This window comes from Streptomyces sp. NPDC054794 (genome assembly GCF_053611585.1).
Genome location: NZ_JBSHAQ010000027.1, coordinates 56,485 through 112,641, shown reverse-complemented (window position 1 = coordinate 112,641; position 56,157 = coordinate 56,485). Strand labels below are relative to the sequence as shown.

Genomic DNA, 56,157 nt, shown 5'->3' with positions numbered 1-56,157 from the left:
GCGAGCACTACGGGCTCCCGGTACCGGCGAACCAGTTCCACGACTGACCCGCACACTTTTCTCACCGCGTCCTGGGGTGGCGGAGCACCACTGACGCTGCTCGTCCCCGGGGCGACGTAGGTGGATTCGTCGGGCGCGGCGATCGCGGGAGGAGCGGACCGGTGGCGCACCTGGCCACTTCTCGGCGAGCCGGCAGGCTGACCAGGGGGTGACCGTGTACCGCCGGACCGTGGACAAGCCTTGCCCGGCGGTGCCGACGCGATCACTTGCGCGAGCCCGCCAGAACGTAACGGCCGAACACATCCGAATTGCACCGTCTTCCGGACTGTGTGCTACGGCAACATGTCGACCTCATGGCGCCGCCAGGCAAGACATGGTGCCGCAGCAAAGAACGGAACAGGCTGGCGTGTACGTCTCCACGCCTCTCTCCGTACCCGCAGAAAGCCTCACCGCGCATGCATTCGACCTGTCTCCCCGGTGCTCCAGAGACACACATCTCGTGTGTGGCCAGGAGGTGCCGCGGCACGGGATTGCTTCAGCCCGTTGATCGCCCGCTCGACGGTGTTGCGCTCCACCGGTGACGATCAGGGACAGCGGGCGGCAGCGGTCGTCGGCACTCGAGGGGAGCTTGCTGGTGAAGCCACCGCGCGAGCGGCCCAGTCCCTCACCTCCTGGACCACCTCCACCAGGCGGGCCAGCAGACTTTGCCACGGTCTTTCGCCCTGGTGTTCCGCTGCTTCGACCCCCTTTGACGCGGGTGCCGGCGGCGGGTCGGTCCGGGCGCCGGGCGCGTGCTGATGAGCGCGCACTCTTGATGGGAGGAGAGGCTTCAGTGGTCTATCCCGGCGCGGGCCCGCCGGGGGAGAGAGATCGAATGTGACCTCTCCATCCGCGGGCAGCTGCCGGATGGAGCTTTCCTTCTCCTCGCCCGTCCGTACTGGCACGTCGTAGACGGGAGCGTCACCGGAGTTCCGCACATGGAGGCGGCGAACCCTCTGCGGGCGCTTCGTCTTGTCGTCAGGCTCGTAGGGAACTGTGGTCCAAGCAGCGCCTTCGCTGGCTTGCTCCAACTCCCTGTCACGGACACTGCGCCGAAAGGACAGGGCGGCAACGAGCGCCGACCTGTTGGTAACGACGGTGCCGACCTATGCCGGCACCGTCCCCCAGTCCAGCCCAACCAGCCGCTCGCCATGATTCCCCCAAGGCCGAGCAGTCCAGCCCAGTCTGCATCGTCCACCACCCCACGTCCGGGGATCGACGCAAGCGAAGCCGCCCCGCGTCATCGCCGCTGGTGAAGTGAACGAAGCCAGGTGTGCGGGTGCTTGCCATTATCTCGGGGCCAGGGGGGCGGAGTTGAGGTCGCGTACCAACTGCGGGGTGAGCAGTTCGCCGGCGCGGTCGGCGAGGACGGCCATTTCATAGCCGACCAGGCCGATGTCGCACCCCTCGGCGGCGAGGACGCCGAGACAGCTGCCGTCGCGGATGCGTCCGACCATGAGGAAGCCTCCGAGCATTTCGATCATCACGAGTTTCATGCCGTGGAAGCCGTGTGCCGTTGCCGCGTTCTGGGCGAGGCTGGTGATGCCGGAGACGACGGCGGCGAGGTGATCGGCGCGATCTCGATCGAGGCTGTCCGAGGCGGCCATCAGCAGGCCGTCGGAGGAGACGGCGACCGCGTCGGTGACACCGTCGGCGGTGCGTGCGAACTCCGAGATGAGCCAGCCGAAATTCTGGACGGCGGTGGTCACGATGACGCTCCTTGTGTGCTTTGCGCCTCGGCACGGGCCACACCTGCTCGGAAGCCGTTGAGCAGGGAGGAGACAGCGGGCCTGGCGGTCAGGGGTGCGGTGGAGGGGCCGTCCGCGGGGGCGAGCAGGCGCCTGGGGAGGGCGAGGAGTGCGGACAGACCGCCGCCAGTCGTGTCGAACAGGTGGACTTGGGTGCCGTCGCCGAGGCGGTGGGCGAGTCGGCCGATGACGAGGTGGCCGAGGAACCGGGTGGGCGCGGTGAGGAAAGCCTCCTCGCCAACGTCGGCGAGGCGGGCGTTGGCACGCTCCTTTTCAGCTTCGGACATCCCGACGCCGTGGTCGACGACAGCGAAGCAGTACGTGTCGTCCTCGGTGTCGTACCAGCCGTGCACCTCGACCGGCTCGTTCGGTGGCGAGAAAGTCAGCCCGTTCTCGATGAGTTCGGCGAGGAGGTGGGCGATGTCGGCGACGGCGTGCCCGCGCACCCGCACGGGCTCCACGGCAGCGATCAAGACCCGCCGGTAGTGCTCGACTTCAGCGACGGCGGACTGGACGACTTCCAGGCCGTCGGCGGGTGCTGTCGAGGGCCGCGGCGTATTCTGACCGGCCAGGACCAGAAGACTCTCTGCGTTTCGCCGCATACGGGTGGCGAGATGGTCGAGCTCGAACAACTCCGCGAGGGCTTCGGGGTCGAGTTCCTTGCGCTCCAAGCGGGTGATGAGGCTGAGCTGACGACGCACGAGGTTCTGGTTGCGGCGGCCGAGATTGGCGAGCGATTCGGTGGTGTTACGGCGCAGACCGGCCTGCTGGGCAGCCAGTTGGACGGCGGTGCGTTCCACCTGGTGCAGGGACGCAGCGACCTCGGCGATCTCCGCCGCACCGCCCAGCATCCGTGGGTCGGGGTGGTCTGGCACGTCGGCCGGCGGGAGGAGCCCAGCATGGTCCTGCGGGGACTGCTGGATCCGGGCGACGGTTGCGGGCAGCCGGTGCTGCGCCACCTGGTGGGCGGCCTCTGCGAGCGTACTGAGCGGGCGCGTGAGGGAACGGGAGGCAAAGGCCGCGAGGCCCGCGACGAGGGCGGCCATGAGCGCGCCCGCGACGAGATAGACGGCGAGGCTCGTCTCGGCGTCGTGGCTGAGTCGGTCGGCCCTCTGTCTTGCGTCGTCACCGACCGCCTGCTGGACGGCGTACAGATCGTCGACGAGTGCGGTCATCGCATCCCACCAGGCGGTGACGTCGACGCGCAGCGTGGAGCGGTCGGCGGCGCCTTCCGCCCGGTTCTCGGAGGCGGTGGCGCGTTCGGCGTCCTGCGTGCCGAAGGCGTTCCTCAGAGCCGCGCGCTGGGGTGCGGTGGCGAAGTGCCGGAAGCGGGCGAGGGCGGCGACGCGAGTGGCACGTATCTCGGTGAAGGTGAGGTATTCGCGGCCGTGAAAGCCGCCCTGGGCGAACACGCCGCTGAGGAAGCCACGTTCGAGTGCGACTGACTCCTTGGCCGTGGCTAGTTCGTGCAACGCCGCGATGTTGTCGCGGAGTTGACGGTCCGTGCCAGTCGAGGATTCCAAAACCGGGTCGACGGCATTGAGAGCGTCGATGGCGGTGGTGTAGAAGGTGAGGGTCGCGGCACGGTTCGCTGTGTCCCTGTCGGCGGCGTTCCGGATGTCGGCGAGGTGTTGCAAGTGCTGCCGAATGACTTCCTCGGCGGCGCTTTCGCGGCGCATCGCGCGTAGCGCCCTGTCGACGCGCTTGCGGGTACCGGCGAGCGGTGAGCGAAACTCTTCCTCTCCTCCCAACAGACCATTGGTGAGGCCGCGTTCGCGCTGCAGTTGGTGCACGAGAGCCTGGATTCGCAGGCTGAGGCCAACCTCGGAGCGGGTTGTGCGGGCGTCGGTGAGGGCTTCAGCGCTGCCGTGCACGGCAAGGTCGGCCACCGTCAGCAGCAGGCAGATCGGGATGGTGATGACCACCGCCACACGGCCCCTGATGCTTCGCCAGCCAGGGATCGGCCGACGGCCGTGAGACGGTCGGATGCTCCGACGGCGTGCCGAACTGCCCGTTCCTAAGCTGACCTTGACGGCTGCGCCAAGCCTGCCGAGCGCTAGCCGTATCGGCGTCCACACCTTCATAATCACGAAGCTAGTCCGAATGCTGTAGCGGGCGGTTTCCGACCTGTAAGGCCGCGTGGGAGATTCGATTGCGCCGCCCTCACACCGCGGCCCACGAGAGTGAGACCGCGGATGGCAAGACAGGTGGTCGTCCAAGAGGCGGGCGGTGTCAGGCACCGTCGGCTGCCAAGACATCCCGAGCCGAGGTCGCGCACGGTGTGGCCCAACGCAAGGACAAGGAAGCGAAACCGGCAGGCTCCCCGGGGCAGCGCGCAGCAACTTGCCGACGCGCTCTGTTCTGGTCCTCGGCGACGTACTTTCTCGCTCCGCCGGCACCTCGGACTGCGACGGGTCGCCCGCGGGAGCTGACCGGTCAGGCGTTGTCCGCCTCGTCCTCCCGAGCAGTACGTTCTCCCACGTCTGCACATACCAGGTCGCCGCAGGACATCGGGGGAACTACGTACGGCGCCAGGGCCCCCCGGGCTGTGGGTCTCCTAGACATGTTCACGGCGTACGCGGAGGCGGGCGGGAGCGCGATCGACACCGCCAACCGCTACACGGAAGGCAGCAGCGAAAGAATTGTCGGTGAGCTGCTGGGCTCGGACCGCGACCGATTCGTGCTCTCCATGAAGTACACCCTGGCCATGGACGGCACCGCCCCCAACGCCGCCGGCAACCACCGCAAGAACCTGAGCTGTTGCGTGGAGGCCAGCCTGCGGCGGCTGGGCACCGACTGCATCGATCTGCTGTGGGTGCACATCTGGGAAGTGGTGAACAACAGTAGGGGTGATTGGCCGGGTCCGAGGCCGAGCCAATGGCCGACGCCCAGGGATCGACTCCGAGCGGGGTCGGCCACTCATTGACGAGTGGGTGTCGAAGGGGCCTCGGAGCCGCAGGCCACAGGCCGTTGAGCGTGACTGGCAGTGTCCCCGCCCACCCGCCCACCCGCGCAATTGCGAGCGGCAGAGGAGAGGGGCAACCTGTGCGGGCCCAGACCGCTCTGTTGCCTGTCAGTGCAGTCCGCTGTACGCGGCCATGATGATCTCCATGCCGCGGTCGTCCTCCTGCTGGTCTCGGTCGATCATCTGGTTCATGACGTAGGCCACCGTCATGCGTGAGCCAGGGTCGCTCGCGACCAGCGAGCCGCCCCAGCCGCCCCAGCCGAAGGTGTTGCCGAACTTGCCGAAGCCGACCGTCCAGCACATCGGCGTCCCCAGGATGCGGTCCTCACCGCGGAACACCTCCTGCCAGGCGGGTTCGCAACCCTGGGGGGACAGCAGCCGCATGCCGGCGGCCGTTCCCCGGTTTGCCAGTACCGACTGAACAAGGGCGACAGAGCGAGCGTTGCCGAAGCCGTTTACCGCAGGGATCTGCGCACGGCGCCAGGCCACTGAGTTGGCGTCCTTGACCCGGATCGCGGCACCGGTGATCTCCCGGGGTACGCCGTCCGGTCCGGGCGGACCGCCGGCGGCGTACTCGTCGGTCAGTGACGGCGGCGGGATGAGCGGTGCGACGCGGTCGTCATGCTCGGCGGGGAGCCCGATGTGGAAGTCCGCGCCCAGCGGCTTGGCCACCTCCTCCGCGAAGAACTCGCCGAGGCTGCGGCCGGTGATGCGGCGGACGATCTCACCGATGAGGAACCCGAAGGTGAGCGCGTGATAGCCGGCGGCCGTCCCGGGTTCCCAGGCAGGGGCCCGCGCAGCCAGCTCTGCTGTCACGTTCTCCCAGTCGTAGAGGTCCTCGACCGCCGTCAGCCCGGACAGGTCCGGCAGCCCCGCCGTATGGGACAGCACATGTCGTACCAGCACGCCCTCCTTGCCGGCCGCGGCGAACTCGGGCCAGTAGGCGGCGACCGGCGCGGACAGATCGAGCCGGCCTCGGTCGGCCAGGACGAGCGCGCACAGGGCGGTCATGTTCTTGGTCGTCGAGTTCACGCCGGTGAGGGTGTCGCGCTCCCAGCTGATGGAGCGGTCCGCATCGGCGTACCCGCCCCAGATGTCGACCACCGGCTCGCCATCGAGGTAGACGGCGACCGAGGCGCCCACGTCGTGCTTACCGAGCGAAGCTGCAAGGGCCGAACGTACTGCGGCGAACCGCGGCTCGCATAGCCCCTTAATATCAGTCATGGGGGTAAGCCTCAGGTAACGCCGGGACTTCCTGCCCAACAATTCCCGCACCGATTTTGTCGGGCGGGGCGCGTAGAACTTTCTCTGACTCCAGCAAGGCGGCCTGACGGCCGCGCGGTCGGCTCGTGGTCCGACCGGCCGTATCGGTGGTTGCTCCGACAGGCAACACCCCGGCTTTACGCGTCGAGCACGCGCGTTACGACAGCCCGGTGGCTGGTTGGCAGGGTGGGCGTTCCCCACAGGGAAGACACAAGAAGGAAGGACGCAGACGCGTGCTGGAGCGGCTGAATCAGGCGCTGAACCACCTGGAGGCCAGCCTCGAAGGGGAGATCGACATGGCCGAGGTGGCCCGGATCGCCGCGGTGTCGGAGTACCACTTTCGGCGGCTGTTCTCCGCGCTCGCCGGGATGCCGCTCCCGGTCTACGTGCGGCGCCGCCGGATGACGCTCGCCGGGGCCGAGGTGCTGGCGGGGGAGTTGACGCTGCTCGATGTCGCGGTGCGGTACGGGTACGGCTCGGGCGAGGCGTTCGCCCGGGCATTCCGGTCGGTGCACGGCATCGGGCCGGGCGAGGCCCGGCGCTCGGGTGCGGTGCTCACGGCACAGCCGCGCATGTCCTTCCGTGTCGTCGTCGAAGGGAGTACGACGATGCGGTACCGGATTGTGGAGAAGGAGTCGTTTCGCATCGTCGGCAGGAAGGCCCGGGTCCCGCTCGTGCACGAGGGGGTCAATGCGGCCGCCGCGGCGCACGTGGAGAGCCTGGACAAGCAGGCGATCGTACGGATGAAGGAGCTGTCCGGCCGGGAGCCGGAGGGGATCCTGTCGGCGGCGGTGTACTTGACCGACAGCCGGGAGGAGGGCGCCGAGGCGGACTACTGGATCGGCGTGGCGACCGGTCCTGAGGCAGCCGCCGAGGAACTCGACGCCCTCGACGTGCCGGCCGGGGCCTGGGCGGTCTTCGACAACCACGGTCCCTATCCGAGCGCGCTCCAGGAGTTGTGGCGGGACGTGTTCACGCAGTGGTTCCCCTCGAACTCCTACATGAGCCGGCCAGGCCCGGAGCTCCTGCGGACGCAGCCGGTGGAGATCGGCGCGGAGACCGACTCCCAGCTGTGGATCCCGGTCGTGCGGGGCAGCGGGAGCGCTGGGGCGTGAACACCGGTACCTGGACGGTGCCCTCCGCGCGGAAGACCCGCGACGACCTACGGAAGGCCAGACGGTGTCAGTTTCCGAAGTCGCGTGCACAGGTGAACTGGTGATTCGCTGTCGCGTGGAGGGAACTGCGAACGCGCCGGACGGGTTGAACTCGTGATGGAGCCGTCAGCCGCTGACCAGTCCCACGACGAGATTGATGGCGGTGGCGAGGATGCTGGTACCGAAGACGTATGACAGCAGCGCGTGCCGCAGCACGATCGCCCGGATCGCCGAGCTCGACACGCTGGTGTCGGAGACCTGATAGGTCATGCCGAGGTTGTAGCTGAAGTAGAGGAAGTCCCGGTACGCCGGCGGCTGGTCCGAGTTGAAGTCGATGCCCTCCGCGTTCTCGTAGTACATGTAGGCGTACCGGGTGGCGTACGTCAGGTGCAGCGCGGCCCAGGCCAGGAAGACCCCGCCCAATGCGGTCGCGGCCGCGACGTGGCCGGTGTCGGACTTGCCGCGCACGAGCAGCAGCACGATGGCGACCAGTCCGCACAGGGACACCGCGACTACCAGCAGCTCCTCGGCGACAGGCCGAAAGTCCTCGCGTCTGGCGTTGCTGTGGGTGTCCCTGGCGTCCATGGGCCACAGCACCACCCAGCCCGCCACGACGAAGAACAGTTCCGTCGCGGCGATACCGGCCAGAACACCCAGCGCTACGTCGGTCGCGAACCACACGGCCACGCCGACTGCGGCTCCGAGGACGACCGCGCCGGCGAGGCGGGGCCCGGCGTCCATGGGCAACCAGGTGCTCATGCACCACCACGGTAGTCCCGTTGCCGCTGGTGAGCCCGGAGGCCGGGCCGACGCCCGGTTGGCCTCGGTCCTGGGGATGGCCGTCGGCCGGAGTACCGTCTTGCGCCTCGTCAGTGCGGTGCCGGAATCGGACATCCAGGCAGCGCGGGTGGTCGGTGTCGACGAGTAGGCCACCCGCAAGGGTCGGCGTTACGGCACCGTGCTCGTGGACGTCGGGACACGCCGTCACTGCCGGAGCACCGGCAGGCCATCCAGATCGCTGACCGCTGGCACGCGGGCATCCGCTACATCAGACTGCACGCCGACTGCTGAACAGCTGGCCGGTGCGGGGCGCGGCTCGGGCCTGGGTGAGTGTCAGGTCCATCATGCCTGCTCGGAGGTGGTTTGCGGTAGGACGGAGAGCACGTCGGTTTGGTCTTGGCGTAAGGAGTGGTCTGCCCGCAGACTCGTCGTCATCCACTCTCCGGCGTACGCGTCGGCACCTGTTCCTGGCTGCCGACGCGTTCGTTTTGCTGTCCCGTCGTGTGACGGAGGCGGGCCGGGGGTGGTGGAGCGAAGGGGGATTGATGGATCAGGACATCGTCTTGCGGGCGAGGGTCATGCTGCTGAGCGCCAACCGGCGAGTCGTGCGCGGTGCCGAAGGGTTGTGGATCTACCGGGTTCTGACCCAGGTCGAGCCGGAGGTGTATGGGTCGAAGCTGGCATACGTCCTGGTGGAGGCCAGCGGCTCGACCTTGGTACGGGACCTGCCTGAGCGACGGCTGGCTCTGTTGGACGAGGCGGTGGCGGTGGCAACGGCCCTGAGCCCTGCGAATCCGTACCGGGCCAAGGTACTGGCGAGGGCACTGGCCGCCAAGCGGCGGGAACTCGACGGGCGCTCGGCGACGTAACAGCGGTCGCTTGGGCTCAGGGCGGCCGCATACCTCAAGCCCCTCAGCGGTTCGGCCTTTGCAGCCGTACCCTGAGCCCCCGGGGGGTTTCTCTGACCCTGCCACGCCTTCGGCTGATCGTCATCGCGGGGGTGCCGGCACCGCCGGCGGTGACCGGTGCGCTGCTGACAGCGGGCGTTGCATCATCAGGACTGCAGCCAGCGTGGCGAGAGTTGTGGCTGTCTTCATCGGCTCCTCACTTGGTGATCTGATGCTCGTGTGGCGCCCTGCGCTGGGTTCCCGGCCGGGCCCCGCGGGTCCCGGCCCGGAAACTGCTGGAACGCGCCGGCGTTGAGAGCCTTCTGGAGTTGGCTGGGGGTGTGGGACCCGCTGAAGGGCGGCGCAGGTCGCCGGGCCGAACTGGCCGTCGACGACCAGCAGGGCGGGCGGGGCGACCAGGGCCTCGGGCTTGATGACGCCGGTGTGTCCGGCGAGGGCAGGCTAGGCAGAGGCGCCCATACGCCGGGAGTCGTGCGCGGGGCCCGTGCCGGGGGCGTGTGGGGGAGCACTGCCGCCGCTCCGCGAGCTGCGAACGTGCAGGACGGAGCGTTCAGTCCCACCAATCGTTGCCGCTGTGCCAGCGCCGCACCCACTCTTCGAAGCCCCATGCCTGGTCGCCAGGCGCGGGGATGGCGCCGACGTCGGCGCCATCCACACCTCACCGCGGCGGGGACCGGTGGTCAGCAGGAGCCAGAACGACTGCCCGTCTTCGCACCCGAGAACGATGGACCCCTTGTTGAAAGCGTCGTCGATCCGCGGGTCCATGGCCTCGGGGTCGACGCTCTCGTCGTCCTCCCAGTTCCAGGCCACCCCTAGATGAGTCATTCCGAATGCTGACGGTGCGTCTGGGAACACAGACAGGGCGTCCAAGATCGATCTGTGACGAATGACCTGGACGCCCTGCTGACCGCACTGTACGTGAAGATCGACGACGAGATTGGAGATACCCGATGGCTGGGCCGCCCACCGCGATTGACGGACTCCGAGCTCGTCTGCCTCGCCGTCGCCCAGGCCGTGCTGGGCTTCGCCTCGGAGTCCAGATGGCTGCGGTTCGTCCACTCCCGGCTGGGCGCGATGTTCCCGTACGTACCGAAGCAGCCGGGCTGGAACAAGCGGTTGCGGGCTGCGTTGCCGCTGGTCAAGCGCGTGATACGGCTCCTTGCGACGGACACCGACTTCTGGTTCGACAACCACTGGATCATCGACTCGACCCCGGTGGAGTGCGGCCGCTCGCGGCCCACGGTGAAGCGGTCGGGCACGGCCGGCTGGGCCGGATACGGGTACTGCGCCAGCCATTCGCGGTTCTTCTGGGGCCTGCGGCTGTACCTGGTGTGCACCCCGACCGGCATGCCGATCCTGTGGGCCCTGGCCAACCCCAAGCTGGACGAACGCGAAGTGCTGACGGCGATGCTGGATCGAGAGCCGGACTCGGTCACCGGCCGGCCCGGCCTGCTGTTCATCGCGGACAAGGGCTTCGCCTCCAGGGAGTTCGAGGCCGATCTGTCCTTGCGCGGGGCGACGTTGCTGCGGCCGTCGTTCAAACGGGAGAAACGCCGCAAGGGCGAGTCGCTGCTGAAGTCGGTGCGGCAGCTGATCGAGTCGGTGAACGACACCCTCAAGGGCCAGCTCGACCTGGAACAACATGGCGGCCGGACCTTCATTCGCGGAAGCATCGTGTTTCCGCGACGAGTTGTACGCGTATCTGCCCCTGCCGGGCGCTGCCGGAAGGCTCGTCGGGAGCGCCACCCACGGCTACGGCCTGTTGCGGGAGTTGATCGACTGTCAGTCCTGCCTGGGATGCTCCGAGCATGGAGATGACAGTGCAGCTGACAATCGACTGCTCCGATCCGCAGAGAATGGTGACGTTCTGGGCCGAGGCCCTGGGCTACGTGCCTGAGCCTCCGCCGGGCAGGCACGCCACGTGGCGTGCTTACTGGGCGGCGATGGGGGTGCCCGAGGCGGAGTTGCCGGCCGGTGCCGGCGATATTCCGGAGTCGATCATCGATCCCACGGGACGTGGACCGAGGGTGTGGTTCCAGCAGGTTCCGGAGCCGAAGGCCGCCAAGAACCGGTGGCACTTCGACCTGAAGGTCGGTGGGGGCCATGACGTTCCACTGGACGTCCGTACACGACGGCCCGGTAACGCGAAGACAGCCCAGCAGGACGTCAGCCAGTGCCCGAGTCACGGCCACCGGAACCTGAGTATCACCGTCAATGTCAGTGCCGGCTGGAAGGCTGGAGCGATGAATGGCGATGAGCAGCTGCTGCGTGGGCGCGTCTACGGCCGTGACCACGACGACCCTGACCCCGGTCCGCTGCCGTGGCAGACGTATGCCGCGCTCATAGGCGGGCCGCTGGACGGGCTGCTGCTGGACATCACAGGCTGGAGGCCGAAGGAGGTCGACGACGGCGCTGCCCTGTCCACCGAGCTCGGGCAGTTCCCCGGCGGCCGGTCGCTGTACGACCCGCGCCCCGGTGAACCCCGAGCTCTCGGCCCGGGTGTGACGTGCCGCCTCTACTACTCCGGCGACACGCCCTGACCACAGGGCCGACCACGGCTGTGCCGGTGTCTGGCTTTGTTCGCGAGAACCGACAGCACCTGGACACGAGATGGGGCAGCACCTGAAGAACTGCAGAAATCGAAGAGTTCATGGCTTCGGGCAGCGCGGGCCGCTGCCGGGTTGGCAGGGGCCCGCGGTATGAACAGCAGAGGAGCGCCGGGACCTGCCCTGGACGAGCAGCATCCTGGCCGACACGGCTTACCGTCTGCTGGTGGCCCGCCGGCCCGGCCTCACTTCAGGTGCCGGGCGAGGAACTGGGCCGCGGCGTCTCCCGCGAACTGCGGGACGCCGGTGTGCCCGCCGAGATTGGCGTGGAGCGTCTTCTCCTTGGAGCCGAAGGCGTCGAACAGGTCCAGGGCCGCCTGCCGGTCGTTGCCTTCGTCGTCCCACTGCAGCAGGACGTGCAGCGGAATGGTGACCTGGCGGGCCTCCTCGAACATGACGGCGGGCACGAAACTCCCGGCGAACAGAACGGCGGCCGAGATGCGCGGCTCGACCACCGCCAGCCGGATCCCGATGGCGATCACTCCTCCCGAGTACCCGACCGGGCCGCCGATCTCGGGCAGCGAAAGGAGGGCGTTCAAGGCGGCCTGCCATTCCGGGACCGCCGTTTCGACGAGTGGGAGGACGAGGCGATCGACGATCTCGCCGCCGACCGGCTCGCCGGCCTCCAGTGCCCGGCGCAGGTCGGCGCGGGCCTGCTCGGCGGTGGCGGAACGGGGCCGGTCACCGCTGCCGGGGAGCTCGATGGTGGCCGCGGCGAAGCCCTGAGCCGCGGAGTGCCGGGCCCGGGCCGCGAGGCGGGGGTACATCTTGTGCAGTCCGCCGGGGTGGCCGAGCAGGATCAGCGGCGCGGGTGCGGATCTGGGCGTCCACAGGATGCCGGGGACCTCACCGAGGGTGAATTCGCGTTCGAGGACGCCGTCGTCGAGGCGCTGTTCGGAGGTGAATTGCATGGTGATGCCTTTCGGGAGTGCTCTTGAACGGCGCTCCCGGACGACCTATCGCCCGACCGTGACCCCGGAGGGGAGCACCCATGTCGATACTGTGTTCACGGGTACCACCTCCTCGTTCTCTCGCACGGCCTCCGGAAACGTAGCAGTGGTCGTGGTGGTCCGCCAACGGGTTTTTGCGGAGGCTCCGTGGCGGGATGCCAAGGAGTCGGAGGACTGGGCAGAGCTACTTGGGGCCTCATCGCGGCTTTGCGAGGCGAGGCCCCCGCGACGGCGGGGCCGGGACGCGCTTGAGGCGCTGTTGTTTCCCACGATGGTGCTGAGCGAATCGCTCTTCGCAGTTGGCAGCCTGTACGACGCCTGCGAGCTGCCAGACGCGCTGGTGCCCAGCCTCCAGGCTTGCTACGCCCGCATCGACCTGCCTGACCATCCGATGGGGGCGAGTGAAGAGGACTCACCCGTGCGCTGGTATGCGGCTCCTGCTCGATTGCTGCGGCGGGACGGCTTGCAGGATCACTGCTGGGTCCATGCGCGCGGTCACGCAGTCGCCGATCTCCTCGTGCCAGCGCGTGCCTAGAGGTGTGAAGCCAGGGCGGCGTACACCTTCTGCCAGGCGTCGGAGCCGGCCTCGGGGTCGTAGTCGGCCGGGCGGTCGGCGCAGGCGAAGCCATGACGCGCGCCCGGGTAGGTCACCAGCTCGTGCGGCACCTCGGCTTTGGTGAGTCGCTGCTCGGCCTGCTCCCACTCCTCGGCCCCGATGATGTGGTCCAGCTCGCCGCGAAAGCCCAGCACGAAGGCGCCGCCCGCGGCGATCCGCTCAGTGGTCTCCAGCGGGGGCACGGGGCCGACCAGTGGGAAACCGCTGTTCAGCAGCCACCCGGGGTAGAAGACCGCGGCCAACTCGAAGCTCAGCGCGGTCGCTGCCCGTACCGCGATATGGCCGCCCATGCTCAGGCCGAGGAACGCTACGCCCCGTTCCCTGGCTTCGGCGCGCGCGGCCGCCAGTGCCACGGAAGCGTCAGCCACGAGCTCGTCCCGGTCGAGCGCGCGCATCAGCACCAGGCCGTCCTCGCGCTCCTCGGCGGAGTAACCGAGTGCGGTGCGGCGGGCGTTGCGCCAGTAGTAGTCGGGCGCCAGCGCCGTGTACCCGGCCGCCGCCAACTCCGCGCAGGTCCCGCGGACATAGTCGTTGACTCCGTACAGCTCGGAGCAGACCACCACGGCGCCCCGCACCTCACCCGTCGGGCGGTGCACGTACGCCTCGATGCCGCCTGCCTTGCCGAGTGTCTCCCACTGACCAGTCATCACTACCCCCGTGTGTCAAGTGTGGAATTTCGGCTCAACTCTAGTGTGTGACAGCGGCGTTCATCCTCGACATTGCTCGATGCAGCGGAAGCCCGGGCCACTGGCCCTGCTGATGTTCATCATGACGCGGACCGTGTCACAGCAGGCTTGTCACCGCGCCTGATCGCTGCCCTCATCTGCATCCGTCGGTTGGCGATGGCGCGCCACCTGCGTGTATCCGCCCGGAACGAGGGGCCAGCCGCGAAACCCAAAGCGCCAGTCGAGGTCGACTTCACCCCGCCTTCGCCCGGCACCCCGTACCCCTACCCCTCCACGCGCACAGCGGTGCACCCGTCCACCAGGGGTCCTCCATAGATAAGGGCTCGGCCAGGCCCGGTTCAGGAGGCGGCGGACGCCAGGTAGGTCAGGTACATCCCTCCCTCGCAGTTGGACATTTTCCGCAGGGTCCAGCGGCCCCGGACGGTCGCGGAGGAGAAGTTCGACTCGGCGTCGTCCTCCTCCACTTCGCCCCCCTCAGGGATGTAGCCGGCCTTGGGGAGCTGCTTGTGCAGGAACGCCAGGGTGGTGTCGAAGCCGCCCCGTACGACGGTGGCGACGATGAGCCGGCCGCCGGTGCGGTGCTCCACCGAGGTCACGACCGTGCCGTCGGGCACCGGCAGGTTCTGCGGGAAGTCCTTGGGGAGCGGCAATGAGGCGGCAGTGGGACAGCCGCCGAGCGCGGCGCCGGCCGCATTCCCGGCCGGCGGATCGGTTGCCCGCTCCACCGCGTACGGCGTCGTCCCCGGGGGCTCGGCGTGCTCGTTCGCCGCCGAGCATCCGGCGACCGCGGTCAGGCCGAGGACGGCTCCTGCCAGTACGGCAGCCGAGGGCGATGGCTTCATCTAGTTCCTTCCTTCGGGCTACTTGTGCTTGCCGCGGACCACGGTGTCGTACGCGCCGTACAGCGTGGCGCCGGAGGACTGGCGGGCTATGGAGGCCAGCGCGTCGTAGTTCTGCGCACCTCCGGTCGTGCAGGTGCCGGTGCAGCCGTCGGCGTAGGCGGCGAGCACGCGGCCCTGGGCGTCGATGGTGACGTCGGTGAAGTCCAGGAGATTACGGTCCTTGCCGCAGGTGGTGCCGCCCGTGCAGATCGACCCCTTCTGGACGGGATCGGTGGGGGTGGCGTCGGCGGTGACCCAAGACTGGCCGCCGTCGTAGGTGGTGGCCACATACAGGTGCCACACGCCCTTGAAGCCGGCCGCGTCCTGGTAGTTGCCGCCCGTGGTGGTGCCGAGGAAGGCGAAGGCGGCGCGGTTGTCGTCGCCCGCGGTCACGGCCGGGAAGACGATGTTCTTGATGCCGAGAGCCGCGCCGACGTTCTGGTCGTACAGCCACGTCCTGCCCTTGTCGTGGCTGACAGCCATGCGCGGTGTGCCGTCGCTGTTCTGGTAGCCCATGTAGACGGTCCCGCCGGCCCCGATCCCCAGGCTCGGGTCCGAGTCGCCGGGGGTGCTGGACGGGTTCTTGCGGACCGTCCACGTCAGCCCGTTGTTCTCGGAGACGGCCACGGCCTGATGGCCGCCGCAGCCCTTGTTGGGCACGTACACCGTGCCGTCCGGGGCGACCTTCACATGCCCGTGCAGGCCGCCGCAGTCCAGCAGCGAGTACATCGGAACGGCGGGCCCGTACGTCAGACCGCCGTCCCGGCTGACCGCGCAGGAGGCGTCGGCGATGTCCTGGGAACAGTAGTAGACGGCGTCGGGGTACGACGTGAGCGGTCCCGGACCGCCTGCGGCGAAGGGGCCTCCGCCGATGGTCTGGTGGTCCACACCGGAGTTGATGCCCGAGCCGCCCGTCGGCGTCCACGTTTCACCATCGTCGTCGGTATAGCAGGTCAGGGCGGTCTTGCCGGCGAGCTGCGACTCGAAGGTTCGGTGGGTGACCGGGTCGGTGAACAGGATCGGGTCGAGGCTGGTGGTGCTGCCCTGAGGGCAGCCGTTGGCCGCGATCGCGCTCTTGTCCCGCCATGTGGCGGCACCGGCACTGTCGTAGGTGACCTTGAGCGTCGACGTGTACGCCTGGAACATCGCGGCGCCACTCGCACGGTCGACGCCGATCGAGGGTTCACCGGCGTTGTGCGCGTCCGTGATGCCGTCGGGTGCCCAGGAGTTCGCGTACGTCGGCGGTGTGGCCGTACTCGGCGGCGGATCGGCCGGAGCGGTGATCAGGCTCGCGGTGCCGGTGAAGCTGTCGCCGAGCGGCGCGTACGGCACCACGCGCACGGTGTACGACGCCGACACCGCCGGAAGCAGCACGGTCTCGGGGTCGCTGGAAGAGGCCGAGCCGGCCACCTCCCGGCCGTCCGCATCGAGGACGTACACATCGAAGTCGGCGGCGGGGTCCGGCCATCTGATGTCGATGCGCAGGCTGTGACCGGCGTCGTAGCCCGCGGGTACCGACACCTTCAGGGCGTAGTCGTCACAAAGTTGCGTATTCCCGCAGCTCACCGTCCCGGCAGTGCCGGAGACATTCGGGACGGCGAAAGGACCGGCGCTCCACGTGGTCGTGGGCGCGGTGTCGCTGACCGATCCGGAGGGCGGGGTGGCGGCGTCGGCAGCCCCACTCGGCAGGGTCCCGGCGACGAGCGCCAGCAACCCGACGGCGAGACGCCCCCGCGACCGCGGGTGGTGGTGAAGACGGAGTGCGGAGAGGAGAGCCACAGGTACCTCATGGGTTCGCGAGTCGGACGAAGGGTGGTGGTGTGTGGCCGTACGGGTGATGCCTTCGTCTGCTCTACGGGGAGGCAGGCGGCGTCCGTCGCGCGAAACCGAACTCTTTTCGGTGGGAGGCCGTTCGGACGGGGGAGCCGCTCCAGGACCACCACGGCGCGAACGCGGTGAAGCCCGCCATCCCATTCGGGCCGCACCCCGTCCCCGACGGAAAAGTGCCCCCGCGTGACTGCGCGAGGGCACTTGTCGGGCCTGGTCAGAGGGCGTCGACTCCGCTCACCTTCCAGCCGGTCGAGGTGCGGGTGAGTGTCATACGCACCCGGTTCAGGTCCAGCCGGGGCTTCGGGACCTGAGTGCTCTCGGTTACCTGGTTGACGAAGAGCAGGACGACGGCCCGGTCCGGTGTGGCCGACACGACGGAGACCGCCGGGGCGCCGCCGTCGGCGGGTGTGGCCACGGTCGCCTTCACCACGCCGTGGTACTTCGTCGCGGTCGGCGCGACCACCGCCTTCGTGGTCTTGCCGTACTGGTCGCGGAAGTGCCCGGTCAGCAGGACGCTGGCCCGGGCGAAGTCCCGGTCCAGGTGCCGGTAGTCGTACGACAGCACGACCGGCGCCGCCTTCCGCGCGGACGCCACGGCCTCGTCGCGGGCCTGCTCCGCGTGCCGCCCCTGCCGATACTGCCACCCGAGAACGGTGGCCGCGACCAGGGCCGCGACGAGGACGACGCCCAGCACCGCGGTGAGCACGCTCCGCCCGGCCTTGCGCGGGGGCGCGGCGTCCTCCGGCTCCCCCTCGAACGACTCGGGCGACTCGGGTTCCGGCGGGTCCTCCCAGCCCTTCGCCGGGGGCTCGACGAGCAGAGTGCGCCCGGAGGGAGTCGGCTCTTCCTGGCGGGCGCTGGGCTCGGGGCTCGCGGGCCGCCCGGTGCGCTTGGCTGCCGCGCGGGCGGCCGCGGTCATGGTGCGGCGGGCCGGTGAGCCGGTGCCGCGGGTGCGGGAGGTCGGGTTCGCCACGGTGTCTCTCCTCATCGATGGCTTCACGGGTGGGTCAGCCCACGAACGCGACGTCGGAGGTCAGCCAGCGGCCGGCCACGCGCGCGAGGTCGAGCTGGAGCCGGTAGGTGCGCGCCTGGCCCTCGGGCGCGGCGGTGTTGGTCACCTTGCTGTCGGCCACGACCAGGACGCGGGCCGAGTGCGCGTCGGACCGCACGATGCCCGCTTCCAGAATCTGCCCCTCGGACACCGACTTGTTCTGCGCAACCAGCTTGGTCAGTTGTGCGGACTGTACGGCGAACTCCTTCTTGAACTCACCGGTGGCGCCCTTCAGCACATTGCCGCTGTCCCGGTCGTAGTGCCGGTAGTCGAGCGAGATGAAGCTCAGCGCCGACTGGCGGGCCGCCGCCAGGATGTCCTGACGGCGCTGTTCCGCCGCGCGCTGGTCGGCCAGCCTCAGGCCCAGCCAGACGCACAGCACGGTCGTCAACACGGTCGCGGCGACGAGCCCCGCCGACAGCAGCCTCATGCGCTCGCCTCTCACACCATCGGTCCCACGAGCAGCCATTGCCACGACTCCTTTCCGAACACGGTCTGTTCCCCGCCCGTCGAGCCGATCTCGACGGGCGTTCCGTCCGGGCCGGTCACGGTGCCGGTCTCCGGGTCGTACGGGGCCACGAACGCGGCCCGGTCGGTGCTGTACCGCCCGGTCGTCGCGCCGGGCGCGTTCTGCGCTCCCCGCACGGAGGTCTTGCTGCCGCGCGGTGCCGTGCAGTGCGCGTCGGTGTTCGCCGGGCGCGTGCCGGTGTCGGCGGGGTCGCGCCGCTGGGTGCCGTAGCCCCGGGTGCACGCGGGAGGGTCGTCGGCGTTGACGGTGAGCCCGAAGTGGGTGGTGCCGTCGCCGGGGATGACCGTGTAGCTGCCCGCGACATTGAGCGGGAGTGTGACCAGGGCCTGTTCTACGCCGGGCAGCCGAGCCACGGTGATCTGGCCGCCGCTGATGAGGTTGGCCAGCAGGACCGGCACGTGCGGCCGCGTGGACTTCAGCAGGGACTCGACCTCGTGCGCGGCGGGCGCAGTGTTGCCGATCAGCCGGCGCAGATCGCCGTCGCTCGACTTCAACTGCTCGGTGAGCGTGGCGAGATCGCGGGAGAACGACTTGATGGCCGAGCCCTGGTCGGCCTGTGTCCTGAGCACCCTCCGCGAGTCCTCGATCAGCGAGACCGTCTGGGGGAGCGACTCGGATGCCGACTCCACCAGCGCGTTGCCGGAGTCCACCAGCCGGCTCAGGTTCGGTCCGGTGCCGGCGAACGCCTTGCCCAGTTCGTCGACGGTGACCCGCAGATCATCCTTGCCGACAGAGTTGACCAGCCGGTCGAGGCTGAGGACCAGGTCGGTGACCGGCAGCGGGGTCCGGGTGCGGCTGCGTGGGATCGGGCTGCCGTCCATGAGGTACGGCCCGTCCGACCGCCGTGGCTGGAGGTCGACGTACTGCTCGCCCACCGCCGACCGGTCGGCGATCACCGCGAGCGTGTCGGCCGGGATCCTCGGGGCGCCGTCCTCGATCTTCAGTGCCACCGAGATCCCGGACCCGGTCAGCCGCAGATCGTCCACGCGGCCCACGGGCACGCCTCGGTAGGTGACCTCGGCGCCGGGGAAGACGCCCCCGGACTCGGCGAAGTCGGCGCGCACGGTGTACCCGCGGTGCAGGACGTCGTCCACCAGGCCCGTGTACCGGGCGCCGACGTACGAAACGCCGAGGGCGGTCACGGCCGTGAAGGCGAGCAACTGGGCTCTGACCGTACGTGTGATCACGGCAGTATCCCCTTCAGCATCAGCTCGGCGAGGCCGGGATCGACCCCCGGCGGAAGGCGACGCGAGCCGTCTGCGGTGCCGTAGGCAGCGGTGCACACCGGCGGGCACAGCAGGGTGCTGCCGTCGGAGGGCGTCGTGGGCACGGAGGGCGCGGAGGGCGCGGAGGGCGCGGAGGGGGTGCCCGGCAGGGACGGGATGGACGGGAGAGGGGTGGGAGTGGGGACGCCGGGAAGACCCGAGGTCCCGGGGGCCGGGGACTTCCCGCCCTTACCAGGCTTGCCGGTGACGTTGCCGTAGAGGTCCGCCAGGTCGAGGTCGGCGGTGATCTTCAGGTTGACGTAGTCGCCCTTGACGGCGTCCGTCGCGTTGCGCGGGAACGGGTAAGTGGTGAGGATTTCGAGGGAGTTGGGCAGGTCGTCGCCCGCCTTGTTCAGTTCCCGCAGGATGGGCTGAAGCTTCTTCAGGTTGGCGACGGTGTCGTCGTGGGAAGCGTTCACCACCTTGGTGCCGGTCTTGCCGAGGTTGGACAGGGCGGTGAGCATCTTCGTCAGGTCCTTGCGCTGGTCGGCGAGGGCCTTCAGGGCGGGCGGCAGGGTGTCGACGGCCAGGGCGATCGTCTTCTTCTCCTTCTTCAGCCGCTTGGCGAGCCGGTCGACGCCCTTCAACGCGCGCACGATCTCCGCCCGCTGGGCGTCGAGGCCGCCGAGGAACGTGTCGAGCTGCTTGAACAGTGACCTGACCCGGTCCTCGCGGCCGCTGAGGGCCTTGTTCAACTCGACGCTGATCGTCTTCAGCTGGGCCACCCCGCCGCCGTTGAGCAGCGCGGACAGGGCCGACAGCACCTCCTCGACCTCCGGGTTGCGGCCGCTGCGGGACAGCGGGATGCGGTCGCCGTCGCGCAGCCGTCCGACGGGCCGCGTGCCGGCCGGCGCGGACAGGGCGACGTACTTCTCGCCGAGCATGCTGGTCTGCCTCAGATCGGCGACCGCGTTGCCGGGCAGCTTCACCGAGTCGGCGATCCTGAGCCGCACGCGGGCGTGCCAGCCGTTCAGTTCCACCTTCTCGACCGCGCCGACGGTGACGTTGTTGACCTTGACCGCCGACTGCGGCACCAGGTCCAGGACGTCCCGGAACTCGACGGTGACGTGGTAGGCGTGACCGTCCGAGGCGGCGCCGCCGGGGAGCGGGACGTCGTACCAGCCGTTGAACTCGCAGCCGGTCAGCAGCAGCGAGCCGACCGCCGTCCAGGCGGCCACCCGCCCCTTGCGCTGCACGCTCATGCCGGTGCCCCCAGAATTCCGCCGAGGGTCTTGTCGACCGTGCCCGTCGACGCCGGGGCCGACGGAACCTTGGGCAGGGAGTCGAAGAGCTTCTTCAGCCCGGCACAGTTGTCGTGGTCGTCGCCGGTCGTCTTCAGGATCGAGCAGAGTAGAGCTGACGGATCCTGCGAGGCTTGCGCGTTGTTGCGGGTGTCGAGGGTGCCGGCGGCGGGGTTGTAGGCGTTCTGCAGGTTCGACAGGCCCGTGGGGGCGACGGTCAACAGCTCCTTCAGAGCGTCCCGTTGGGTGACGAGGACCTTGGTGACCTTGGCCAGGCCCTTCACGTCCGCGGTCAGCGCCTTCTTGTTGCCCTTCACGAAGCCGGACACGTCGCCGAGTGCGGCGGCCAGGTACTTCAGCGCGGCCGCGAGATCCTTGCGCTCCCCGGCGAGCTGCCCGGCCACGTCGGCGAGGTCGGTGTTGAACGACCGCACGCTGGTGTCGTCCGCCGCCAGCGCGGCCGTGAACACCTGAAGGTTCCGCACGGTCCCGAACAGGTCGCCGCGACCGTGGGACAGCGTCGTGACCGCCTGGGACAGGTCCTCCACCGTCTGGTTGAGGTTCTCGCCCTGCCCCTGGAGATTGTCCGCGCTCACCCCGAGCAGCCGGGACAGCGAGCCCTTCTTGTTGGCACCGTTCGGGCCGAGTGCCTCGGCGGTGGTGTGCAGGCTGTCGAAGATCCGGTCCAGCTCGACGGGGACGGCCGTACGGGACTCGGGGATGACGTCTCCGTCCCGCAACACCGCGCCCTTGCGGTACACCGGCAGCAGCTGCACGTAACGGTCGCTGACCACCGAGGAGTTGACGATGGCGACCTGTGCGTCGGCGGGGACCTTGCGGCCCCGGTCGTATTCCAGGTCCACCCGCACCCGGTCGCCCTCCGGGGTGATCTTCCTGACCTCGCCGATGCGGACGCCGAGGACGCGGACGTCGGAACCGGGGTAGATGCCGACGGTGCGCGGGAAGTACGCCGTGACACGGACGGGGCCGGGGCCCGGCCACAGGCCGACGGCGAGGCCGACGACGATCGCGAGCGCGGTGAACAGGGCCAGGAGTCGGCGGGTCATCGGGTGCCTCCCGTCCGTGGCGTGACCGGGGCGGCGACCAGGTTCTGGATGTAGGAGTCGAACCAGCGGCCGTCGCCGAGGGTGTTGGTGAAGAGCCGTACGTAGGGCGCGAGCAGCCGGACGCTGCGGTCGAGGCTCGTCTGGTTGCGTTCGAGCATCGTCACGAAGGTGTTGAGGTTCTTCAGTGCGGGCCCGATCTCCTTGCTGTTGTCGTCGACCAGGCCGGACAGCTCGATGCCCAGCAGCGCGGAGCTCTTGAGCAGCTTGTGGATCGCCGCTCGCCGCCTGCCGATCTCCTTGAACAGGGCGTCACCGTCCTTCACCAGCGCGGAGAAGTCCTTCGTGTGACCGGCCAGCACTTCGGTGACTCCGTTGGCATGGTCGAGGAGCCCGCGCAGCGCCTTGTCACGGGCGGCCACGGTCCGGGAGATCCGCGACAGCCCCTTGATCGACGCCCGCACCTCTTCAGGGGAGTCCTGGAAGGTGACGGAGATCGTGTCCAGCGCCTTCGCGAGCCGGTCCGTGTCGACCTCTTCGGTGGTGGTCGTCAGGTCGCTGAATGCTTGGACGACGTCGTACGCCGGCACGGTCCGACGGAGCGGGATCTCGCTGCCCGGCTTCAACTGGCCGGGCCCCTTCGGGTACAGGGCCAGGTACTTCGCGCCGAGGATCGTCTTGACACGGATCGACGCACCCGTGTCGGTCCCGAACGCCGGGTGCCCCTTGACCTTGAACGTCACCTTGACGTGGTCGCCGTCCAGGTCGACGCCCTCGACCTTGCCGACCTTCACCCCGGCGATCCGTATCTCGTCGCCCGGCTTGAGCCCGCCGGCCTCGGAGAAGGCCGCGCTGTAGGTGTCGCCGCCGCCGATCAGCGGCAGGCTGTCCGCGTTGAAGGCGGCAACGGTGAGCAGCGCGAGGACGGCGAGGCCGACGGCGCCGACGACGACCGCGTTACGTTCACGGAAGGGCTTCAGGCGCGGGCGCTTGAGCCGAATCCTGGGCAGCTTGGGCAGCTTGGGCGGCAGGACGCGTACCTTCACGAGGGGTTCGGGTCGGGGTTTGCGCTTCGGTAGGAGCCGAGGAAGTTTCGGCAGCTTGGGCGGCAGGACGCGTACCTTCACGAGGGGTTCGGGTCGGGGTTTGCGCTTCGGCAGGAGCCTGGGAAGTCTCGGCAGCTTCGGCGGCAGGACGCGTACCTTCACCAGTGGCTCGGGTCGGCGGACACTGCGCCGCCTGATGCGCATGCTCATCCGCCACACCTCGCCCGTGCCACGTGCAGCTCCGGAGTGATCACCCGCTTGGTCTTCGGCAGCACGATCCGGCCGTCGAAGTCGCAGAGGTAGAAGTTGAACCACGAGCCGTACGAGGCGGTCCCCGTCAGCGCGTTGAGCTTGTTCGGCAGCCGCTTCAGGACGCCCTCCACGGTGTTCTCGTTCTTGTTCAGCGTTCCGGTGAGATCGCCGAGCCCGGCGATGTCGTCCTTCAGCGGTGGACGCGCGTCCTTCAGCAGCCCCGACGTGACGTCCGTGAGGTCGCCGATGCTCACCAGTGACTCCCCGATGGGCCTGCGGTCGGCGGACAGCCCCGAGACCACCCGGCGCAGCTGCGTGAGCAGCCCGGAGAAGCGGGAACCGCGTTTGTCGAGCGTCTCCAGGACGGTGTTGAGGTTGTCGATCACCGATCCGATCAGCTTGTCGCGGTCGGCGAGGGTGCTGGTGAGCGAGGCCGTGTGCGCGAGCAGGCTGTTCACCGTGCCGCCCTCGCCCTGGAGGGTCTGGACGATCTCGGTGGCGAGCTGGTTGACGTCGCTCGGGCTGAGCGCGGCGAACAGCGGCTTGAAGCCGTTCAGCAGGGCGTTGAGGTCCAGCGCCGACTGGGTCCGGGACAGCGGGATGGTGCCGCCCTGCCGCAGCCGGGCGGTGACGTCGCCCGCGCCCTCGGTGAGCGCGATGTACCGCTGCCCGACCAGGTTGCGGTAGCGGACGACCGCGTGGGTCCCGGCGAGCAGCGGCCGGTCCGCGCTGACGGTGAACGTGACCTCCGCCAGGGTCCGGTCCTTGATCCGGATACCCTCGACCTCTCCCACCCGCACTCCGGCCACCCGGATGTCGTCGCCGGTCTCCAGCCCGGTCACGTCGGTGAACACCGCGTGATAGGTGTCCTTGGGGGTGAAGGAGACGTTGACGATGGTGGCGGCGAGCAGCGCCGTCGCCGCGATCGTGACCAGCGCGAAGAGGCTGAACTTGACCAGCGGGGCGGCGGTCTGCCGGGCTCCTGACCTGCTCATGCGACACTCACCGCCGTTCCGCGCGCGAGCGGTCCGAACAGCAGGGTCGCCACGGGCGGCACCTGGTCCGCGGGGACGCCCATGACGGGGGCCACGAGCGAGCCGACGGCCCGCTGCTCGGCCTGGGTGGCGGACACGTCGACACCTCCGGGGAGTGCGCCGCCGGAATCACCGGCCGACGTACCGTCATTGAGATGGGGTTTCGGGCCGGGCACCTGAGGATGCGATAGGCCACGGCAGTTCGGGCCGGACCGCTCGCCGTACACCGGCTCCTCACCGGGTCGGTACGCCCCCTGCGGCCGGACGATCTCAAGGGTGATCCGCATCTCGCCGCCCCGGAAAGCGTCCTGTGACGCCTTCTCCTGCCGGACCAGGCCCTGGAACAGGCACGGGTACTCGGGGGAGTAGCGGGCGAACAGCTCCAGCGTGGGGCGGGAGACCCGGCCCAGGGTGATCAGCCGGTCGCCGTTCTCGGACAGGAAGTCGTTCGCCGTGCCCGCCACGGAGGCGGTCGCGCGCAGAGCCGAGGCCAACTGGCTCCTCTTCTCGACGATCGTTCGGCTGGTGGTGACCGTGTTGCGCAGGATCCGCATCAGGTCGGGCGCGGCGTCGCCGTACACCTCGGCGACGTCCGCGAATCGCGTGATGTCCTCCTTGAGGGAGGGCATGTGCGGGTTGAGGCGGCGCAGATAGCCCTCGACCCGGGTGAGGTTGTCGCCGATCCGGTCGCCGCGGCCCTCCAACGCGGTGGCGAACGCCGAAAGCGCGGCGTTGAGTTCACCCGGCCGGACCGTGCGCAGCAGCGGAAGCAGGTCGTTCATCAGCTGCTGTACCTCGATGCCGACCTTCGTGCGGTCCTGGGTGATGACGTCGCCCGCACGGATGGGCCGGGCCGACGCGTGCGCGGCGCCGGCGGGAGCGACGAGGTCGACGTACTTCTCGCCGAACAGCGTCTTGGGCAGCAGCCGCGCGTGCACGTCCGAGGGGATGTACGACACGTACCGCGGCTTGAGCGCGATGTCGAGGGTCGCCTTCGTGCCGTCGGCATGTACCTCACGCACCTCGCCGACCAGCAGCCCGCGCAGCTTGACGTCGGCGCGGGGATCGAGCTGGTTGCCGAGGGTGTCGGCCTCCAGGGTGACGGGCACGACGGAGGTGAACGCCTGCTGGTAGACGGCCACCGCGAGCGACAGCAGCAGGGCGAGCACGGCGAGGAACGCGATGCCGTACAGCCTGAGTCTCATTCTGCGCATGCGCACCGCTCTCACCCCGCTATCCGTACGGTCGTGTTGGCGCCCCAGATCGCGAGGCTCAGGAAGAAGTCCAGGACGTTGATGGCGACGATCGAGGTCCGCACCGCCCGGCCCACCGCGACGCCGACACCGGCCGGGCCGCCGCTCGCGTGGTAGCCGTAGTAGCAGTGCACCAGGATGATCAGCAGTGCGAAGACGATCACCTTGCCGAAGGACCAGAACATGTCGACGGGCGGCAGGTACTGGTGGAAGTAGTGGTCGTACGTGCCGGTCGACTGTCCGTAGTAGCCGGTGGTGATGGTGCGGGCGGCCAGGTACGAGGACAGCAGCCCGATCACGTACAGCGGGATCACCGCGACGAAGCCGGCGATCATCCGCGTCGTCACCAGGAACGGCAGCGACGGGACGCCCATCACCTCCAGCGCGTCGGTCTCCTCGCTGATCCGCATCGCACCGAGTTGCGCGGTGAACCCGGCGCCGACCGTCGCGGACAGAGCGAGTCCGGCCACCAGCGGGGCGATCTCCCGGGTGTTGAAGTACGCCGACAGGAACGCCACGAAGTTGGAGGTGCCGAGCTGGTTGAGGGCCGCGTAGCCCTGGAGGCCGACCTCGGTGCCGGTGAAGAAGGACAGGAACGCGATCACACCGACCGTGCCGCCGACGACGGCGAGCGCGCCGCGCCCGAAGCTCACCTCGGCGAGCAGCCGCAGGATCTCCTTCTTGTAGCGGCGCAGGGTGCGGCCCGTCCAAGCCAAGGAGCGTCCGTAGAAGGAGAGTTGGGCGCCCAGCTCTTCGAGTGAGCGCAAGGGGCGATCGAGGAGTCTTTGCGGTCTCATCGGCTACCCCCTCTGCGGGACGACCTGGAAGTACACGGCAGTCATCACGAAGTTGGTCACGAACAGCAACATGAAGGTGATCACCACGGACTGGTTGACGGCATCGCCCACGCCCTTCGGACCGCCCTGCGCAGTCAGCCCCTTGTACGAGGCGACGATCGCCGCGATGGCCCCGAACACCAGCGCCTTGATCTCCGCCGCCCACAGGTCGGAGAGCTGGGCGAGGGTGGTGAAGGACGCCAGGTAGGCGCCGGGAGTGCCGTGTTGGAGGACGACGTTGAAGAAGTAGCCGCCCGCGACACCGACCACCGAGACGAGGCCGTTGAGCAGCACGGCCACGACCATCGACGCCAGCACCCGCGGTACGACGAGCCGGTGGATCGGGTCGATGCCGAGCACCTGCATCGCGTCGATCTCGTCCCGGATCTTGCGCGCCCCGAGGTCCGCGCAGATCGCCGTGCCACCCGCGCCCGCGATCAGCAGCGCGGTGACGATCGGCGAGGCCTCCCGCAGCACGGCGAGCACGGACGCGGCACCGGAGAAGGACTGTGCGCCCAACTGCCTGGTCAGGCTGCCGATCTGTAGCGCGATGACCGCCCCGAAGGGGATGGAGACCAAAGCCGTCGGCAGGATCGTGACGCTCGCGACGAACCACGCCTGCTGGATGAACTCCCGCGCTTGGAAGGGGCGCCGGGGGAGGGTCCGGACGACGTCCAGTGCCATCGCGAAGAGGTTGCCCGAGTGCCGGAGCGCACCCGTCGGGGAGAATCTCATGTGCCCGTCACCCCCGTCCCGTGCAGCTCTGCCTCGCGTCTGGCGATCGCCTCCCAGCGGGGCGGGCGGGTGATGCCGGGGCTGGGGAGCAGGCGGGGAGTCAGCGCATCGGGCGGGCCGCCCTCGCCGATCTGGGCCAGCTCCTGCTCGACCTGGGCCGCGTCCTTCTCCTCCGCCATGCCGATCGGCCCCTGCATCCGGCCGTTCAGGAACTGCCGTACGACGGGCTCGTCACTGGCCAGCAGCTTCGCGCGGGGCCCGAACATCACCAGCTCGCGCCGGAACAGCAGCCCGATGTTGTCCGGGACCTGACGGGCCGAGGCGATGTCGTGGGTGACGATCAGGAAGGTTGCGTCGATTTGTGCGTTGAGGTCGACGATGAGCTGGTTGAGGTAGGCCACGCGGACCGGGTCCAGGCCCGAGTCCGGCTCGTCGAACAGGATGATCTCCGGGTTCAGGACCAGAGCACGGGCGAGCCCGGCCCGCTTGCGCATACCGCCGGAGATCTCGCCGGGCAGCTTCCCTTCTGCACCGATCAGCCCGACCATGTCCATCTTTTCGAGGACGATCCGCTTGATCTCGCTCTCGGACTTGCGGGTGTGCTCGCGCAGCGGGAAGGCGATGTTGTCGTACAGGTTCATCGAGCCGAACAGCGCGCCGTCCTGGAACAGCACGCCGAACAGCTTCCGTACCTCGTACAGGTCGTGCTCGCGCAGGCGGGTGATGTCCCGGCCCGCGACCTTCACCGAGCCCCGCTCCGGCTTCAGCAGCCCCACGAGCGTCTTGAGGAACACCGACTTGCCCGTCCCCGAGGGACCGAGCATCACCGAGACCTCCCCGGCGGGCAGCGTCAGCGAGACGTCCTGCCAGATGACCTGGTGGCCGAAGGACTTGGTCAGCCCTTCCACACAGATCTCGATACCCATCCGGTTGCACCCTTCGCCCGTGGAGCAGCTCCGACATCTGCTCTACGGGCAGGGGAGGGGCGTCCGTCGCGGCGGACGAAGAATTTTTTACGGACGCGTGTACGGGGTGCTACGGCAGCTTCGGCGACGGCATGCGCGAAGGCGTCCTCGGGGCGGGGACGGAGAGCGGAGCGGTCGGTACGGCCGAGGCCTGGGGAAGCGACGGAAGCGACGAGGCGACCGACTTCGTCGGCAGGCCCGGCACTGCGGTCGGCAGGCCCGGCACCTTCGGCACCTCGGGCACCTGCGGGACCTGCGGCGCCGACAGCTCCGGGAGCGGGGACGCGGACACGTCCGGCAGGGGCGGCACGGGCAGCGGCAGGGACGTTTCCCCGGCGGGTGACGGCGTCCGGCCTCGAGCCCCGGGCGCCGGGGGCGAGTGGGCGGGCGTCCTGGGGGCGTGCCCGCGGCCCGTGGCCTCGCTGCGCAGGACCTGCGCATCGCTGGACACCGCCGGCCGTGGCACCGGACCGTTCTCGTTTCCGCCCCCGTCGAGCGCGTACGGCAGCACGAATCCCGCCACCACCAGGGTCGCCGCCGTCGAGGTGACCGCGACCGCCTGGGCATGGGTGCCCCCGCGCAGCCGCCCGCGCCCGACCAGGAACAGCACCAGTCCGAGCGTCCCGGCCAGCGAGGCGCGCAGTGTCCGCCGTGCCCGGGCGAGCAGCGACTCGACGGTCCGGTAGCTGAGCCCCATCCGTACCGCGACCTGGCTCACGTCCAGGTCCTCGGACCTCAGCCGGAGCGCCTCCGCCTGCCGGGCGGGCAGCTCACCGCTGCGCACGGCGAGCCACTTCGCCTCTGCCCGGTCGCACACCGCCTCCTCGACGGGTACCGGGCCCGGCGCGACGAGTGTGGGGCGGCTGCCCACCTCGGCCTCGCGGTTGACCTGTCGGTGCCGGTCGACGCACAGCCGCATGGTCACCGTCGTCAGCCAGGCGCCGAGCCGCTCGTCGTCGAGGTCCGGGCGCTCCGCGGCCCGCAGCATCGCCTCGTGAACGGCGTCCTCGGCGTCCTCCTGGCTCATGGATCGCCGCCGGGCCACCTTGAGCAGGTGCTCGCGATGGCTCCAGACGCGCCGCCAACGCTCGTCCCCGGCCGCTGTGTCCGCAGGCATGTCTGTCGCCATGAGGGCCCCTTCGCACTCACCCGCCGGTCCTGTGCTTCCGGCGGGTGGCGACATTACCGCCGAGTAGTGGCAGTTGTGGAGGGGGTGACGCGCATCGTGTTCCAGCCGTTGCCGGTGGTCAGCGGCCCAGCGTCGGGCAGCACACCGCCGCCGGGCAGCGTCAGGGTCGGCTCGGGGAGGGGAACCCGCGCCGTCCCGGACTCCTTCGGGACGCCGGCCTTGGGGGACGGGCCGGGGGAGGGGGAGGTGGTCGACGTCGACGGCGTGCGCGAAGGATCAGGCCCCGTCTTCCGGTCGTCCGACGGCTTCGGCGACGAGGGCTTCGGCGACGAGGGCTTCGGCCTCTTCGTCCGGTCCGACCGGGATCCGTCGGACGCGTCCGGCACCACGCGATGTCCGGTCAGGTAGTACGCGTACCACGCCGTGACGGTGCGCAGGTAGGTGTCCGAGTGGTTGTAGCCCAGGACAGCCCGGTCCAGGTCGGCGGGGTTCGACAGGTCCCGGCCGCCCGCGCACAGGTAGCGGCCGGCGGCGAGCGCCGCGTCGTAGACGTTGTTCGGGTCCGTCCGTCCGTCGCCGTTGCCGTCCGCTCCCCAGCGGGCCCAGGTGGACGGGATGAACTGCATCGGGCCGACCGCGCGGTCGTACACCATGTCCCCGTCGTACGCGCCGCCGTCGGTGTCCGCCACGACGGCGAAGGCGCCGCCGGTCAGCCGCGGACCGAGGATGGGCTTCACGGTCGTACCGTCCGGGGTCACCCAGCCGCCCCGTGCCTGCCCGGACTCCACCTGACCGATCGCGGCCAGCAGCTGCCAGTGCAGCCGGCAGCGGGGCGCGCTGCGCGCCAGCTCCTCCTCGGCACGCCGGTACGCCGCGAACACGGTCGCGGGCAGGGCACCGCCGCCCGTCACGCCCTGTGCCGAGCTCTTCTTCCGCGCCCGCAGCGGGGGAAGACCGGTGCGGTACGGGGTGTCGCCGGACACGCTGAGGCCGTGCTCGGTGGGTGCCGCCCTCCGCGCGGGCTCCGCGGCCTCGGCCGAAACCGCCCTCGGCGCTTGCGACGCGGTCAGCACGGCCATCGCCGTCACCGCGATCGCCGTCCCCCTGGCACCCCTCGATGCCCCCTTGAGTGCACGCGATGTCACTGTGCAGTCCCCTCCGTGGATGAATCCGTCGTCTGCTCTACGCGGCCGGAGGGCAGGTCCGTCGCGCGGAACCGGGGGAATCGGGCGGGCGCGTCGTCGGGAGCGGGGTACGCATGGGTGCCGTCGAGATCCTGTCCATAGCGGGCCCGAACTGCGTGCAGTCCGCCCGCTGTTCCACGGTCAGGGCCGAACTGTGAGGCCCGACCCGACGGACCCGCATCTACATCATCCTGGACAACCTCTCTGCCTACACCGGCGTCGACATCCGCCGCCGGGCCAAGAAGAACAAGTCGAGCTGTGCTTCACTCCGACCTACGCCTCCCGGGCCAACCCGATCGAGGCCCATTTCTGTCCTCTGCGGCAGTTCACCTGGCCAACTCCCGCCACGGCAGCCACCCTGTGCAGACCCCGGCCCCGCATGGCTGCCGGCGCTGGCGCAACGCCCACGCCCGCCATCCCGATGTGCTCGCCGCCCAACGAAAGGAACGGACCCAGGATGGTGCGATCGGGTTCTTGGCATGTTCGCTGCTATCGCCTGGGAGGATGTGACGATGATTCTGGTGACTGGCGCGAGCGGGAACGTCGGAACGGCTCTCCTCACTCGTCTTCATGCCGATGGCGTGGCCGCGCGGGCGGCTTACCGTGATCCGCACATCACCGCTCAGGTGATCAAAGCGGGCGGTCAAGCAGTGACGCTCGATCTGGCCATGCCGGACACGATCGCTCCTGCGCTCGATGGCATCGAGGCCGTATTCCTTCTCGGGGCAACGAGCCCCGCCCAAACGACGCACGAACTCAACATGCTGGAAGCCGCGCGTGCGGTGGGTGTCCGGGTGGTCAAGCTGTCGGTCTGGAGGGCGGACGAGGGACTCTCACCGATCGCCCGGCTGCATCAGCCTGTCGAACAGTCGCTGGTTACGTCCGGTTTGCCCTGGACGATCTTGCGTCCCAACTTCTACCTGCAGAACTTCCTGCGTCAGCGGTCCGTCCGCGAGGTCGGGGAGTTCAGTTTCCCATTGATCACTGCACCCATAAGCTTCATCGACATCGGCGATATCGCCTGCGTTGCGGCGAGGGTTCTCACCACTGATGGCCACGACGGCTGCGTCTATGACCTCACCGGGCCGGAGGCGCTGACCTACGCTGAGGCCGCCGAAGTGCTTTCCGAGGTCCTCGGCAAGTCGGTGCGCTATGTGGGCCTGCCGGACGACGAAGCGCGCGCGGCACTGCTGAGTCGCGGGATGCCGGAGTTCCACGTCGATGCCCTCATCGGAGTTGCCCGCGCTTACCGCGACGGCGGTGCCGAGACCGTCACTTCAACCGTGGCCGACCTCACGGGCCATGCAGCCATCGGTTTTGCAGATTTCGTGCGCCAGAACCGCAACTACTTCGATTGACCATGGTCCTCATCGGCCTGCACCCCGCGGTGAGATCACCGAAACCCGGTGCCCTCCCGGCGAGCGCCAGCAGCACCATCACCCGCTGGACGGCCAACCTTGCCGATCGGACAGCCTCCCGACCTGGCAAGATCTGCAATCACAGCCCTATTCTGCCGGTCATGAATCCGGCTATGACCAGCACTGTGACTACTGAGCCCGCCATCCTCGACGCCAAGGAACTGACTTCCGATTCGGAGCTGGAAGCCCGGTTTGCGGAGTCGGCCCACCAGATCCTGGCGGAGCTGGTCAGGGGAGGGGCTGCGCTGGGCTGGGTCGAACCACCCTCTCGGGACGAGGTGGCGGAACAGCTCGGCCTCGTCATCTCTGCGGTGCAGGCTGGGGATGCGGCCCTGCGTGCCGCTTACCTCGACCGTCGGCTTGTGGGATTGGGGTACTGGCTGCGCTACGCCCGACCGACCCATCGGCCACACGCCGATCTGGAGAAGATCGCGGTAGATGCTGCTGCCCATGGGCGTGGCATCGGTCGGGCGCTGGCAGATGCCTTGATCGCTGACGCCCGGGCATCGGGTATCGAGGTCCTCACCCTGGACGCCCGTGGTGACAACACCAGTGCCCTGCACCTCTACCGGTCCCTGGGCTTCACTGAATACGGCCGTCTCGCCGACTTCGTCGCGGTCGGCGACCACCGCTACGACAAGGTCTTCTACATGATGGACTTCCGCCGGCAAGGCTGACCAGCGACTGGCTTGGCATTGTCGCCCTGCCCACCCGCGCCCCCGGGGTGTTGCACATGGCGAGTCGTCGGCGGTTAAGCACAGGATGTGGGCGGGCCGACGCGGCCACACCCGGTCGTGGCGGTGAGCGGGCAACGCTCGGGACGCCTGTCCGTGGCCGGACCGATCGCGATGCGGGCCATCTCCCGCATCCGGCTGTACCACGGCCCGCACACCCACCCCGCGGTCGAAGGCAGGCGCCGTGCGCATGGGATGCCGCCGGAAGCCTGAAATCGACTTCGGCTGGGGGCGCCGCATCGCGCAGGAAACCAAGCCCCCCGAAACGAACCTTCGGGGGGCCTGTTTCATGCGGCTTCGAGCGGCTGTCTGCGGCGCTGGAGACGAGGCGTGCGTCTTGGACCGAGATGCTCGCCGCCGTGCGGGCCTTGGGCCGGCCGACGACGACCGTTCGCCCGACCAGGCCTATGCGCCGGCGTGCTTCTTGCTCATGGTGCTGAAGAGGGTCTTCGCCTCGGGGCCGAGGTGCGGTCCCGCCAGCCATCGCGCCCCCTTGAAGTGGCCATAGCAGGTATTCGACACCAGCACGGGATTGCCGTCCGCGCCCTCCATGAACCAGCCGCCGCCCGACGCACCCTTCGTCATGGTGCAGCCGATGCGGTACAGCGTCGGCTGGCCGGCCTTCATGGTCAGGCGCGTCGGCCGATCCTCACAGGAGAGCATCTTGACACCGCCGAACGGCATGGCATCGGGGTATCCCCGCACAGCCACCTTCCCGATGTCCTTCATCCGAGGAGCGTCGAAGTCGATGGGCACGGCCGAACCGACCGTCTCCTCAAGGGACTTGGACCCCTTGGCGCCCGTCACATGCACAATGGCGAAGTCGTAGGGCATGCCGTCGCCCGACTCCCCGATGCTCCCCTCGGAGATCCACTGGGAGGGTGTCGAGACATCGTCTGCCTTCCAGACCCCGAACGGGGCGAGGTCCTCCGGCGCCGCGGCCTTGATGCGGCTGACCGGAAGTCCGTTGTCGTTGAACGCGGGCATGAACGTTATGTTGCGGTGCCAGGCGCCTCCCTTGCCGCCGTGGACGCAGTGCCCCGCCGTCCAGACGAGGTTCGACTTGCCCGGGTGCGCCGGATCCTTCACCACGGTGGCGGTGCAACCTTCTGTCTCCCCCTTGGGAAGGTCGCTGAACAGCCTGCCCACGACGCCACCGAACTTGCTGCCGCTGTAAGGCGTGGCGACCGGTTTGGCCTTTACGGTCTGCGGCGTGGGGTCCGTGACGCCCTGATCGCCGGAGCCCTCCTTGCCGGCCGGAACCTGCTCCGCCTTGCTGCCCGAAGCTGATGCCTTCACATCGGATTTGATCTGGCAAGCGGTCGCGGTCGCCGCGAGGGCGAGCGAGAGGGCGCAGGCGGCGAGACCCGATCCGAGGCGACGGGTGCCCAACCCTGCGGGCCCGTGATTCCGATGCGGCGGCTGTGCGTTGAGGGCTGACATGAAACCTCCTGTGCGCGGGGGACGTGCTGTGCGTGTCGACGGCAGCGGTCAACTGCGTTCTATGCCTTGAATCACGCACAAGTGGGATATTGGTTGCGTCGGTTCACAGAATTGTTTCCCGTGAACCTATGTATGCATCTGCGTGTTGGTTGCCTCGGATTGACGAATTTGCCTGTGAATTCGGTTTTCAGGATCGGGGGGCATGGCGAGCTGACCGGCTCATCGGTTCCACCTGCTGTTCTGCGTGTTGCGCAGGCAGTCGCGGTGCTGGTGGCACCGCGCGCGGAGGCCCGCGTCCCTGGGATCGCGGTGGGAGACACTGGCGCAAGACGCCCCGGACCGGTCAAGGTCCGGGGTGTTTTCGGACTGGCCCGCGTTGCGGGTCGGACGGCGGTGTCGGCGGTTGACGATCCTGCGGGGACCGGGTCGGCTCAGGTGCCCAGGCCCACCCCTCCGGTCAATGAGTTCCGGACAGGGGCCACACTGCGGAACCTGGACCCTCCGTCAGTCCTACGGCTGGCTCAGCCACAAGCGGGCGGCATTGCGCAGCGTGTGCGCCGCGACCTGCTTGCCGAGGACGAGACCGACTTCGTCGGCGGAGCGGGTGTGGATGCCGGAGTACACGCGGGCTACCAGGTTGTCCTGGGAGAGCTGGCTCCAGGCCGTGTAGGTGCGGGTCACTCCGGGTGCGGTGGGGCTGGTCAGCGCGAACGGTGCGGTGCGCGGCCCCGTGAACGCCCGCAGGACCAATTCCGCCGCACCGGCGTAGGTGTTGTGGCCGCTGGGGTATTCGGGGTGGGCCGGTGCGGTGTGCAGCGGTGTCCACTGGGGATCAGGGTCGATGGCGCCCGTGCGGATGGCGGTGACGGGGCGCCAGCGCAGGTGAGCGTACTTGCTGTCGGAGGTGGCGATCTGCGTGTCCACCAGGGCGACATGGAACAGAGCGACCAGCCTGGCCTGTGCGACGGTGGACTGCGGCATCCGGACCAGGGCGACCCGCAGCGGCTCGGTGTACAGGGTCAGGGAGGTGCTGTACCAGAAGGTGGCGGTCTCGGTCTGCCGCTTGCTGCGTACGGTGCTGTCCGCGGCCCCGTACGCGCGGACCTCGGCCAGGTCGGCGCGGTAGCGCGCGGAGTCCAGGGCGGGCGGTGCGGGCACCCGGTACTGGTCGGGGGTGTTCAGCAGGAAGGGCCTTGCTATCCGATTGCCGTACTGTATGGCCGGGGCGTAGTCGGGCGGGGTCGGCCGCCACACACCGGGCGCTGCCGGCGGCACGGTGAACGGCGCGTTCACCGAGGTCGGGTCCAGGCCGTCGCCCTCGCGGGAGGCCAGGATCAGCCGTGCCTGACGCGCACCGGCCGCGATGCCCTTCGCCTTGGCCGGTCCGTCCGGAACGCGGTCCAGCGTCGAGCGCAAAGCGGTATCCAGTTCCTGGGTGCGGGACGGGACCAGCGCCACCAGGCAGTCGTGCACGGCGGATGCCAGGGCCGCGTCCTGGAACGTGCTCCGGTCTGCGCAGGGCGGCACCTGGCGGGTGGCTCGGGCTGCTGCCAGCCAGCTGATGGCCCAGGTCCGGCTGTTGGTGATCTGGGTAGCCACGCCGGCCGCCGCGATGGTCGCGGCCGTTGTGTCGTACCAGTCGAGCGCCACGGACAGGTGCGTCCGCCGTTCGTCCGCAACAGCGGGCGTAGCGAGCGGGACGGTGGCGGAGGCGCTCAGCAGAGCCGCCGACCCCAGCGTTTTCAGGGCGGAGCGGCGAGTTCTGAGCGGGTTCACGGATACTCCTTGATCGATGTGGGGGTGTGTGCTGTGGTCGAGCGCGCAGGCACGCGAAGGAAACCGCCATGCCGGGCTGCCGGCGTATGGGCGGCTGCGGGGCGGAGTGAGGGGTCAGCTACAGAGGGCGGCGACACGTAGAAGATCAATGGCGCGCCGTCTGGTGAACCGCCGAGAGATCCGTAACCCGGGGGGTCGTCACGGATAATGGGCAGGATGGCGAACTGCGCCGTTGACGGCGTGCAGCTCGCCGCAGTGAGGTGCGGGCCGGCCCCCGTGGGCAATCGCGCGACCGCACAACCGGCGGTAGCGGCCTGTGCGACGTGAAGAGTTCGTCAGGCCCCGAGGTTCAGGGCAGTTCAGCGTTCCCCCGACAGTGGTATGTGTCCGGCAAGGCGCTCCGGGCGGCCGGACGGCAGCCGACCGTATGCCTCAAGGAAGGCTGCTCGTTGTCGGAACTCACAGTCGAGTCCTTTCATGAGGTTGTGGGGTTCGCCCAGGCGTAGATCCCGCGGGTTCTGCGGAAACGCTTCAACCTCAACAGAGCAGCGGTCGACATGACAACCGAACCACTCAATACTTCGGTCCGAACCCGAACCGTGGGTTGAGGACACGCCATGCCTTCGGGGCGGTGCGGTGCCGGGTCGCAGTCCGCAACCAGCTACGACAGGCGGGACTTCCGTTGCGGTCGGGCAGAGGGATGGCAAACCCGAGTTGGAGCTGTTCCGTAACACGAACTTCGTGGACGACCCACAGGTCCTTTCTCGGGAGGGCCTGGTGCCTTCCCTGCAGCCGTTCCTGGAGGCGTACGACGCGGATCACTTCCGTGACCGCGCTGCGCCGCATTTCCACGGGCGTGCTGAACAACTCCGGTTGCTGGCGGAGTGGTTGCAGTTGCCGGGGGCGGAGAGCGCTGGGGGACTGCGGATGTTCACCGGGAATCCGGGGGTGGGCAAGTCCGTTGTGCTCGGTGTGCTGGCGTGCGCGCTGCACCCTGAGCGAATCCTGGCGGCGCCTGAGGTGATGCACCAGGTGCGGGGGCTGGCGCCGACCGTGGTGTGGCCGTCGGCCGGGATGACGGGGCTTGCGGCTGTACACGCGCGCCAGCGGAACATGGTCGCGGTAATTGGCTCACTGGGACGGCAGCTGGCGGGGCCGACGGGGACGACCGTCTCCAGCAGCTGCTCGGCTTTGGCCGCGGACAGATCGCGTGGCGCCCCTCCGGGCAGGAGGGCTCGCAGCAGCGCGTGGAGCTGGTTGACCGCGCGGACTCTGGCCTGGGCGAGGTTGCTGCGTCGTTCGTCCAGCAGAGCCAGTGCGATCGTTGAGTTCTCGGGCTGCACCGGCCGCGCGTCGCCCTGGACAGCGGCATCGATCCGTTCGAGCACCGACCCCCCCGAGTTGCGGCGCGGCGAGGTCGACCTGGAGGCGAACGCCAACCGCCTGAGCGCACCGGACATCCGAGCCGAGAACGTGGGCGAGACCCGCCTCGTCATCGTCGTGCGGCAGGGACACCCCTCACCCGCGTCAGAACCGTCACCGCACAGCAGTACGCCTCCGCCGAGCACGTCACCGTCTCGCGACGCGGAAACCTCAGCAACGCCCTCGACGACGCCCTCGCGCGCCTCGGCCTCACCCGCCGCGTCGTGGCGACCGCGCCCACGGAAGCAGCCGCGCTGGAATTCGCGCGCGCCTCCGATCTCCTGATCAGCGTCCCCGAAGCCACCACGCGCTCAGCGGTCGCCGACCTCGGCCTGGGCGTGCTCCCCCTCCCGCTCGAACTGCCGTCGGCACCGACATACCTGTCGTGGCATCAGCGCTACGACACCGACCACGCCCACGCCTGGCTGCGCGATCTGGCACGAACCGCGCTGGCCATGGGCGGGGCGCCGTCGTAGCCGACGCCGTCCGGCCGCTTCCCCCACACGTCCAGGCGACCACCTCGATGCCGCACGGCCGGCCGCTGTGCGGACCCCCATCAGATCACCAGCCCCCGGCGGCAGGCGTACACGACCAACCTGAACGCGGTCGCGAAGCCCGAGTTTGCCGAGCATGCAGGACACGAACGTCTTGACGGTCTCCTGGCCGCTTCCACCCCCATGCTGCTGGCCCGCTGCCGCCACGCCTCCGTCCGCTCCCTGGGGCGGTACGCACGCCCCAGCGTCGGCGCGATCGCTCGGCACGTCGCCGAACGCGGCGGCGATCTGCTTCAACGTCAGCAGCGGCTTGTCCGTGCGGGTGCTGGCCGTGGGGGCGGTCAGACCGACGCCTGCGGCACACGATCGCGGATCTGTGGGCCCTGCTCACTCGGTCGGTTCCTGGCCGGTGAGCAGGTTGAGCAGGCCGGCGGGGGCGTTGTCGCCGAAGATGAGCTGGTGGTTCTGGTCGGATTCGGCGGCGAACCGGGCACTGCGGGGGAAGAGGGCCTGCTCGTACTCTGCCAGGGCGGCTTCGATGTCGTCGGGGTGTGCGGCGATGGCTTTGCCGAGTTCGGCGCCGTCGAGCATGGCGAGGTTGGCGCCTTCCCCGGCGAACGGTGACATGAGGTGGGCGGCGTCGCCCAGCAGCGTCACTCCGGGAACGCGGTCCCAGCGGTGGCCGATCGGCAGGGCGCTGATCGGGCGCGGGGCGAGGGCGGTTTCCCCGTCAGTGATGAGTGCGGTGAGTTCAGGCGCCCAGCCGGTGAATTCCGCCGCGACCTGGGCCGCCGCCGTTTCGGGACTGGCGAGGATGGCGGCGATCCAGTCCTGCGGCTTGTTGAGCGCGACGTACGTGTGCAGAACGGCGTCGGCCTCCCGGTGGCCGAGGATCCCCTTGCCGGCCGTGACGGCGAACAGGGAACCGTCGCCGACGGCCTTGGCCGCCGCGGGGTGGCGCTGGTCGGCGTCGTACAGGTAGGTCTCGATGAACGACGTGCCGACGTACTCGGGCTTCGCGTCGGACAGCAGCGGCCGGACCCTCGACCAGGCGCCGTCCGCGCCCACGAGGAGGCCGGTCGTCACGGTCGACCCGTCGGCGAACGCCAGCTCGTGCCTTCCGCCTCCCAGGGGGCGGACACCGGTGACCTTGTGTCCCCACTGGATCATCTCGCCGGGCAGCGAGTCGAGCAGGATCCGACGCAGGTCTCCGCGGAGCACCTCGGGGCGCCCGCCCGTGCCGTCGTCGGGCTGGTCGAGCAGGACCGCGCCGTGCTGGTCGAGCACGCGCACGGCCTCGCCGCCTTCGTGGATGATCGCGCGGAACTCGTCGGTGAGGCCGGCCGCTTCGAGGGCGAGCTGGCCGTTGTACTCGTGTAGGTCGAGCTGGCCGCCCTGCGTGCGGGCGTCCGCCGATGTCTCGGCTTCGTAGATGGTCGCGGGGATGCCGTGCAGGTGCAGGACCCGGGCGAGGGTCAGGCCGCCGAGCCCGGCGCCGATGATCGTGACGGGAGTGGTCATGGTGGTTTCCCTTTCGACTGGACACGCTCTACTCGGATACAGTGTTCGCAGTACTGGCGCTTACGATAGCACTACTGCGAACAGTGAGCGCAGTAGTGAGGAGGGAAACCCGATGAACGACGCTCCCACGGTGGTCTGGAACCGGCCGGAGCGGGCCGCGAAAGGCCCCGCACCCTCACGCACCCGGGCGGAGATCACCGCCACCGCCATCGCGATCGCCGACGCCGAGGGCATCGAGGCACTGTCCATGCGGCGCGTCGCCAAGGAACTGGGAACGGGCACAGCCTCGCTCTACCGCTACCTGGCATCCAAAGACGACCTGCTCGACCTCATGCTCGACGCCGTAGCGGCCGAAGACGGCGGCCCGCCTGCCCCCACCGGCGACTGGCGCGGCGACCTGCGGACACTGGCCCATCGCTCCCGGGCCGCCTTCCACCGGCACCCCTGGATGGCCTCCCTCGCGGCAGGGCGCCCATCGCTTGGACCGAACTCCCTCGACGCCATCGAACACGCACTCGCCGCCCTCGATCCCCTCGGCTTCGACATCGACGTCATGATCACCGTCGTCAACACGCTGCAGGCCTTCGTCCGCGGCTACGCCATCGGCGAGCTCGCCCAGCAGGAAGCCGTCCGGCGCTCCGGAGTCGGCATCCAGGAATGGATGAACGCCCACGCGCCCTACCTCGACAAAGTCGTCAGGGCCGGGCGCCATCCACTCCTCGCCCGAGTCATTCGTGACGCCGAACTTCCCCACGCGGCCGACAGTGCCGAGCACGGTTTCCAACTGGGGCTCGAGCGACTCCTCGACGGATGGGAGGCCAACCTCCCCATCCGGCCCTGACAGTCCGGCAGCGCCAACTGGAGGTTCAGGGGGACTCCACACCCGGGCGCCGGCCCCCGCGCGCTGAGCATCAGGAGCGTGCGTTGTCCCCTGCCGGGTTGCTGCTTCGCCGACTGCGATCCTTGAACGGGTCGGTCAGGGTGAAAGCGGAGTGTCGGGGATGTAGTCGTCGGCGTGTTCGCCGGTGACGAGGTAGACGACACGTTGGGCGACGGCGACGGCGTGGTCGGCGAAGCGTTCGTAGTAGCGGCCGGCGAGGGTGACGTCGACGGCGGTCTCGACGCCGTGGTGCCAGCGGTCGTCCATCAGGTGCTGGAAGATCATTCGGTGGAGTTCGTCCATGCGGTCGTCGTCCCGTTCCAGTTGGAGGGCGGCGTCGATGTCCTGGGTGAGGAGTACTTCGGCTGCCTGGGCCATCAGGCGCTGGGCGAGCTGTCCCATCTCCAGGATGGTGCGGTGCAGGCCGTCCGGGACGGTGTGGCCGGGGAAGCGCAGGCGGGCGAGTTTGGCCACGTGGGCGGCGAGGTCGCCACAGCGCTCGAGGTCCGCGCTCATGCGCAGGGAGGTGACGACGGTCCGCAGTTCGGTGGCGATGGCCCGCTCCTCGAGGTCACGCTGGAGGTCGTCGACCTTGCAGTCGGCCGAGATGACGCTCTCGGCGAGAGGCAGGTCGGCGTCCAGCAGGGCCGGTACGGGATCTGATGCACCGTGACGGCTGCAAGGATGCCGTCCGCGTCGGGGGCGGCGGAGACCTAGGCGCCGACGTGACAGCCACCGACCCCTACGGGCGACGCTGGGTCATCCAGTGCAAACACCGCCGCAACGGCCTGGCCGGCTCCTCAGTGGGCACACCGGACCTCCAGGTCCTCAACGGCACCGCCCGCCAGGTCCACGGCGCCGACATCGCGGTCATCATCACCAACGGACGGGTCACCGCACCCGCCGTGGCCTTCGCAAGCAACAGCGCCTCCACGTGGTCGACCGCCACACCCTCGGAGTGTGGGCGGCCGGCTCACGTCCCCTGTGGGAACTACTCCGCACCGTCCCACCGCCTCGCCGGCCGACCAGCCCCTGAACTCCGCGGTCCCACGACGGGCCTGTGCTGCTTGCCGAGGTCATCACCGCGCCCGCAACGCCTCGCGAGCGCGAGGGTACCCGTATCCGTACGCGTCGTTGGCAGGTACGCTCGGCATCGCGACGCGGGAGCGGGACCTCCCCCGGCGGGCCCCCGGTCCATCGTTCATCGCATTCACGGTGCGGTGGCCTCGCGGGCGGAGACAGGCGCCGTGTCCGCGGTCACCTCTTGTGAAACCGGAGCCGTCCGAACTCCCCCAAAGCCAGAGGCCCGTGGGACGAGCTGGTGCCGCGAACTCGGCAGACCCAACCAGTTCCGCTCCTTCTTGCGCGAGTACCACCCGTCCGTCCTGGCCGCCTTCGCGCTCTGGAAGGACGGTGTGTGGCTGCGGGACGCGCACGAACTTCTCCTGGTGGCAGGTGACGGCCGCCACCAACAAGGTGGAGGCGTTCAACGGCTTCAGTGACTGGGTGCGGTTCGGGCAGCGGGGCATGCTCGCGCACAACGACCCGGTCGAGCAGGACAAGGACGTGCAGTTCACCTCGCTGCTGTCCAACCTGGTGATCCTCCACACGACCCTGGACATCGGACGTGGTGCGGCAGCTGCAAGCCGAGGGCTGGGAGATCGACCCGCTGGATCTGGCCGAGATCGCAGGAACCCTGGACAGGACGTTTCCCGGGATCTTCGCCACCGACTACGCCGAACGCCTTGAAGCCGCACGCCGCCGCCTCACCAGCGGCAGCCTTGGCGAAGAGTAAGACAGCCGGGTTGCTTCCCTAGCACCCCCGCGCACCTGCGTTGAGACCGGACAATCCGGTCCGATTCGCTCGCCGTCCCAGATGATCTGGTCCGGCGGGTCTGCTTCTTCGGTCTCGCCGGCGCTGGTGGCGCGTGAGCTGTCCCGGGTGGTGGCCGATGGGGGCAGGAGCTGGTCATAGCCGTGCGGCCGTGCGGATCAGGCCGGCCAGGGCGAGGGAGCGGCTGTGGGCGGGCCAGGCGATGTGGGTCACGACGGGAGGTGCGTCGGTCAGGGGGACGGCCGTGTGCTCGGCCCACAGCCAGGAGCGGGCGGAGTCGGGGACGACCGCCACGGTGCGTCCGAGGGCGATCAACTGGGCCAGTTGCGTCTGGTTGTGGATCTCGGGGCCCGGGCCGGGTGCGTAGGTGCCGTGGGTGGGCCAGCGGGCGAGCGGCAGATCGGGGACGTCCCTGACATCGGCCAGGGACAAGGTCTCGCGGGCGGCGAGCGGGTGCCCGGCAGGCAGGACGGCGACCTGCCCCTCGGTCGTCAGTGCCTCGCTGTCGAACCCCGCGAGGGAGTTCCACGGCGCGTGCATGAGCGCAACATCAGCACGTCCGTCGCGCAGCAGCTCTTCCTGCTCGCAGATGCCACACGGCAGCACCTCGATCTCGGCACTGCCGGGCTCGGCCGCGTAGGCGTCGAGAAGCTTCCGCAGCAGTTCGTGCGACGCGGCGGCCTTCACCGCCAGGACCAGCCGACCGCGGGGGCCGCCAGGGCTGTCGGCACCGCCGGCGCGCCGGGTGCGGCGAGCGGCGGCAGCGGTCGCGTCGAGGGCCGCCCGGCCCTCGTGCAACAGCACCTCTCCGGCACCGGTCAGGCGGACACCACGGCGGTTGCGCTGCAGCAGGCAGACCCCGAGGCGCCGTTCGAGCTGCTGGATCGCCCGCGACAGCGGCGGCTGGGCCATGCCGAGGCGCTCGGCGGCGCGCCCGAAGTGCAGTTCCTCGGCGACGGCCACGAAGTACCTCAGCTCGCGGGTCTCCAGGGTGTCCACAGCCGCAGCATACGCGGTGATACCTGGCAGGTATGACAGGACACCGTATCGGTGTTGGCCGCGCCACTCGTCCGCGAGCCAACATCATCGGCATGAGCGAAACGATGATCGCGCTGGTGACCGGCGCGAACAAGGGCATCGGGTACGAGATCGCGGCCGGGTTGGGCAGCCTCGGGTACCGCGTGGGCGTGGGAGCCCGCGACGCGGCCCGACGCGAAACCGCCGTCGAGAAGCTGCGCGCCGCCGGCGTGGACGCGTTCGGGGTGCCGCTGGACGTGACCGACGACCAGAGCGTCAGTGATGCCGCGGAACTGATCGAACGGCTGGCCGGGCGCCTGGACGCCCTGGTCAACAATGCCGGCATCTCGGGCGAGATGGACCCGGGGTGGGTGCAGGACCCGACCGCGCTCGACCTGGAGGTGCTCCGCACGGTCGTGGACACCAACGTCATGGGTGTCGTCCGGGTGACCAACGCGATGCTGCCGCTGCTGCGGCGCTCGGCCTCGCCACGCATCGTCAACGTCTCCAGTAGCGTCGGTTCCCTGACCCGGCAATCGGACCCGGACATCGAGATCGGGCCGATCATGGCGGCCTACGCGCCGTCGAAGTCGTTCCTCAACGCCCTCACCGTGCAGTACGCCCGGCGGTTCGCCGGTACGAACATCCTGATCAACGCCGCCTGCCCGGGCCTGGTCGCGACCGACTTCACAGGCTTCCAAGGGCCCCGCACTCCTGAACAGGGCGCGACCACAGCCATCCGGCTCGCCACGCTGCCCGACGGCGGCCCGACCGGTTCGTTCTTCGAGGACGACGGCGTCGTCCCCTGGTGATCACGAGCCCGCCGTGGATTCCGCAGAAACCAGATGCACTGAGAATCCCGGGCCGAGTGTTCTCATCGAACCTGGCAACCCCGCAGCTCAGCACAAGAGATGCGGATCGTCCGGGGTGCTGCAGGTTCTGCTCGTTGCCGTCCGCCAAGCGCGCGGCCATCGCCTGGATCGACTTGCGGCGACCGTCCAGCATCAGTCCCCGCGGATAGCAGTCACCCTTGACCCGCTGGTCCTTGCGCGGCACGGACGCGAACACATCAGCGACGTATAACGCCAACGTCGCCCGGACACGGTTCACTTCATGTGTGTCCACACACCCAACCTGCACCCGAACAGGCCCGGGAGGAAGACCTGACGGAGTCCTACGAGAGAACCCGACAACCGAGTTACACCACTGGCTGGACACACCCTCCTCGTGCTGCCTGGCGCAGGAGCTGGCCACCGCTCTGTGCCGTGCTCGGGGTGGTTGCCCCGATTGATCCGTGCACGAGGTCGATGCCGAGTCGAGTCGGGGTATGGTGGACGGTTTGGCCGTTGCGGATGGTGGTGATGAGGCCGGAGTCGCGGAGGGCGGAGGCGTGTCGTGAGGCGGCTGCGGCTGATACGCCGAGAGCCAGCGCGAGCCGTCCGGTGGTCAGGGCTGGTGTCCTGACCACGGTGACCAGGGCCGCCGCCCTGGTGGTGCCGAGAAGGGACATGAGGGCAGGGGGCGGGGCGCCGAGTTCCGGGTCGCGGGTGATGGTGCCGGCGGCAGCGGGGTAGTTGACGGTGACCGAGTCGGCCAGGGGGTCGAACATGATCCGGGTGGCCAGCGCTGTGGGCTGGAAGATCAAGGGCCGCCCTTCCAGGGACTCTTCCGCGTCGACGAGAGTGTTCAGGCGCAGTTCTCTGCCGTCCCAGCGGATCGATGGATGCAGGGAGTTCAGCATGTCGTCGGTGCCGCCGAGCGCGGCACGGACTCCTGCCTTGGCTGATGCGGTGGCGACGGCCGAGGTGATTCTTCGACGGTAGGGGTCCAGGGCCGTGGCGCGGAGGCTGGTGAGTATGTGGTTGAGCGTGTTCACCGCGCCCATGTGTCCGTCGGCAAGCGCGCGGGTGAACGCAGTCAGGGCGCCGGATCGGGCCAGGTCGCGCAGATGAGCGGTGGCTGGCGGGGACTCAGGGTCGATTCCTGACGGTGTAGCGCGGGTGACCTGATCGAAGAACGCCGGAATGTAAAGGCGCGTGTACAGGTCGAACAGTCTGCTGTGGGCGGGGTTCCAGCGGCTGGCGACCTCCAGCCGCCACCCGGCCAGTCTCCGGTTGGAGGTCCTGTCGGCCAGTTGAGCCCCGCCCAGCGCGAGCTCGTAGCCGAAGTCAGGTGTGTCGGCGACCTGTAATCGCTCGAGGTCGTCCGTCGAGAGACTGATCCGTATCAACCTGGCATCCCCCTTGTGCCGGCGAGCGGGCGACAGACCTTTTGCATGCTCACGCAAAAGCCTATCCGTTGGGGTACTGACGGTCGATCGTGGAACACGACTTCGGCCACGAGCAACTGCTCGCAGACGAAGCCTGTGACGGCGTATATCGCGCCTCACGACCAGAGCCGGCCAGCGCACCGCGGGCCGTCACCTACCAGGGGGAAATATGCGCAAGAGTGTCGTAGCAGTCGGCGCCTCCGGCCTCGCGGTTCTCGCCACCCTCGGCGTCGGGGGGACCGCCAACGCGACTACCAGTGCCGCGAAGCCCACCACCCAAACGAGCCACCGCACGGTGCTCACCCACCTGCCCAAGGCGGCTGCGCACGGCACCGCGGCGACGGCCTGCGGCGTCAACCTGATCAACATCGGTCAGCCTGGGAACGTCTTCGGAACGCGCGGCCGCTACGCGGGCCAGGTCGAGCAGATGTACGACACCAGCTGCGGTACGGTCTGGGCTCACTTCCAGTGGGACAGCGGGTACAGGGCCACCTATGGTGGGGACCTGATCAATCTCGTCGTGAGCTCGCCTGCCTCGGACGGTGGCCACTACGCCATCTTCTGGAATCTCGGCACGAGCTCCAAGGACTGGTACGTGGGCAACATCAACCACGCCCTCCCGAGCCCGCAAGACGCCTGGCGTGTGGGAGCTCAGTGGAACAACAACGGCTGCGTCGCCTGGGGAACACTGCACTGGTACGCCGGTCAGGACTTGTCCGGCCCGACGGCCACCTGCGGCGGCAACTGGTGGATCGCCCCCAACTGACCAGCAGAGCGCACGAGCCGGACCCCCGGACACACCGGAGTCCGGCTCCGCTGCTGAGTGCTCAGGGGGCTTGGGCACGCAACGGCACGTGTAGGGCCTTGAGTTCCATCGTCATCCCGGGAGTGTTTCGGGCGTGCGGGCATCGGCGGCAACATCATCGAGACCGGCACCGACTCCTACCGCCTCGCGACCACTCGCGCCCGAGCCGAACAACAGTCCCTGGGCTGAGGGGCCCGCTCGAAGAGGCGAGAAAGGTCAGGACTGCGCGGTCCGGAACGCGAGATACCGGCTGAAGGCTTCGTGGCTGTCGGGAGTGAAGCGCCTCTCCAACAGGGCCGAGTGAAGCTCCGACTCGGTCAGCCAGCCATGCCAGGCGACCTCATCGGGATCGGGGGCCACGGCGTCCGGAACCACGGCTTCATGCAGGCCGAGCCAGTGAGGGCTCAAGCCACTGCGGTTGATGAACGTGAACAGCAAGCGCGGCAGGCCACGAATGCCCAGCTCTTCGGCCAACTCCCGCGCGGCAGCCTGTTCATAGGATTCGCCGACATCCACGGCGCCACCGACCATGACCTCATAGAGCCCGGGAAAGCGCGACAGCTGCTCCGACCGCCGATGGACGAGGATCCGGCCACGCTCATCACGACACACCGTCGAGGCGATGCGATGCAGCCAACCCTCCCGGATGGCCTGCCGACGTGTGACCACCCCCAGGACACGATCTTGGCAATCGACACGCTCCACCAGTTCATCCACGAAGCACACCCTGGCAGAACCCACTGACAACGCCGTTTCTCGGCGAGCCGTTCTCGGAACTCGACAACATTCTGGACCCGCTTGATCAACATCTGTTGCCTGAACTCGGCGTCTACCGTTCGCGCGTCACACCGACGAAGCCAGCCGCTCGAAGGCGAGCCGGCCTGCCTCCCATACGACCAGCTCGCCGTCGAGCGCGGTGGCGACAGGCAACTGTGCGGCCGTGGTCACGATTCCCGCAAACAAGGTTGCCATCTGGGTGCCGCGCCTCGAACGCAGCACCACCCGGCCCGCGCCACCCAACTCCTGCGCGCTCTGCTCGTCCTGACGAACCTCGAAGTCAACCGCTGACGGACGATCTTCTCCGCAGATTCCCGCCCGCGACCAGCAGTCGGTTTGTCGATCCTGATGACATAAGGGATGCCAGGGCCATTTTGTCGAGTCTGGTGCGTGAGTCTTCGAAAAAACGCTCCCGTGCCGTCGGGGTGTGGTGATCGTTTGGCCGGGCCCACGGCCGAGCGGGGGCGGCCCGGACCGAAAGTGGGGTCCTTCAGGGGCACCGGAATCCGCGAGAGCGACTGGGCCGAACTCACGCCTGGGTGGGGGAAGGGCTGCCCTGCGGCTACGGAACGTCACCGATGCTCGTGATCGCCCGGATTTGCCCGGTCGGTGCTCATGGTTACGCGGAATTGTTCGCGAAACCGCGGACTCTCAGAGCCTGTAGCACGATCTTGAGGATCGAGACTGATGGTCGTGCACGGTATGACGATTGTGCTGGCTGTGCCGTCGGGCCGCGGATGAGGTGCTCAGTCGTGGTAGGCGGCGATCGCGGTCTGGAGGAACGAGCGGATCAGGGGATTGGTGTCGCCCTCCTTCCAGGCCACCACCACCCGGCTCGGCGGCATGTCGATCAGCGGCACCACAGCGAGCCCCTCTGCCGGCTCGTGGTCCAGGAGAGTCAGTCCGACCGTGCCGTTCCAGAGAACGGCCTGCCGGCATTCCTGGACGGCACGCACCACCGGACCCTCGCGCGGCTCTCCGCCATTCCAGTAGGACTGCCAGAGGGGGTCGGTGCCCTCCGGGAAGCGGAACCAGTGGCGGTCGGCCAGGTCGGCCAGCTTCAGGCTGTCGCGTCGGGCCAGTGGGTCGTCGGCGCTCAGCAGCGCGCCCACCGGGTCGGCACGCAGCTCGTGCACGGTCAGGCCGGTCTCGTCGAACGGCCCGCGGGTCAGGGCTACGTCGACCAGTTGGGCGTGCAGCCCGCAGGTGGGATCGGTCAGGTCGGTCTCGCGGACGCGGACCTCAACGCGCGGGTGCCGTCGATGGTAGGCGCGGGCCAGCCGGGTTGCGCCCGGGTCGGTGCTGTTCCCCAGGATGCCGACGGTGATGGTCGCGGCGCCGGCCGCTGCGGCCACGCGTGCGCGTGCCCGGTCGGCTTGGTCGAGCAGGGCGCGCGCCTCATCGAGCAGCACCGCCCCCACCGCAGTGAGCCTGACACCGGCGGAGGACCGGTCGAACAGCGCGGCGTCGACCTCGGTCTCCAGCTGCTTGATCGCCCGGCTCAGCGGGGGCTGACTCATGTGCAGCCGGGCGGCGGCCCGGCCGAAGTGGAGCTCCTCGGCGACGGCCACGAAATAGCGCAGCGTGCGTAGCTCCATGGTGCGACGATACCCGTACGGTATCGAGGTCACGGAATGAGTCTTGGACAGTCGCAGCGCCCCGGCCGTGGAATCGACGCATGACTGATGAATCAAAGGCCCGTGAGCCGATGGCCGACCCCGCCGTGTCGGTGGTCGGTCCGGGCGACGGGGAGACGATCCTCCTGGGCACTACGTGCATGCGTGTCCTCGAGGACGGCAGCAACACGGGGCACCGCCTGGGGATCGCCGAGTCCGTCCTCGCGCCGCACACGCCCGGACCGCCGCAGCATCGTCATGCCCAGCACGACGAGGGTTTCTACATCATCTCCGGCACGGTGCGGTTCACCGTCGGAGAGAACGACTACGACGCGACCGCGGGCACGCTCGTGATGGTCCCGCTCGGAGCCCCGCACACATTCGCCAACGTGACCGACCAGCCGGCCGTCATGCTCAGCACTTTCACGCCGGACCTGTACGTGCAGTACTTCCGGGATCTACAGGACGTGATGGCCGACGGCCAGGCACTGACCCCACAGGCGAGCATCCAAACGATGAGCCGTTACGCCACTGAGCCCGCCACCGACTTCGCCGCGGGGTGTGTCAGTGGGAGTCGCCAACGTCGCCTTGCGTGACGGCCGCGGGCGGCGTCAGCCGCGGCTGTCGACGGACCCCTGTCAGCGGCGCGCCCTGCCGACCGTTGAGGGCGAGCTGCCGTTCGGGACGTTCTGGTCGGCCGCTGCTTCTACCGCAGCGGTCGATGCGCGGGTTTTGGCGCAACAGGCCGTGGACGGGATGTTCCTGAAGGGGCCGGACGTCGCCGGCCCGCGGGCCGGCGGAAGGTAGACCGTCGGTGTTGCTGTGTGGCTGTGGGTCGGCAAGAGCACCACCACCACCTGCGGTCCCCACCAGGCAAGCGCGGGCGTCGGCGGAATCACCGTGACGGTCACAGTGGAGGGTCGGAAGCCTCCCGCTGCCGGAAGAAGCCCCAGCCGGTGGGTTGATCCGGGCTGGGGCCTCTTCGTGTCCGGTGTTTACAGGGGGCGGATGTTCTCCGCCTGCGGGCCCTTCTGGCCCTGCGTGACGTCGAACTCGACCTTCTGGCCTTCCTGGAGCTCGCGGAAGCCCTGGGTGGCGATGTTCGAGTAGTGGGCGAAGACGTCGGGGCCGCCGCCTTCCTGCTCGATGAAGCCGAAGCCCTTTTCCGCGTTGAACCACTTCACAGTGCCCTTGGCCATGTGTCTGTCTCCTTCGAGGGGACTCGTATCGGGTCCCGCACCGTGCGGGATCCGGAGGTGATCGCCCTGGTCCGGAGAGGCGTTGAACAGCAAAAACGCCCGCGATGGCGATCACGGGCGAACGGGACTTCGGAACCACGACTGCTGACTACGACGTTACACCGACTGGTGCCGGTCGGCCACAGAGAATCACGGAGGCAACGTGTTTCGTGGGGCGGCGCCCGGTTGCGGCGGGAGCCGTTTCCCAAGTGCACTTCGCCTGGGGCTGGGTGAGGCTGAGGTTATGGCTGAGCGTCGTGTGATCGTGTTCCCGCCCGTTGGGGGTGGTGGCCGGCGTGTCCAGGTCGACAGCGAGACGTTGGGCACCGCGTTCGGTCTGCATGATCTGGCGGTGTTCCTGGAGCGTGCGGGCCTGGAGGGGTTGGACGTGGTGGACGTGGCGAACTCGCCGGTGATCGAGTGGCACGGAGGCGGTCCGGAGGTGTGGGAGGACTGAGCGTCCCGCCGTGGTGCCGGCGGCCGTCATCACTCGTTCGGCCCAGTGCTGTCGCTTGTGGGCTGGGGTCCGCCGGCCAGGGGCCCCGGTTCCGCCGCCGAGCGGGCTTGCCCAGTTGGGCAGATCGGCTTGCCCGGCGACGAGCCGGCGGTCACCAGGACATCGATCCCGGCGGGCGGCCGCACGGTCCAGGAGGAACACCCATCCGCAGGTCCTGCCCGGCTGTGGGACGTCCCCCTTGCATAGTCAGGCGGTCGGCTCCAGCCGGACGCAGCAGCGGCCGGGGTCGGGCGCCAGGCATGCTTCGAGTCTGGTCTCGCCCATGCCCTCAAGGACGCCGCGCAGCAGGTGGAGGTTCATGCCGCACACCGTCTCGGTGTGCTCACGAGCGAGCGTGTGGAACGGACAGTTGACAAGAACGATGGCGTCGCCCTCGCGCCGCGGCTCGAACCCGTACCGCTCCAGCAGGTCGACGACACCGGGACCGTCCTGCTTGCCCAAACGATCGCCCAGCTCCTGGGCCCTGCGGTGCAGCACGGTCCGCGCCGGTTCACCGGTTGCCTCGGATTCCTCCACGGCCTGCGCGAGCAGTCTGCCGGCGATCTCGTAGTGCCGCTCCGGCAGGCTGACGTACACCTGCGTTGCCGAACGTCGGTAGAGCTTGGCCGGCCTGCCCGCGCCTGGTCCTGCGCGCCCGCTGCGCCGCTCATAGACGACGTCGAGCAGGGATTCGTCGGCCAGTCGGTCCAGATGGAACGCCGCAGTCTGCCGCGCCAGGCCGAGAGCCGCTGCCGCCTCGTCGCGGCTGACCGGGCCCGGCCGGCGCACGACATGCTCGTACAACCTTTTGCGCGTCGGCTCGTCGAGAGCAGCGACGGCGGAGACGGCGGCGTCTTGTGCTTCCTTCGGCTGGTCCACGAACACCAGTGTAAAACCCATGGCCATTGACTAAAGAACGAGCGAGGTGCTTCTATCGTTAATGAAAGTTGTCTATAGAAGGAGGGTGCCATGTCGTCCGCATCCATCACGTCCGCCCGCACCCGGCGGGCTGTGCTCGCAGACCCGGGCTACCAGGCCTTCCTGATCCTGCGCACCGGATTCGCCGTGGCCCCGGTGCTGTTCGGCCTGGACAAGTTCACCAACCTGCTCGTGGACTGGCCGGCCTACCTCGCGCCCTGGATCAACAACCTCGTCCCGGGCAGCGCCCAGGCCGCGATGTATGCCGTCGGTGTGATCGAGATCGTGGCAGGCATCGCCGTCGCCCTTGCGCCACGCTTCGGAGGCTGGCTGGTGGCCGGATGGCTCGCCGGCATCATCGTCAACCTGCTGACCATCCCGGGCTACTACGACATCGCGTTGCGAGACTTCGGACTGCTCCTCGGCGCAGTCGCCCTCGCCAGGCTCGCCGAGCGCTACCAGGGCAAGCATCAGCCATCGTGAGTACTCACCGACTCCGCCACCCGCCCGCCGCCCTGCTCCAAAGCCGGGGCGGCGGTGCCCGGTGAGCCGGGACGCCTGGCTCGGGCCACCAGCTGCCATCCAGCCAGTGCGGTCCCGGGATCGCGCAGCGGGCGCAGGATCCCGTCGGCCGGTGCGGAGGCGGTGAAGCTGTAGCGGCCCAGGACGTTGAGGTTTTCCTGTGCTTGAGCGGGAACGGCCGGGCCACGTCCTCGTCCTTGATCTCGCGGCCCTCGGCGCGGAACTGGACGAGGGCGGCGTCGACGTTCGTCGATGAGCTGACCACCCACCCGAGGCGCCGAGCAGGGCCTGCTCGGCGCGGTACACCGGCGGGCCTCCTCACGGCCGGAGGCGAGATCGGAGGCTGCCTGGTGGACGAGCGGCTGGTCGACCAGGCCAAGCCGCTTGCTCGCCATCGACCACGCCCGGCACGGCGGGGAGGCGATCAGCTCGAGAATCCGACCGGAGGAGATCCATACGGGGTAGCGGGCGACATCGGTTTGGATCGTCGACCGACCGACTCGAGCCCGGGTTTTGCAGGCGAAGCCGTCCCACTCCAGGCCGATGTCCCGGGCCCCGGGGACGGTGAGGGCGTGGCTCCAGCCGCCGGGGTCCGCGAACGGATCGGGGATGATCCGCCTCACGAGGCTGGCTCGGAATTTCCTGTACCGGCTCGGCTTCGCCACGGCAGGCCCAGAAGGAGCAGCCGTTGGCCACCCCGTTCTCCGGTTGCTCCGCAGCGGTTCGGGCGTCCAGTTGCTGCCGGCGGGCGACGCGGCAGTGACGTGGTCGATCGGGGCCTGGGCGAGTGGTTCCCGGGAGTGGTGCAGGAACGCCTGCCCGAGCAGCCGACCCGCCGCACGAAGGTATTCCCCGGTGCGAAATACTTGCCCGATGAGTTCACGTACTTCCCCGATCAGCCAGCCGATCTCGATACGGAGGGCCGTTGCGGGGGATGCCAAACGGCTCACGCGGCTCGTGCGCGGCTCAGGCGCCTACAAGGGTAAGTACGCAGCCGCAGTCGCGGGCTACCGGGTCGGTCCTGATTACATCGAGGCCCACCGCGCCTTCGTGGCCGTCGGCGCCAACGAGCATGGAGGCCGGGTCCTCGGGTTCTACTCGCTCGTCCTCGCTCCACCGGAGCTCGACCTGCTGTTCGTCGCCGACGAAGCGCAAGGACGGGGTATTGGACGGCTGCTCGTCGCGCACATGCAGTCGGAGGCCCGTGCCGCCGGGCTCGACCGTGTCATGGTCGTGTCGCATCTTCCCGCCGAGGACTTCTATCACCGCGTCGGTGCAGTGCGGATCGGGACCGCGCTCGCGACCCCGCCCGCCGTGCCGTGGGACCGTCCCGAATTCGAGTTTCGCATTCCTTCGGAATGACGCGGCGTGCCGATCGCAGGGCACCGGCTCCGCCTGCATGGTGGCCGGCGTGCAGGAGCCGCTGTAGGCCGCGTGCTCCGTGTGTGCGGTCGTCTCTGCCCTGGCGGGGGGGGGATCGTCTGCGCCGGCGGCCTCTCCCGGCGACTCCCTCGCCTCCGGCACTTCCAGGGCCATCGAAATCGCGCACACCTCGGCTCGCTCCACACACGCTCGAGGTCGGCCGCTGTAAATCCGTGGTTTCACACAACCGTGATCTGCGAGACGAAGTGGCCACAGTCCACCGTCAGCGTTCCCTGAGCATGCGCGCGACCACGTCGAGTGACTCCACGGGCGCTGCCGTCTCCGCCGCCAGCGTCCCCCCAAGGTCATCGCCTTCCCCGGGCCATCCCCGTTCTCCGGAGTACGAGTGGTCGGCCCACCGTCGCCGTCAGGCCCGCATGCGGTCACGGTGGCTCCTCGCCGCTCGCTGGTGCTCAGGGTGCCGTCCCGGGAGCGCGAGGGGCCCGCGCCAAGCCCGGTGCCGGGCAGATGCTATGGCCCCACAGTGCCCTTGAACGGTATTTCCTCGGCCAAGCGCCCGATCCCTCTCACTGGCTGCTTGCTGGATCTGGTCGATGAGGTGGTGCTGTGATGCCGTCGGCGAATGTGCCCGCCTCGGTCGTGCCCGGTGGTCTTGCCGCGGGTGACGGCGGCGTACAGGCGGGCGAGGTCCTGCACGCCGTCGCCTGGCGTGACCGTGACGCTCGTTTGACGCTCCGGCCACTCCAGAGACCGCCCCCAAGGTGGAAGAACCCCCGTTGAACTGCGGGTTTTCGCGCATCCAGTCCTTGGGGCATGTTCCCGATGACCTCACATGTGGAGTGCGTGGCGATCTTGGAGCCTGCGGCGAAGGGCCTCTGACCTGCGTGCTCGTGGATCAGAGAGCCTGCTCGACCTCTTTTTGGTGCCGAGCAGGTACACGGTGTGGAGTGCGAGGAGTGGCTGAATCCGTCGCCGATGTGAGGGTGGTGGCGCATCACCTGGAGCTGGCGGCAGCCCGGCGTTGGTCGGCGCGGGCACGTGGCCATGTGCGAGCGATTGACTGATCCCGCCCTGTTGGAACGAGCCGTCGCCGACAACAGCGCGGTGCGGAGCCGCTGACGGCGATCCCGACAGACCGATGCCCTCTCGGAGAGGACACAAAGTGCCTGCCTGGAGGGCGACTTCAGCCGTTCCGTCTCAGGCGGACGGGATTGAAGCGGCGTCACTGGGCGATTGCAGCAGCGAGGCGGCGCCGACCGCTGTGGCGAAGTCGCCCAACTCGGCCCGGCGGACGGGCATCAGCGGTGGCGAACGGTAGGTCACGGCGTTCGCCCGCACCTCGTTCTCCAGCGGTTTCATCAGGGGCAGTCCGAGCGTGACGAGCTCGCCGCCCACCACGACCATGCTCGGCCCGAGTGCCTTGGCCAACCCGGCCAGAACTCTGCCCGTGTGGATCGCGGCCCGCCGTACCACCGCGTGCGCGGCTTCCTCTCCCGCACTCAGCGCGGCCGCCAGCTGGGGCAGATCCGCCGCGGACCGGAAAGCGTCGAGCACCGCCGTGGTCGACGCCACCGTCTGCAGGCAGCCCCGGCCGCCGCAGGAACAGGGCGCACCCGCGGGCTCGGCGAGGATGTGCCCGAACCCGCCCGACCGGCCGTGAGTGCCGCGGTGCAGCACACCGCCGGTCACCAGGCCGCCGCCGACACGGTCCGACAACTCCAGGTACAGGACGTCCGTCAGGCCCTTGGCCGCGCCCCACACCGTCTCGGCCAGCGCCGCCAGCGGCGGACCGTTGCCGAGCCGCACCCGGGCGCCGAGGCCACGGCCGAGCATGTCGGCCAACGCCCGCTCGTCGTCGGAGGCGAAGGAGGCGGTGGCAGGGTCTGCCACCGAGACTCCCACATCGCCGAGGGGGCCGAGGCGAGGGACGGTACCGGTCAGTCCTGCGGCCAGCCGTCGTGCGATGGCGATCCGCTCCGACCACGGAGCGGCGGGGGAGTGTGTCCCGCCGACCGTGCTGATCTCGTTGCCTGCCACAGTGATCGCGGCCAGCCGGACGTGGTGTCGGCCGAAGTCGATGCCCAGCAGGCGGCCGGCCGCCGGATTGAGAGCGAGCTTCTCCGCAGGGCGCCCCGGCCGCCGTGGTTCGGTGTCCGGGACCGTGGCGATCACCCGCCCACTGTCCACGAGCCTGCCGACGACCTTGTACAGCGTCGTACGCGACAGCCCGCACCGTGCGCCGAGCTCACCTCGCGTCATGGGCCCCGACTCGCGCAGCAACCGGAGTACCTGGTCTGCGTGTTGTCTGCCTCTGGGCGTAGGCGCGGCTGTTGGGACGAGGACCTGCTGTATGTCGCGCATCCGTTCGTACGTTCGTGTCGTTGCCGTCAAGAGGTCAGCGCTGGGTCGGCGGATGTGGCACGCGGTGAGTACCGGGCCGTCAGGTGGCGAGCAGGCCGCCGTCCATGTGCAGGTCGTGGGCGTTGATGCCGGTGTTGCGGAGCAGGAAGTCGGTGGCGTCGGCGATCTCGGCCATGGTCACCAGCCGTCCGATCGGTGTCTGGGCGGAGTGCGGTGGGTTGGGGACGTCGCGCCACTTGGGGCTGTCGCCGATCAGGCCGGGGTGCAGGGCGTTCACGCGGTGCGGCGCGATCTCCACCGCGAGGGTCCTGACCAGGCCGGTGATCCCGGCGTTGAAGGTGCTGACGATCGTCGAGCCGGGGTACGGGCGCTCCTTGGCCAGCCCTCCGAAGAGCACGACCGACGCCTGTGGGGTGAACCGGTCGCGCAGCACGCGGACGGTCTCCGCGTAGCCGACGAGCTTCATGGTCACTGCCGAGACCGCGTCCGTGATGCTGAACTCCGCGAGTGTGTTGACCGCTTGGCCCACGGCGGTGATCACCAGATGGTCGACCTGGGTCACGTCCGCGAGCGAGGCGTCGATGGTCTCGGGCCGGCCGAGGTCGAGGGCCAGCCCGCGGGTGCCGCCGCCGATGCGCGCCGCTACGGCCTCGGCTCGCGCCTTGTCCCTGGCGGTGACGATGACGTCGTCGCCGCGGCTGGCGAAGTGCTCGGCGATGACGCCGCCCAGTCCGCCGCTGCCGCCGACGATGAGTGTGCTGGTCATGCTGTGAAGGTCCTTTCGGGTTCGGTGGCCTGGAGGCTGCTGAGGGTGGCTTTGGCCTGCTCGCGCATGGCCGGGACGAGGTGCAGGGCGGCTTGCGGCAGGTTGGCGGTGACGGCCGCGAGTTCGCCGGGAGTGCCGACCTGCTCGAAGAAGCCGATGTTGAGGTGGGCACCCACGGGCGGGGCCGAGGCGATGACCGTGCGGGAGAACTCCGCCCAGGCCTCGTCGGACATGTGTGTCGTCAGCGCCGGGAACAGCACCGGCTCCTCGTGTTCCAGGTGGGCGTGCACCAGGTCGCGTACCGCCACCGCCGCGTCGACGAGCGCCGTCCGCTCGTCGGCCTCCTGCACGGGAGCGGCCGCCAGCGCGTCCAGTGCCGCGTCCAGAGCGTCGTGTTCGGCCGCCAGGTCCGCCAGCCCGGCGGCCGCCGCGGGATCCGCGGCGGTCAGTTGAGGCC

Annotated in this window: 49 protein-coding genes and 10 pseudogenes (2 of these 59 cut by a window edge); 23 read left to right on the top strand and 36 right to left on the bottom strand. The window is 69.2% G+C overall.

Annotation, left to right across the window (positions count from 1 at the left end; genetic code table 11):
• Positions 1–47, top strand: the end of a protein-coding gene (locus ACWGKT_RS27105) for an LLM class flavin-dependent oxidoreductase (RefSeq protein WP_453275761.1). Its footprint begins 1,240 nt before the window's first position; the window shows 47 of its 1,287 coding nt (coding positions 1,241–1,287); its start codon lies off the left edge, out of view; it ends in the stop codon at positions 45–47.
• A 1,281-nt stretch (positions 48–1,328) separates the two neighbouring features.
• On the opposite strand, the gene ACWGKT_RS27100 is transcribed toward ACWGKT_RS27105, so the two are convergent.
• Together ACWGKT_RS27100 and ACWGKT_RS27095 are read right to left on the bottom strand one after the other, a co-directional pair.
• Positions 1,329–1,748, bottom strand: a complete 420-nt coding sequence (locus ACWGKT_RS27100; protein ID WP_453275760.1) for a roadblock/LC7 domain-containing protein — start codon at positions 1,746–1,748, stop codon at positions 1,329–1,331.
• A complete protein-coding gene (locus ACWGKT_RS27095; RefSeq protein WP_453275759.1) occupies positions 1,745–3,718 on the bottom strand; it encodes a nitrate- and nitrite sensing domain-containing protein in 1,974 nt (657 codons plus the stop codon). Before ACWGKT_RS27095 ends, ACWGKT_RS27100 begins: the two co-directional genes overlap by 4 nt.
• 632 nt (positions 3,719–4,350) lie before the next feature.
• Here ACWGKT_RS27095 and ACWGKT_RS27090 point away from each other — a divergent pair.
• Positions 4,351–4,713 (top strand): aldo/keto reductase, encoded by a 363-nt coding sequence (locus tag ACWGKT_RS27090; RefSeq protein WP_453275758.1) that lies wholly within the window; start codon positions 4,351–4,353, stop codon positions 4,711–4,713.
• 147 nt (positions 4,714–4,860) lie between these two features.
• On the opposite strand, the gene ACWGKT_RS27085 is transcribed toward ACWGKT_RS27090, so the two are convergent.
• Positions 4,861–5,976, bottom strand: coding sequence for a serine hydrolase domain-containing protein (locus ACWGKT_RS27085; RefSeq protein ID WP_453275757.1), 1,116 nt, complete (start codon positions 5,974–5,976; stop codon positions 4,861–4,863).
• 272 nt (positions 5,977–6,248) lie between these two features.
• On the opposite strand from ACWGKT_RS27085, the gene ACWGKT_RS27080 reads away from it, so the two are divergent.
• A complete protein-coding gene (locus ACWGKT_RS27080; protein WP_453275756.1) occupies positions 6,249–7,130 on the top strand; it encodes an AraC family transcriptional regulator in 882 nt (293 codons plus the stop codon).
• A gap of 165 nt (positions 7,131–7,295) precedes the next feature.
• On the opposite strand, the gene ACWGKT_RS27075 is transcribed toward ACWGKT_RS27080, so the two are convergent.
• Entirely contained in the window at positions 7,296–7,928 is a 633-nt protein-coding gene (locus ACWGKT_RS27075) for a DUF1345 domain-containing protein (protein WP_235453124.1), read from the bottom strand.
• A gap of 566 nt (positions 7,929–8,494) precedes the next feature.
• Here ACWGKT_RS27075 and ACWGKT_RS27070 point away from each other — a divergent pair.
• From ACWGKT_RS27070 to ACWGKT_RS27055, 4 genes and pseudogenes are all read left to right on the top strand, one after another.
• A complete protein-coding gene (locus ACWGKT_RS27070; RefSeq protein ID WP_356149878.1) occupies positions 8,495–8,818 on the top strand; it encodes a hypothetical protein in 324 nt (107 codons plus the stop codon).
• 918 nt (positions 8,819–9,736) lie between these two features.
• Complete coding sequence (locus ACWGKT_RS27065; protein WP_453275755.1) at positions 9,737–10,675, top strand: IS982 family transposase; 939 nt, start codon at positions 9,737–9,739, stop codon at positions 10,673–10,675.
• Positions 10,666–10,992: pseudogene (locus ACWGKT_RS27060) on the top strand (VOC family protein); the annotation flags it as partial. The gene ACWGKT_RS27065 and the pseudogene ACWGKT_RS27060, both read left to right, overlap by 10 nt.
• Before the next feature lie 108 nt (positions 10,993–11,100).
• Positions 11,101–11,397, top strand: coding sequence for a hypothetical protein (locus tag ACWGKT_RS27055; RefSeq protein WP_453275782.1), 297 nt, complete (start codon positions 11,101–11,103; stop codon positions 11,395–11,397).
• 251 nt (positions 11,398–11,648) lie between these two features.
• Here ACWGKT_RS27055 and ACWGKT_RS27050 read toward each other — a convergent pair whose 3' ends face one another.
• From ACWGKT_RS27050 to ACWGKT_RS26970, 17 genes are all read right to left on the bottom strand, one after another.
• Positions 11,649–12,374 (bottom strand): dienelactone hydrolase family protein, encoded by a 726-nt coding sequence (locus ACWGKT_RS27050; RefSeq protein ID WP_453275754.1) that lies wholly within the window; start codon positions 12,372–12,374, stop codon positions 11,649–11,651.
• A gap of 570 nt (positions 12,375–12,944) precedes the next feature.
• Complete coding sequence (locus tag ACWGKT_RS27045; RefSeq protein ID WP_453275753.1) at positions 12,945–13,676, bottom strand: dienelactone hydrolase family protein; 732 nt, start codon at positions 13,674–13,676, stop codon at positions 12,945–12,947.
• Between the two features lie 377 nt (positions 13,677–14,053).
• Positions 14,054–14,557: a hypothetical protein gene (locus tag ACWGKT_RS27040; protein ID WP_453275752.1), complete on the bottom strand. Its 504-nt coding sequence runs from the start codon at positions 14,555–14,557 to the stop codon at positions 14,054–14,056.
• A gap of 18 nt (positions 14,558–14,575) precedes the next feature.
• The gene (locus ACWGKT_RS27035; protein WP_453275751.1) at positions 14,576–16,117 is read right to left on the bottom strand and encodes a sialidase family protein; all 1,542 of its coding nucleotides are present in this window, start codon (positions 16,115–16,117) and stop codon (positions 14,576–14,578) included.
• 523 nt (positions 16,118–16,640) lie between these two features.
• Positions 16,641–17,399 (bottom strand): hypothetical protein, encoded by a 759-nt coding sequence (locus ACWGKT_RS27030; protein WP_453275750.1) that lies wholly within the window; start codon positions 17,397–17,399, stop codon positions 16,641–16,643.
• 34 nt (positions 17,400–17,433) lie between these two features.
• Positions 17,434–17,907, bottom strand: a complete 474-nt coding sequence (locus ACWGKT_RS27025; protein ID WP_453275749.1) for a hypothetical protein — start codon at positions 17,905–17,907, stop codon at positions 17,434–17,436.
• Positions 17,908–17,918: 11 nt separating this feature from the next.
• The gene (locus ACWGKT_RS27020) at positions 17,919–19,193 is read right to left on the bottom strand and encodes an MCE family protein (RefSeq protein ID WP_453275748.1); all 1,275 of its coding nucleotides are present in this window, start codon (positions 19,191–19,193) and stop codon (positions 17,919–17,921) included.
• Positions 19,190–20,473, bottom strand: coding sequence for an MCE family protein (locus tag ACWGKT_RS27015; RefSeq protein ID WP_453275747.1), 1,284 nt, complete (start codon positions 20,471–20,473; stop codon positions 19,190–19,192). The genes ACWGKT_RS27020 and ACWGKT_RS27015 overlap by 4 nt, the downstream gene beginning before the upstream one ends.
• Positions 20,470–21,579, bottom strand: coding sequence for an MCE family protein (locus ACWGKT_RS27010; protein WP_453275746.1), 1,110 nt, complete (start codon positions 21,577–21,579; stop codon positions 20,470–20,472). Before ACWGKT_RS27010 ends, ACWGKT_RS27015 begins: the two co-directional genes overlap by 4 nt.
• Positions 21,576–22,556 (bottom strand): MCE family protein, encoded by a 981-nt coding sequence (locus ACWGKT_RS27005; protein ID WP_453275781.1) that lies wholly within the window; start codon positions 22,554–22,556, stop codon positions 21,576–21,578. The genes ACWGKT_RS27010 and ACWGKT_RS27005 overlap by 4 nt, the downstream gene beginning before the upstream one ends.
• Positions 22,557–22,828: 272 nt before the next feature.
• Complete coding sequence (locus tag ACWGKT_RS27000) at positions 22,829–23,869, bottom strand: MCE family protein (protein ID WP_453275745.1); 1,041 nt, start codon at positions 23,867–23,869, stop codon at positions 22,829–22,831.
• On the bottom strand, positions 23,866–25,122 hold the full coding sequence (locus ACWGKT_RS26995) for an MCE family protein (RefSeq protein ID WP_453275744.1): 1,257 nt from the start codon (positions 25,120–25,122) through the stop codon (positions 23,866–23,868). Before ACWGKT_RS26995 ends, ACWGKT_RS27000 begins: the two co-directional genes overlap by 4 nt.
• Positions 25,123–25,133: 11 nt before the next feature.
• The gene (locus ACWGKT_RS26990) at positions 25,134–25,958 is read right to left on the bottom strand and encodes an MlaE family ABC transporter permease (RefSeq protein ID WP_453275743.1); all 825 of its coding nucleotides are present in this window, start codon (positions 25,956–25,958) and stop codon (positions 25,134–25,136) included.
• A 3-nt stretch (positions 25,959–25,961) separates the two neighbouring features.
• Positions 25,962–26,732, bottom strand: coding sequence for an MlaE family ABC transporter permease (locus ACWGKT_RS26985; RefSeq protein ID WP_356149912.1), 771 nt, complete (start codon positions 26,730–26,732; stop codon positions 25,962–25,964).
• Entirely contained in the window at positions 26,729–27,658 is a 930-nt protein-coding gene (locus ACWGKT_RS26980) for an ABC transporter ATP-binding protein (RefSeq protein WP_453275742.1), read from the bottom strand. Before ACWGKT_RS26980 ends, ACWGKT_RS26985 begins: the two co-directional genes overlap by 4 nt.
• A 109-nt stretch (positions 27,659–27,767) precedes the next feature.
• Entirely contained in the window at positions 27,768–28,814 is a 1,047-nt protein-coding gene (locus ACWGKT_RS26975) for a sigma-70 family RNA polymerase sigma factor (protein WP_453275741.1), read from the bottom strand.
• Between the two features lie 65 nt (positions 28,815–28,879).
• Positions 28,880–29,905 carry a lytic transglycosylase domain-containing protein gene (locus tag ACWGKT_RS26970; protein ID WP_453275740.1) on the bottom strand — a complete coding sequence of 342 codons (1,026 nt, stop codon included), beginning with the start codon at positions 29,903–29,905 and terminating at the stop codon, positions 28,880–28,882.
• A 264-nt stretch (positions 29,906–30,169) separates the two neighbouring features.
• Here ACWGKT_RS26970 and ACWGKT_RS26965 point away from each other — a divergent pair.
• The 4 genes and pseudogenes from ACWGKT_RS26965 to ACWGKT_RS26950 form a co-directional block, all read left to right on the top strand.
• Positions 30,170–30,520, top strand: a pseudogene (locus ACWGKT_RS26965) (transposase); the annotation flags it as partial.
• The gene (locus ACWGKT_RS26960; protein WP_453275739.1) at positions 30,490–31,368 is read left to right on the top strand and encodes an SDR family oxidoreductase; all 879 of its coding nucleotides are present in this window, start codon (positions 30,490–30,492) and stop codon (positions 31,366–31,368) included. The pseudogene ACWGKT_RS26965 and the gene ACWGKT_RS26960, both read left to right, overlap by 31 nt.
• 173 nt (positions 31,369–31,541) lie before the next feature.
• On the top strand, positions 31,542–32,105 hold the full coding sequence (locus ACWGKT_RS26955) for a GNAT family N-acetyltransferase (RefSeq protein ID WP_356149922.1): 564 nt from the start codon (positions 31,542–31,544) through the stop codon (positions 32,103–32,105).
• Positions 32,106–32,187: 82 nt separating this feature from the next.
• A pseudogene (locus ACWGKT_RS26950) lies at positions 32,188–32,351 on the top strand (IS630 family transposase); the annotation flags it as partial.
• 216 nt (positions 32,352–32,567) lie between these two features.
• Here the strand turns inward: ACWGKT_RS26950 and ACWGKT_RS26945 are convergent.
• Positions 32,568–33,605, bottom strand: coding sequence for a trypsin-like serine peptidase (locus ACWGKT_RS26945; protein WP_453275738.1), 1,038 nt, complete (start codon positions 33,603–33,605; stop codon positions 32,568–32,570).
• Between the two features lie 510 nt (positions 33,606–34,115).
• Positions 34,116–35,381: a vanadium-dependent haloperoxidase gene (locus ACWGKT_RS26940; RefSeq protein WP_453275737.1), complete on the bottom strand. Its 1,266-nt coding sequence runs from the start codon at positions 35,379–35,381 to the stop codon at positions 34,116–34,118.
• 1,380 nt (positions 35,382–36,761) lie between these two features.
• On the opposite strand from ACWGKT_RS26940, the pseudogene ACWGKT_RS26935 reads away from it, so the two are divergent.
• Positions 36,762–37,279 (top strand): annotated as a pseudogene (locus ACWGKT_RS26935) (LysR substrate-binding domain-containing protein); the annotation flags it as partial.
• Positions 37,280–37,684: 405 nt separating this feature from the next.
• Here the strand turns inward: ACWGKT_RS26935 and ACWGKT_RS26930 are convergent.
• Entirely contained in the window at positions 37,685–38,818 is a 1,134-nt protein-coding gene (locus tag ACWGKT_RS26930) for an FAD-dependent oxidoreductase (protein WP_453275736.1), read from the bottom strand.
• 112 nt (positions 38,819–38,930) lie between these two features.
• Between ACWGKT_RS26930 and ACWGKT_RS26925 the strand changes: the two genes are divergently transcribed.
• Complete coding sequence (locus ACWGKT_RS26925; RefSeq protein WP_356149930.1) at positions 38,931–39,659, top strand: TetR/AcrR family transcriptional regulator; 729 nt, start codon at positions 38,931–38,933, stop codon at positions 39,657–39,659.
• A 135-nt stretch (positions 39,660–39,794) separates the two neighbouring features.
• Here the strand turns inward: ACWGKT_RS26925 and ACWGKT_RS26920 are convergent.
• Positions 39,795–40,346 (bottom strand): annotated as a pseudogene (locus ACWGKT_RS26920) (phosphate signaling complex PhoU family protein); the annotation flags it as partial.
• A gap of 2 nt (positions 40,347–40,348) precedes the next feature.
• On the opposite strand from ACWGKT_RS26920, the pseudogene ACWGKT_RS26915 reads away from it, so the two are divergent.
• The 3 genes and pseudogenes from ACWGKT_RS26915 to ACWGKT_RS26905 all read left to right on the top strand — a co-directional run.
• A pseudogene (locus ACWGKT_RS26915) lies at positions 40,349–40,734 on the top strand (restriction endonuclease); the annotation flags it as partial.
• Positions 40,659–41,270: pseudogene (locus ACWGKT_RS26910) on the top strand (hypothetical protein); the annotation flags it as partial. The pseudogenes ACWGKT_RS26915 and ACWGKT_RS26910, both read left to right, overlap by 76 nt.
• A gap of 55 nt (positions 41,271–41,325) precedes the next feature.
• Complete coding sequence (locus ACWGKT_RS26905; RefSeq protein WP_453275783.1) at positions 41,326–41,493, top strand: hypothetical protein; 168 nt, start codon at positions 41,326–41,328, stop codon at positions 41,491–41,493.
• Between the two features lie 174 nt (positions 41,494–41,667).
• On the opposite strand, the gene ACWGKT_RS26900 is transcribed toward ACWGKT_RS26905, so the two are convergent.
• On the bottom strand, positions 41,668–42,531 hold the full coding sequence (locus ACWGKT_RS26900; protein WP_453275735.1) for a LysR family transcriptional regulator: 864 nt from the start codon (positions 42,529–42,531) through the stop codon (positions 41,668–41,670).
• A gap of 92 nt (positions 42,532–42,623) precedes the next feature.
• On the opposite strand from ACWGKT_RS26900, the gene ACWGKT_RS26895 reads away from it, so the two are divergent.
• The gene (locus tag ACWGKT_RS26895) at positions 42,624–43,361 is read left to right on the top strand and encodes an SDR family oxidoreductase (RefSeq protein ID WP_453275734.1); all 738 of its coding nucleotides are present in this window, start codon (positions 42,624–42,626) and stop codon (positions 43,359–43,361) included.
• A 118-nt stretch (positions 43,362–43,479) separates the two neighbouring features.
• Here ACWGKT_RS26895 and ACWGKT_RS26890 read toward each other — a convergent pair.
• Positions 43,480–43,674, bottom strand: a pseudogene (locus tag ACWGKT_RS26890) (transposase); the annotation flags it as partial.
• Positions 43,675–43,747: 73 nt separating this feature from the next.
• Positions 43,748–44,779: a hypothetical protein gene (locus tag ACWGKT_RS26885; protein ID WP_453275733.1), complete on the bottom strand. Its 1,032-nt coding sequence runs from the start codon at positions 44,777–44,779 to the stop codon at positions 43,748–43,750.
• Positions 44,780–44,987: 208 nt separating this feature from the next.
• On the opposite strand from ACWGKT_RS26885, the gene ACWGKT_RS26880 reads away from it, so the two are divergent.
• Together ACWGKT_RS26880 and ACWGKT_RS26875 are read left to right on the top strand one after the other, a co-directional pair.
• A complete protein-coding gene (locus ACWGKT_RS26880; protein ID WP_453275732.1) occupies positions 44,988–45,584 on the top strand; it encodes a hypothetical protein in 597 nt (198 codons plus the stop codon).
• 132 nt (positions 45,585–45,716) lie between these two features.
• Positions 45,717–45,812, top strand: a pseudogene (locus tag ACWGKT_RS26875) (IS21-like element helper ATPase IstB); the annotation flags it as partial.
• A 27-nt stretch (positions 45,813–45,839) separates the two neighbouring features.
• Here the strand turns inward: ACWGKT_RS26875 and ACWGKT_RS26870 are convergent.
• Both ACWGKT_RS26870 and ACWGKT_RS26865 read right to left on the bottom strand, forming a co-directional pair.
• Positions 45,840–46,340, bottom strand: coding sequence for an NUDIX hydrolase (locus tag ACWGKT_RS26870; RefSeq protein WP_453275731.1), 501 nt, complete (start codon positions 46,338–46,340; stop codon positions 45,840–45,842).
• An 806-nt stretch (positions 46,341–47,146) separates the two neighbouring features.
• A complete protein-coding gene (locus ACWGKT_RS26865; protein WP_453275730.1) occupies positions 47,147–47,998 on the bottom strand; it encodes a LysR family transcriptional regulator in 852 nt (283 codons plus the stop codon).
• An 80-nt stretch (positions 47,999–48,078) separates the two neighbouring features.
• Here ACWGKT_RS26865 and ACWGKT_RS26860 point away from each other — a divergent pair, with 80 nt between their 5' ends.
• Positions 48,079–48,612: a cupin domain-containing protein gene (locus ACWGKT_RS26860; RefSeq protein WP_453275729.1), complete on the top strand. Its 534-nt coding sequence runs from the start codon at positions 48,079–48,081 to the stop codon at positions 48,610–48,612.
• A gap of 399 nt (positions 48,613–49,011) precedes the next feature.
• Here the strand turns inward: ACWGKT_RS26860 and ACWGKT_RS26855 are convergent, their stop codons facing one another.
• Positions 49,012–49,215 carry a cold-shock protein gene (locus ACWGKT_RS26855; protein WP_093471257.1) on the bottom strand — a complete coding sequence of 68 codons (204 nt, stop codon included), beginning with the start codon at positions 49,213–49,215 and terminating at the stop codon, positions 49,012–49,014.
• Positions 49,216–49,498: 283 nt separating this feature from the next.
• Between ACWGKT_RS26855 and ACWGKT_RS26850 the strand changes: the two genes are divergently transcribed.
• The gene (locus tag ACWGKT_RS26850; RefSeq protein WP_356149946.1) at positions 49,499–49,711 is read left to right on the top strand and encodes a hypothetical protein; all 213 of its coding nucleotides are present in this window, start codon (positions 49,499–49,501) and stop codon (positions 49,709–49,711) included.
• A 246-nt stretch (positions 49,712–49,957) separates the two neighbouring features.
• On the opposite strand, the gene ACWGKT_RS26845 is transcribed toward ACWGKT_RS26850, so the two are convergent.
• A complete protein-coding gene (locus ACWGKT_RS26845; protein WP_453275780.1) occupies positions 49,958–50,635 on the bottom strand; it encodes a helix-turn-helix transcriptional regulator in 678 nt (225 codons plus the stop codon).
• An 84-nt stretch (positions 50,636–50,719) separates the two neighbouring features.
• Here ACWGKT_RS26845 and ACWGKT_RS26840 point away from each other — a divergent pair, with 84 nt between their 5' ends.
• Positions 50,720–51,151 carry a DoxX family membrane protein gene (locus tag ACWGKT_RS26840; RefSeq protein WP_235455674.1) on the top strand — a complete coding sequence of 144 codons (432 nt, stop codon included), beginning with the start codon at positions 50,720–50,722 and terminating at the stop codon, positions 51,149–51,151.
• Between the two features lie 326 nt (positions 51,152–51,477).
• On the opposite strand, the pseudogene ACWGKT_RS26835 reads toward ACWGKT_RS26840, so the two are convergent.
• Positions 51,478–51,804 (bottom strand): annotated as a pseudogene (locus ACWGKT_RS26835) (DNA cytosine methyltransferase); the annotation flags it as partial.
• Positions 51,805–52,063: 259 nt separating this feature from the next.
• Here ACWGKT_RS26835 and ACWGKT_RS26830 point away from each other — a divergent pair.
• Positions 52,064–52,552, top strand: coding sequence for a GNAT family N-acetyltransferase (locus tag ACWGKT_RS26830; protein ID WP_453275728.1), 489 nt, complete (start codon positions 52,064–52,066; stop codon positions 52,550–52,552).
• Positions 52,553–53,770: 1,218 nt separating this feature from the next.
• On the opposite strand, the gene ACWGKT_RS26825 is transcribed toward ACWGKT_RS26830, so the two are convergent.
• The 3 genes from ACWGKT_RS26825 to ACWGKT_RS26815 form a co-directional block, all read right to left on the bottom strand.
• Positions 53,771–54,934 (bottom strand): ROK family transcriptional regulator, encoded by a 1,164-nt coding sequence (locus ACWGKT_RS26825; protein ID WP_453275727.1) that lies wholly within the window; start codon positions 54,932–54,934, stop codon positions 53,771–53,773.
• 79 nt (positions 54,935–55,013) lie between these two features.
• The gene (locus ACWGKT_RS26820; protein WP_453275726.1) at positions 55,014–55,700 is read right to left on the bottom strand and encodes an SDR family oxidoreductase; all 687 of its coding nucleotides are present in this window, start codon (positions 55,698–55,700) and stop codon (positions 55,014–55,016) included.
• Positions 55,697–56,157: the 3' portion of a hemerythrin domain-containing protein gene (locus ACWGKT_RS26815; protein ID WP_453275725.1), read on the bottom strand. It continues 196 nt past the right edge of the window; 461 of the gene's 657 nt are visible here — the last part of the coding sequence; its start codon lies off the right edge, out of view — the gene reads right to left on this strand; the stop codon is at positions 55,697–55,699. The genes ACWGKT_RS26820 and ACWGKT_RS26815 overlap by 4 nt, the downstream gene beginning before the upstream one ends.

Bases quoted from the DNA above. Each gene is read 5' to 3' on its own strand.
- ACWGKT_RS27090 (WP_453275758.1), top strand. From the start codon at position 4,351: ATGTTCACGGCGTACGCGGAGGCGGGCGGGAGCGCGATCGACACCGCC.
- ACWGKT_RS27085 (WP_453275757.1), bottom strand. From the start codon at position 5,976: ATGACTGATATTAAGGGGCTATGCGAGCCGCGGTTCGCCGCAGTACGT.
- ACWGKT_RS27075 (WP_235453124.1), bottom strand. From the start codon at position 7,928: ATGAGCACCTGGTTGCCCATGGACGCCGGGCCCCGCCTCGCCGGCGCG.
- ACWGKT_RS27070 (WP_356149878.1), top strand. From the start codon at position 8,495: ATGGATCAGGACATCGTCTTGCGGGCGAGGGTCATGCTGCTGAGCGCC.
- ACWGKT_RS27055 (WP_453275782.1), top strand. From the start codon at position 11,101: ATGAATGGCGATGAGCAGCTGCTGCGTGGGCGCGTCTACGGCCGTGAC.
- ACWGKT_RS27050 (WP_453275754.1), bottom strand. From the start codon at position 12,374: ATGCAATTCACCTCCGAACAGCGCCTCGACGACGGCGTCCTCGAACGC.
- ACWGKT_RS27045 (WP_453275753.1), bottom strand. From the start codon at position 13,676: ATGACTGGTCAGTGGGAGACACTCGGCAAGGCAGGCGGCATCGAGGCG.
- ACWGKT_RS27040 (WP_453275752.1), bottom strand. From the start codon at position 14,557: ATGAAGCCATCGCCCTCGGCTGCCGTACTGGCAGGAGCCGTCCTCGGC.
- ACWGKT_RS27025 (WP_453275749.1), bottom strand. From the start codon at position 17,907: ATGAGGCTGCTGTCGGCGGGGCTCGTCGCCGCGACCGTGTTGACGACC.
- ACWGKT_RS27015 (WP_453275747.1), bottom strand. From the start codon at position 20,473: ATGAGCGTGCAGCGCAAGGGGCGGGTGGCCGCCTGGACGGCGGTCGGC.
- ACWGKT_RS27010 (WP_453275746.1), bottom strand. From the start codon at position 21,579: ATGACCCGCCGACTCCTGGCCCTGTTCACCGCGCTCGCGATCGTCGTC.
- ACWGKT_RS27000 (WP_453275745.1), bottom strand. From the start codon at position 23,869: ATGAGCAGGTCAGGAGCCCGGCAGACCGCCGCCCCGCTGGTCAAGTTC.
- ACWGKT_RS26995 (WP_453275744.1), bottom strand. From the start codon at position 25,122: ATGCGCAGAATGAGACTCAGGCTGTACGGCATCGCGTTCCTCGCCGTG.
- ACWGKT_RS26990 (WP_453275743.1), bottom strand. From the start codon at position 25,958: ATGAGACCGCAAAGACTCCTCGATCGCCCCTTGCGCTCACTCGAAGAG.
- ACWGKT_RS26985 (WP_356149912.1), bottom strand. From the start codon at position 26,732: ATGAGATTCTCCCCGACGGGTGCGCTCCGGCACTCGGGCAACCTCTTC.
- ACWGKT_RS26980 (WP_453275742.1), bottom strand. From the start codon at position 27,658: ATGGGTATCGAGATCTGTGTGGAAGGGCTGACCAAGTCCTTCGGCCAC.
- ACWGKT_RS26975 (WP_453275741.1), bottom strand. From the start codon at position 28,814: ATGCCTGCGGACACAGCGGCCGGGGACGAGCGTTGGCGGCGCGTCTGG.
- ACWGKT_RS26970 (WP_453275740.1), bottom strand. From the start codon at position 29,905: ATGGCCGTGCTGACCGCGTCGCAAGCGCCGAGGGCGGTTTCGGCCGAG.
- ACWGKT_RS26960 (WP_453275739.1), top strand. From the start codon at position 30,490: ATGTTCGCTGCTATCGCCTGGGAGGATGTGACGATGATTCTGGTGACT.
- ACWGKT_RS26955 (WP_356149922.1), top strand. From the start codon at position 31,542: ATGACCAGCACTGTGACTACTGAGCCCGCCATCCTCGACGCCAAGGAA.
- ACWGKT_RS26945 (WP_453275738.1), bottom strand. From the start codon at position 33,605: ATGTCAGCCCTCAACGCACAGCCGCCGCATCGGAATCACGGGCCCGCA.
- ACWGKT_RS26930 (WP_453275736.1), bottom strand. From the start codon at position 38,818: ATGACCACTCCCGTCACGATCATCGGCGCCGGGCTCGGCGGCCTGACC.
- ACWGKT_RS26925 (WP_356149930.1), top strand. From the start codon at position 38,931: ATGAACGACGCTCCCACGGTGGTCTGGAACCGGCCGGAGCGGGCCGCG.
- ACWGKT_RS26895 (WP_453275734.1), top strand. From the start codon at position 42,624: ATGAGCGAAACGATGATCGCGCTGGTGACCGGCGCGAACAAGGGCATC.
- ACWGKT_RS26880 (WP_453275732.1), top strand. From the start codon at position 44,988: ATGCGCAAGAGTGTCGTAGCAGTCGGCGCCTCCGGCCTCGCGGTTCTC.
- ACWGKT_RS26865 (WP_453275730.1), bottom strand. From the start codon at position 47,998: ATGGAGCTACGCACGCTGCGCTATTTCGTGGCCGTCGCCGAGGAGCTC.
- ACWGKT_RS26860 (WP_453275729.1), top strand. From the start codon at position 48,079: ATGACTGATGAATCAAAGGCCCGTGAGCCGATGGCCGACCCCGCCGTG.
- ACWGKT_RS26855 (WP_093471257.1), bottom strand. From the start codon at position 49,215: ATGGCCAAGGGCACTGTGAAGTGGTTCAACGCGGAAAAGGGCTTCGGC.
- ACWGKT_RS26850 (WP_356149946.1), top strand. From the start codon at position 49,499: ATGGCTGAGCGTCGTGTGATCGTGTTCCCGCCCGTTGGGGGTGGTGGC.
- ACWGKT_RS26840 (WP_235455674.1), top strand. From the start codon at position 50,720: ATGTCGTCCGCATCCATCACGTCCGCCCGCACCCGGCGGGCTGTGCTC.
- ACWGKT_RS26830 (WP_453275728.1), top strand. From the start codon at position 52,064: ATGAGTTCACGTACTTCCCCGATCAGCCAGCCGATCTCGATACGGAGG.
- ACWGKT_RS26825 (WP_453275727.1), bottom strand. From the start codon at position 54,934: ATGCGCGACATACAGCAGGTCCTCGTCCCAACAGCCGCGCCTACGCCC.
- ACWGKT_RS26820 (WP_453275726.1), bottom strand. From the start codon at position 55,700: ATGACCAGCACACTCATCGTCGGCGGCAGCGGCGGACTGGGCGGCGTC.